The organism is Fundicoccus sp. Sow4_F4, from assembly GCF_052116145.1.
Lineage (GTDB): Bacteria > Bacillota > Bacilli > Lactobacillales > Aerococcaceae > Fundicoccus.
Genome location: NZ_JBQKLQ010000006.1, coordinates 57,672 through 115,342, shown reverse-complemented (window position 1 = coordinate 115,342; position 57,671 = coordinate 57,672). Strand labels below are relative to the sequence as shown.

Annotated in this window: 57 protein-coding genes (2 of these 57 cut by a window edge); 33 read left to right on the top strand and 24 right to left on the bottom strand. The window is 39.1% G+C overall.

Annotated elements, in window-relative coordinates:
- Together ACTQ5J_RS09800 and ACTQ5J_RS09795 are read right to left on the bottom strand one after the other, a co-directional pair.
- A protein-coding gene (locus tag ACTQ5J_RS09800; protein ID WP_441752592.1) for a GHKL domain-containing protein crosses the window boundary here: on the bottom strand, nucleotides 1–774 show its 5' portion. It extends 570 nt beyond the left edge of the window; only the first 774 of its 1,344 coding nucleotides appear in the window; the start codon lies at nucleotides 772–774; its stop codon lies beyond the left edge, outside the window.
- Entirely contained in the window at nucleotides 771–1,487 is a 717-nt protein-coding gene (locus ACTQ5J_RS09795) for a LytR/AlgR family response regulator transcription factor (RefSeq protein WP_441752591.1), read from the bottom strand. The genes ACTQ5J_RS09800 and ACTQ5J_RS09795 overlap by 4 nt, the downstream gene beginning before the upstream one ends.
- Nucleotides 1,488–1,781: 294 nt before the next feature.
- Here ACTQ5J_RS09795 and ACTQ5J_RS09790 point away from each other — a divergent pair, with 294 nt between their 5' ends.
- From ACTQ5J_RS09790 to glf, 6 genes are all read left to right on the top strand, one after another.
- Nucleotides 1,782–4,556 carry a glycoside hydrolase family 3 C-terminal domain-containing protein gene (locus ACTQ5J_RS09790; RefSeq protein WP_441752590.1) on the top strand — a complete coding sequence of 925 codons (2,775 nt, stop codon included), beginning with the start codon at nucleotides 1,782–1,784 and terminating at the stop codon, nucleotides 4,554–4,556.
- Nucleotides 4,557–4,579: 23 nt separating this feature from the next.
- Nucleotides 4,580–7,303 carry a glycoside hydrolase family 3 N-terminal domain-containing protein gene (locus ACTQ5J_RS09785; RefSeq protein WP_441752589.1) on the top strand — a complete coding sequence of 908 codons (2,724 nt, stop codon included), beginning with the start codon at nucleotides 4,580–4,582 and terminating at the stop codon, nucleotides 7,301–7,303.
- A 137-nt stretch (nucleotides 7,304–7,440) separates the two neighbouring features.
- Nucleotides 7,441–9,858 carry a beta-glucosidase gene (locus ACTQ5J_RS09780; RefSeq protein WP_441752588.1) on the top strand — a complete coding sequence of 806 codons (2,418 nt, stop codon included), beginning with the start codon at nucleotides 7,441–7,443 and terminating at the stop codon, nucleotides 9,856–9,858.
- A 12-nt stretch (nucleotides 9,859–9,870) separates the two neighbouring features.
- Entirely contained in the window at nucleotides 9,871–10,353 is a 483-nt protein-coding gene (locus ACTQ5J_RS09775) for a hypothetical protein (protein ID WP_441752689.1), read from the top strand.
- 54 nt (nucleotides 10,354–10,407) lie between these two features.
- The gene (locus tag ACTQ5J_RS09770) at nucleotides 10,408–11,424 is read left to right on the top strand and encodes a glycosyltransferase family 2 protein (protein ID WP_441752587.1); all 1,017 of its coding nucleotides are present in this window, start codon (nucleotides 10,408–10,410) and stop codon (nucleotides 11,422–11,424) included.
- Nucleotides 11,425–11,547: 123 nt separating this feature from the next.
- The gene (glf, locus tag ACTQ5J_RS09765) at nucleotides 11,548–12,660 is read left to right on the top strand and encodes a UDP-galactopyranose mutase (protein ID WP_441752586.1); all 1,113 of its coding nucleotides are present in this window, start codon (nucleotides 11,548–11,550) and stop codon (nucleotides 12,658–12,660) included.
- A 122-nt stretch (nucleotides 12,661–12,782) separates the two neighbouring features.
- On the opposite strand, the gene ACTQ5J_RS09760 is transcribed toward glf, so the two are convergent.
- From ACTQ5J_RS09760 to ACTQ5J_RS09735, 6 genes are all read right to left on the bottom strand, one after another.
- A complete protein-coding gene (locus tag ACTQ5J_RS09760; RefSeq protein ID WP_441752585.1) occupies nucleotides 12,783–13,076 on the bottom strand; it encodes a DUF5960 family protein in 294 nt (97 codons plus the stop codon).
- Nucleotides 13,063–13,437: a hypothetical protein gene (locus ACTQ5J_RS09755; protein ID WP_441752584.1), complete on the bottom strand. Its 375-nt coding sequence runs from the start codon at nucleotides 13,435–13,437 to the stop codon at nucleotides 13,063–13,065. The genes ACTQ5J_RS09760 and ACTQ5J_RS09755 overlap by 14 nt, the downstream gene beginning before the upstream one ends.
- Nucleotides 13,434–14,858, bottom strand: coding sequence for a Y-family DNA polymerase (locus ACTQ5J_RS09750; RefSeq protein ID WP_441752583.1), 1,425 nt, complete (start codon nucleotides 14,856–14,858; stop codon nucleotides 13,434–13,436). Before ACTQ5J_RS09750 ends, ACTQ5J_RS09755 begins: the two co-directional genes overlap by 4 nt.
- A gap of 564 nt (nucleotides 14,859–15,422) precedes the next feature.
- The gene (locus tag ACTQ5J_RS09745; RefSeq protein WP_441752582.1) at nucleotides 15,423–16,064 is read right to left on the bottom strand and encodes a PepSY domain-containing protein; all 642 of its coding nucleotides are present in this window, start codon (nucleotides 16,062–16,064) and stop codon (nucleotides 15,423–15,425) included.
- Between the two features lie 338 nt (nucleotides 16,065–16,402).
- Entirely contained in the window at nucleotides 16,403–16,834 is a 432-nt protein-coding gene (locus ACTQ5J_RS09740) for a cupin domain-containing protein (RefSeq protein ID WP_441752581.1), read from the bottom strand.
- Between the two features lie 263 nt (nucleotides 16,835–17,097).
- The gene (locus ACTQ5J_RS09735) at nucleotides 17,098–17,247 is read right to left on the bottom strand and encodes a hypothetical protein (protein ID WP_441752580.1); all 150 of its coding nucleotides are present in this window, start codon (nucleotides 17,245–17,247) and stop codon (nucleotides 17,098–17,100) included.
- Nucleotides 17,248–17,575: 328 nt separating this feature from the next.
- On the opposite strand from ACTQ5J_RS09735, the gene ACTQ5J_RS09730 reads away from it, so the two are divergent.
- From ACTQ5J_RS09730 to ACTQ5J_RS09715, 4 genes are all read left to right on the top strand, one after another.
- Entirely contained in the window at nucleotides 17,576–18,316 is a 741-nt protein-coding gene (locus tag ACTQ5J_RS09730) for a DNA-binding response regulator (RefSeq protein ID WP_441752579.1), read from the top strand.
- Nucleotides 18,313–19,632: a GHKL domain-containing protein gene (locus tag ACTQ5J_RS09725; RefSeq protein WP_441752578.1), complete on the top strand. Its 1,320-nt coding sequence runs from the start codon at nucleotides 18,313–18,315 to the stop codon at nucleotides 19,630–19,632. Before ACTQ5J_RS09730 ends, ACTQ5J_RS09725 begins: the two co-directional genes overlap by 4 nt.
- Nucleotides 19,633–19,716: 84 nt before the next feature.
- Nucleotides 19,717–20,796 carry a hypothetical protein gene (locus ACTQ5J_RS09720; RefSeq protein WP_441752577.1) on the top strand — a complete coding sequence of 360 codons (1,080 nt, stop codon included), beginning with the start codon at nucleotides 19,717–19,719 and terminating at the stop codon, nucleotides 20,794–20,796.
- 200 nt (nucleotides 20,797–20,996) lie between these two features.
- Nucleotides 20,997–21,227 carry a hypothetical protein gene (locus ACTQ5J_RS09715; RefSeq protein ID WP_441752576.1) on the top strand — a complete coding sequence of 77 codons (231 nt, stop codon included), beginning with the start codon at nucleotides 20,997–20,999 and terminating at the stop codon, nucleotides 21,225–21,227.
- Nucleotides 21,228–21,587: 360 nt separating this feature from the next.
- Here ACTQ5J_RS09715 and ACTQ5J_RS09710 read toward each other — a convergent pair whose 3' ends face one another.
- Nucleotides 21,588–22,016, bottom strand: a complete 429-nt coding sequence (locus tag ACTQ5J_RS09710) for a cupin domain-containing protein (RefSeq protein WP_441752575.1) — start codon at nucleotides 22,014–22,016, stop codon at nucleotides 21,588–21,590.
- Nucleotides 22,017–22,392: 376 nt separating this feature from the next.
- Here ACTQ5J_RS09710 and ACTQ5J_RS09705 point away from each other — a divergent pair, with 376 nt between their 5' ends.
- On the top strand, nucleotides 22,393–22,578 hold the full coding sequence (locus tag ACTQ5J_RS09705; protein WP_441752574.1) for a hypothetical protein: 186 nt from the start codon (nucleotides 22,393–22,395) through the stop codon (nucleotides 22,576–22,578).
- Between the two features lie 28 nt (nucleotides 22,579–22,606).
- On the opposite strand, the gene ACTQ5J_RS09700 is transcribed toward ACTQ5J_RS09705, so the two are convergent.
- The 10 genes from ACTQ5J_RS09700 to ACTQ5J_RS09655 all read right to left on the bottom strand — a co-directional run bounded on the left by ACTQ5J_RS09700 (nucleotide 22,607) and on the right by ACTQ5J_RS09655 (nucleotide 32,688).
- Nucleotides 22,607–23,581, bottom strand: coding sequence for a nuclease-related domain-containing protein (locus ACTQ5J_RS09700; RefSeq protein ID WP_441752573.1), 975 nt, complete (start codon nucleotides 23,579–23,581; stop codon nucleotides 22,607–22,609).
- A gap of 216 nt (nucleotides 23,582–23,797) precedes the next feature.
- Nucleotides 23,798–25,192 (bottom strand): Fe-S cluster assembly protein SufB, encoded by a 1,395-nt coding sequence (gene sufB, locus ACTQ5J_RS09695; RefSeq protein WP_441752572.1) that lies wholly within the window; start codon nucleotides 25,190–25,192, stop codon nucleotides 23,798–23,800.
- Nucleotides 25,193–25,210: 18 nt separating this feature from the next.
- A complete protein-coding gene (sufU, locus tag ACTQ5J_RS09690) occupies nucleotides 25,211–25,705 on the bottom strand; it encodes a Fe-S cluster assembly sulfur transfer protein SufU (RefSeq protein ID WP_441752571.1) in 495 nt (164 codons plus the stop codon).
- Nucleotides 25,692–26,942 (bottom strand): aminotransferase class V-fold PLP-dependent enzyme, encoded by a 1,251-nt coding sequence (locus tag ACTQ5J_RS09685; protein WP_441752570.1) that lies wholly within the window; start codon nucleotides 26,940–26,942, stop codon nucleotides 25,692–25,694. Before ACTQ5J_RS09685 ends, sufU begins: the two co-directional genes overlap by 14 nt.
- Before the next feature lie 20 nt (nucleotides 26,943–26,962).
- Entirely contained in the window at nucleotides 26,963–28,276 is a 1,314-nt protein-coding gene (gene sufD, locus ACTQ5J_RS09680; RefSeq protein WP_441752569.1) for a Fe-S cluster assembly protein SufD, read from the bottom strand.
- Between the two features lie 3 nt (nucleotides 28,277–28,279).
- Nucleotides 28,280–29,050: a Fe-S cluster assembly ATPase SufC gene (gene sufC, locus ACTQ5J_RS09675; protein WP_153831381.1), complete on the bottom strand. Its 771-nt coding sequence runs from the start codon at nucleotides 29,048–29,050 to the stop codon at nucleotides 28,280–28,282.
- A 35-nt stretch (nucleotides 29,051–29,085) separates the two neighbouring features.
- The gene (locus tag ACTQ5J_RS09670; protein WP_153831382.1) at nucleotides 29,086–30,015 is read right to left on the bottom strand and encodes a siderophore ABC transporter substrate-binding protein; all 930 of its coding nucleotides are present in this window, start codon (nucleotides 30,013–30,015) and stop codon (nucleotides 29,086–29,088) included.
- Nucleotides 30,012–30,737: an ATP-binding cassette domain-containing protein gene (locus tag ACTQ5J_RS09665; protein WP_153831383.1), complete on the bottom strand. Its 726-nt coding sequence runs from the start codon at nucleotides 30,735–30,737 to the stop codon at nucleotides 30,012–30,014. The genes ACTQ5J_RS09670 and ACTQ5J_RS09665 overlap by 4 nt, the downstream gene beginning before the upstream one ends.
- A gap of 43 nt (nucleotides 30,738–30,780) precedes the next feature.
- Nucleotides 30,781–31,755 (bottom strand): iron chelate uptake ABC transporter family permease subunit, encoded by a 975-nt coding sequence (locus ACTQ5J_RS09660; RefSeq protein WP_441752568.1) that lies wholly within the window; start codon nucleotides 31,753–31,755, stop codon nucleotides 30,781–30,783.
- A 3-nt stretch (nucleotides 31,756–31,758) separates the two neighbouring features.
- The gene (locus ACTQ5J_RS09655; protein ID WP_338487282.1) at nucleotides 31,759–32,688 is read right to left on the bottom strand and encodes an iron chelate uptake ABC transporter family permease subunit; all 930 of its coding nucleotides are present in this window, start codon (nucleotides 32,686–32,688) and stop codon (nucleotides 31,759–31,761) included.
- A 421-nt stretch (nucleotides 32,689–33,109) separates the two neighbouring features.
- Here ACTQ5J_RS09655 and ilvA point away from each other — a divergent pair, with 421 nt between their 5' ends.
- Entirely contained in the window at nucleotides 33,110–34,369 is a 1,260-nt protein-coding gene (ilvA, locus tag ACTQ5J_RS09650) for a threonine ammonia-lyase IlvA (protein WP_441752567.1), read from the top strand.
- 54 nt (nucleotides 34,370–34,423) lie between these two features.
- The gene (locus ACTQ5J_RS09645; protein ID WP_153861677.1) at nucleotides 34,424–34,804 is read left to right on the top strand and encodes a RidA family protein; all 381 of its coding nucleotides are present in this window, start codon (nucleotides 34,424–34,426) and stop codon (nucleotides 34,802–34,804) included.
- A gap of 86 nt (nucleotides 34,805–34,890) precedes the next feature.
- Here the strand turns inward: ACTQ5J_RS09645 and ACTQ5J_RS09640 are convergent, their stop codons facing one another.
- Nucleotides 34,891–35,232, bottom strand: coding sequence for a metal-sulfur cluster assembly factor (locus tag ACTQ5J_RS09640; RefSeq protein ID WP_441752566.1), 342 nt, complete (start codon nucleotides 35,230–35,232; stop codon nucleotides 34,891–34,893).
- 138 nt (nucleotides 35,233–35,370) lie between these two features.
- On the opposite strand from ACTQ5J_RS09640, the gene ilvD reads away from it, so the two are divergent.
- The 5 genes from ilvD to ACTQ5J_RS09615 all read left to right on the top strand — a co-directional run bounded on the left by ilvD (nucleotide 35,371) and on the right by ACTQ5J_RS09615 (nucleotide 41,266).
- Nucleotides 35,371–37,065, top strand: a complete 1,695-nt coding sequence (ilvD, locus tag ACTQ5J_RS09635) for a dihydroxy-acid dehydratase (protein ID WP_441752565.1) — start codon at nucleotides 35,371–35,373, stop codon at nucleotides 37,063–37,065.
- 48 nt (nucleotides 37,066–37,113) lie between these two features.
- Complete coding sequence (gene ilvB, locus ACTQ5J_RS09630; RefSeq protein ID WP_441752564.1) at nucleotides 37,114–38,844, top strand: biosynthetic-type acetolactate synthase large subunit; 1,731 nt, start codon at nucleotides 37,114–37,116, stop codon at nucleotides 38,842–38,844.
- Entirely contained in the window at nucleotides 38,841–39,329 is a 489-nt protein-coding gene (gene ilvN, locus ACTQ5J_RS09625; protein WP_153831390.1) for an acetolactate synthase small subunit, read from the top strand. Before ilvB ends, ilvN begins: the two co-directional genes overlap by 4 nt.
- A gap of 38 nt (nucleotides 39,330–39,367) precedes the next feature.
- Complete coding sequence (ilvC, locus tag ACTQ5J_RS09620; RefSeq protein ID WP_153831391.1) at nucleotides 39,368–40,369, top strand: ketol-acid reductoisomerase; 1,002 nt, start codon at nucleotides 39,368–39,370, stop codon at nucleotides 40,367–40,369.
- Nucleotides 40,370–40,474: 105 nt separating this feature from the next.
- A complete protein-coding gene (locus ACTQ5J_RS09615; protein ID WP_441752563.1) occupies nucleotides 40,475–41,266 on the top strand; it encodes an ABC transporter ATP-binding protein in 792 nt (263 codons plus the stop codon).
- Nucleotides 41,267–41,402: 136 nt separating this feature from the next.
- Here the strand turns inward: ACTQ5J_RS09615 and ACTQ5J_RS09610 are convergent, their stop codons facing one another.
- Nucleotides 41,403–41,558, bottom strand: coding sequence for a hypothetical protein (locus ACTQ5J_RS09610; RefSeq protein WP_441752562.1), 156 nt, complete (start codon nucleotides 41,556–41,558; stop codon nucleotides 41,403–41,405).
- Nucleotides 41,559–42,207: 649 nt separating this feature from the next.
- Between ACTQ5J_RS09610 and ACTQ5J_RS09605 the strand changes: the two genes are divergently transcribed.
- The 8 genes from ACTQ5J_RS09605 (at nucleotide 42,208) to ACTQ5J_RS09570 (ending at nucleotide 49,362) form a co-directional block, all read left to right on the top strand.
- The gene (locus ACTQ5J_RS09605) at nucleotides 42,208–42,987 is read left to right on the top strand and encodes an L-threonylcarbamoyladenylate synthase (protein ID WP_441752561.1); all 780 of its coding nucleotides are present in this window, start codon (nucleotides 42,208–42,210) and stop codon (nucleotides 42,985–42,987) included.
- A gap of 29 nt (nucleotides 42,988–43,016) precedes the next feature.
- Nucleotides 43,017–44,522 (top strand): 2-isopropylmalate synthase, encoded by a 1,506-nt coding sequence (locus ACTQ5J_RS09600; protein ID WP_441752560.1) that lies wholly within the window; start codon nucleotides 43,017–43,019, stop codon nucleotides 44,520–44,522.
- Between the two features lie 15 nt (nucleotides 44,523–44,537).
- Complete coding sequence (leuB, locus tag ACTQ5J_RS09595) at nucleotides 44,538–45,578, top strand: 3-isopropylmalate dehydrogenase (RefSeq protein ID WP_441752559.1); 1,041 nt, start codon at nucleotides 44,538–44,540, stop codon at nucleotides 45,576–45,578.
- A gap of 5 nt (nucleotides 45,579–45,583) precedes the next feature.
- Nucleotides 45,584–46,972, top strand: coding sequence for a 3-isopropylmalate dehydratase large subunit (gene leuC / locus ACTQ5J_RS09590; RefSeq protein ID WP_441752558.1), 1,389 nt, complete (start codon nucleotides 45,584–45,586; stop codon nucleotides 46,970–46,972).
- Nucleotides 46,969–47,583 carry a 3-isopropylmalate dehydratase small subunit gene (gene leuD, locus ACTQ5J_RS09585; protein ID WP_441752557.1) on the top strand — a complete coding sequence of 205 codons (615 nt, stop codon included), beginning with the start codon at nucleotides 46,969–46,971 and terminating at the stop codon, nucleotides 47,581–47,583. The genes leuC and leuD overlap by 4 nt, the downstream gene beginning before the upstream one ends.
- Before the next feature lie 139 nt (nucleotides 47,584–47,722).
- On the top strand, nucleotides 47,723–48,067 hold the full coding sequence (locus ACTQ5J_RS09580) for an ATP-binding protein (protein ID WP_373780741.1): 345 nt from the start codon (nucleotides 47,723–47,725) through the stop codon (nucleotides 48,065–48,067).
- Complete coding sequence (locus ACTQ5J_RS09575; RefSeq protein WP_373782012.1) at nucleotides 48,067–48,312, top strand: ATP-binding protein; 246 nt, start codon at nucleotides 48,067–48,069, stop codon at nucleotides 48,310–48,312. Before ACTQ5J_RS09580 ends, ACTQ5J_RS09575 begins: the two co-directional genes overlap by 1 nt.
- Before the next feature lie 366 nt (nucleotides 48,313–48,678).
- Nucleotides 48,679–49,362, top strand: coding sequence for a hypothetical protein (locus ACTQ5J_RS09570; RefSeq protein ID WP_441752556.1), 684 nt, complete (start codon nucleotides 48,679–48,681; stop codon nucleotides 49,360–49,362).
- A 59-nt stretch (nucleotides 49,363–49,421) separates the two neighbouring features.
- On the opposite strand, the gene ACTQ5J_RS09565 is transcribed toward ACTQ5J_RS09570, so the two are convergent.
- The 3 genes from ACTQ5J_RS09565 to ACTQ5J_RS09555 form a co-directional block, all read right to left on the bottom strand.
- Entirely contained in the window at nucleotides 49,422–49,787 is a 366-nt protein-coding gene (locus ACTQ5J_RS09565) for a DUF6512 family protein (RefSeq protein WP_441752555.1), read from the bottom strand.
- A gap of 23 nt (nucleotides 49,788–49,810) precedes the next feature.
- On the bottom strand, nucleotides 49,811–49,966 hold the full coding sequence (locus tag ACTQ5J_RS09560) for a hypothetical protein (protein ID WP_441752554.1): 156 nt from the start codon (nucleotides 49,964–49,966) through the stop codon (nucleotides 49,811–49,813).
- A 220-nt stretch (nucleotides 49,967–50,186) separates the two neighbouring features.
- Nucleotides 50,187–50,669 (bottom strand): hypothetical protein, encoded by a 483-nt coding sequence (locus tag ACTQ5J_RS09555; protein WP_441752553.1) that lies wholly within the window; start codon nucleotides 50,667–50,669, stop codon nucleotides 50,187–50,189.
- A 28-nt stretch (nucleotides 50,670–50,697) separates the two neighbouring features.
- Between ACTQ5J_RS09555 and ACTQ5J_RS09550 the strand changes: the two genes are divergently transcribed.
- The 7 genes from ACTQ5J_RS09550 to ACTQ5J_RS09520 form a co-directional block, all read left to right on the top strand.
- Nucleotides 50,698–51,450, top strand: a complete 753-nt coding sequence (locus ACTQ5J_RS09550; protein ID WP_441752552.1) for a GNAT family N-acetyltransferase — start codon at nucleotides 50,698–50,700, stop codon at nucleotides 51,448–51,450.
- A gap of 84 nt (nucleotides 51,451–51,534) precedes the next feature.
- The gene (locus ACTQ5J_RS09545; protein ID WP_441752551.1) at nucleotides 51,535–52,197 is read left to right on the top strand and encodes a DNA alkylation repair protein; all 663 of its coding nucleotides are present in this window, start codon (nucleotides 51,535–51,537) and stop codon (nucleotides 52,195–52,197) included.
- Between the two features lie 176 nt (nucleotides 52,198–52,373).
- Complete coding sequence (locus ACTQ5J_RS09540) at nucleotides 52,374–52,568, top strand: hypothetical protein (RefSeq protein ID WP_441752550.1); 195 nt, start codon at nucleotides 52,374–52,376, stop codon at nucleotides 52,566–52,568.
- Nucleotides 52,569–52,905: 337 nt separating this feature from the next.
- On the top strand, nucleotides 52,906–54,654 hold the full coding sequence (locus tag ACTQ5J_RS09535) for a DNA/RNA helicase domain-containing protein (protein WP_441752549.1): 1,749 nt from the start codon (nucleotides 52,906–52,908) through the stop codon (nucleotides 54,652–54,654).
- 9 nt (nucleotides 54,655–54,663) lie between these two features.
- A complete protein-coding gene (locus tag ACTQ5J_RS09530; protein WP_441752548.1) occupies nucleotides 54,664–54,987 on the top strand; it encodes a nucleotide pyrophosphohydrolase in 324 nt (107 codons plus the stop codon).
- 380 nt (nucleotides 54,988–55,367) lie between these two features.
- Complete coding sequence (locus tag ACTQ5J_RS09525) at nucleotides 55,368–57,173, top strand: DUF262 domain-containing protein (protein ID WP_441752547.1); 1,806 nt, start codon at nucleotides 55,368–55,370, stop codon at nucleotides 57,171–57,173.
- Nucleotides 57,174–57,463: 290 nt separating this feature from the next.
- A protein-coding gene (locus ACTQ5J_RS09520) for an ABC transporter permease (RefSeq protein ID WP_373742719.1) crosses the window boundary here: on the top strand, nucleotides 57,464–57,671 show its start. The gene runs 899 nt beyond the window's last position; the window shows 208 of its 1,107 coding nt (coding positions 1–208); its start codon is at nucleotides 57,464–57,466; the stop codon falls past the right edge of the window.

Below are 57,671 nucleotides of genomic sequence, written 5' to 3'. Positions count from 1 at the left end.
TTTTAAATCATGATATGTTCGTCTAACCGCAAGTGAATTTTCAGAATAAGCTTTATATTGTTGGTATTGACTATTGAATACATTCTCAATAGCGAGTACTTCTTTTCTAAGTAAGGTGTCTTTCATTTGGAATCGTTGTAAATAAAGTATACAAATACCTGAGATATTAACTACAGTTCTAATAAAAAAAATTGCAGAAGAATAACCTAATGAATAGCTGGTGCTAGAGAGTAAAAAACCAATGTTACTAATAATAAAAATCATGATACCTGTCAGACCAGCTATCAAAGCTTCTCGATAAGTTATAATAATATTTATTTCTTTAGTTTGTACCTGTTTTTCAACGAAATATAGAATAAGTAATATAAGAAAGAAACTAATGAAATTAGCTCCAATTTCTAAGAGAAAATGATCAAACAATCTGTTCCAAATAAAGTAAGAATAAATTTGCCAACCAAAAGCAGCCATTAATTCTGAAACGATAAAGGAAATCGATAATAAGAATAGAGTGTGACTTTTAGACGTTCGGCCAAAGAAATGAATCACAACTCCCATCCAAATAATATTTAATATGATACCAAAAATCCAGAGGATTAGCGGGAAGGTTCCAGCTATAAGTTGCAAAGCTATTTGAATTATTAGAGCACCTAGGAGACCAATGTATAGTTTTCTCCCCTTTATTCTTGTTGAAAGGGGATAGAGATAAAAGACACAAGCCATCCATTCAGCAAAAGCAGTATAAACGCGTGGAATATCAGGAAGTTCGCCTATCAAATTAGTTCATCTCCTATGAATTCTGTTAGGTGGCTTAAAAAATCTTTCTTTTTTGAGCGACTAACTGGTATTTTTTCATAATTGGTTAGGATAATGTCATTGGCTTCGATTCCATGAACGTGGTTCATGTTGACGATAAAAGAGTGATTACAACGGAAAAATGAGTGGTCGAGTTTCGTTTCTAAATGTCTTAAAGTTTCAGTAATTTGAATAGTTTTAGCTGTTGTATGGACTAGAATATTATGTCCTTGGCTTTCAAAATATAAGATTTCTTTCAAGTTGATTCTTTGCAAGATACCACCAACTTTTAAGTAGATGCTAGTTTCTTGCAAAGATGTTTTTTTAATAATCTTTTCAAAATGAGTGGAGAAAGTAAAATAACTTAGTGGTTTTAGTAGGAAATCTGTTGCCTCAACAGAATACCCTTGAATAGCTACTTGTGAATGATTGGTTATAAACACAAGTAAAACTTCGGAATCATATTCTCTAATTTTTTTTGCAGCAGACATACCATCTAGGTATTCCATTTCGACGTCCAAATAAATGATGTCATATTTTGCATCATATTTATCAATAATTTCAATGCCATCAGAATAAAATTCGATGTTAATTGATAAATTAAATTTTTCGGCATACGTTTGAATAAAACTAGCTACTTTGAGTCTTTCCTCTTGCTGATCTTCGACAATTGCTATATTTAATATTATAAACACCTCCGTGTGGGGCTGACTAGAATATCAGATAGAATAGTAATGATTAAATAGACATCTGACAATAATCTTACCACAGTTTGTTAAGAAATAAATCTTTCAGCTTTTATTTTAGAATAGAACCATCAAAAATAAAAGCGTTACCAGTTGTGAAGATAAAATGACTAGTTATGAAGAAAGCGTTAACAAATGCTTAAGGAGAATTATACTAAGGTTAATAGTAAATAAAGTAAAGAAAGGAGAATTAACGGATTGAAGTAGCAAGTGTGTACTAATAATTTTCACGAGGAGAGAAATATGAAGATAGATTTTACTACAAATTTAATGGCTTATATTGTTCCAACTGTTTCAGTAATCCTCATTGTTCTAGCAATATGGGGAATTAAGAAGACCAATAAAAATTTATTTAGGAAGAACAAATGGTACGTCGTTCTTATGAGTTTAACTCTCGTTTTATTGTCTGCCGCAAGTATTGCTGTCAATATGTTTAGTAATGTAATCGATTTATATTTAGCAACTAATCAGGTAGATGAGACAACATTGACTGAAGCGCAAAACAATTCTAAGGCGCTGACTGAAACGATTCAAGAAGAAGGAATTGTTTTATTGGAAAACAAAGACAATAGTTTACCATTATCCAATAATAAACAATTGAACGTATTTGGTATCGGCTCAGTTTCAACTGTATATGGTGGTTCTGGATCAGGAGCATCAGATGAATCTAATAATATCACTATTCAACAGGGATTAGAAAATGCCGGTTTTAGTTTAAACCCTGAACTAATTGAATTGTACGATGGCAATAAGCCTAAGAAAGATCAGCAGAATAATTTTAATTTAACGGGTGGGGACTACAATATTTATGAACCCAATATGGACTTATTTACAGATGAATTATTAGAAAATGCTGTTGAATATTCTGATGTAGCCCTCGTAATATTCTCAAGAAATGGTGGTGAAGGTGGTGACTTGCCAATGGACATGGAAGAGTTACAAAATGGTACGCCAGGCAAATCATACCTTGAATTACAAGATATTGAAGAAGAATTACTAGAGCGTGTTAAAGGTAGTGGTTTTGAAAATGTTATAGTCGTAATCAATTCTAGTAACGCGATGGAATTGGGATTCTTGAAAGATGATGCAATTACAGCATCCTTATGGATTGGTGGACCTGGTTCAACGGGGAATAACGCTTTAGGAAAAATACTTTCCGGCGAGGTGAATCCATCTGGGAAACTCGTAGACACTTACGCCTACGATGTCACTACTGCCCCAGCTTATTACAATGCTGGTGATTTCGCTTACTTAAATAGTCGAGATGAAAACAATCGATATGAAAAATTCCTTAACTATAACGAAGGTATTTATATGGGATATCGATTTTATGAAACGCGCTTTGTTGATAATGTGACTGGTGAAGTCGATGAAGAAGCTTACAAAGAATTGGTTCAGTATCCATTTGGATATGGTCTGTCTTACACTACATTTGAACAAGAGATTATTGACAGTAAAGTTGAAGATGGCCAGATTACTTTAACTCTCAAGGTAACCAATACCGGAGATGTTGCAGGTAAAGAAGTTGTACAAGTATACTTTACCGCACCTTACACCGAAGGGAGTATTGAAAAATCTCACGTGGTTTTAGCAGATTTTGCTAAAACTAGCTTACTAGAGGCTAATGCAAGTGAAGAACTAGAGTTGAGTTTTACTGTAGATGATATGGCTTCATTTGACCATTTAAATGAAAAATCCTATGTATTGGAAAAGGGTACATATGAAATAAAATTAATGAACAACGCACATGATGTGATTGATTCATTTGAATATGTACAAGAGGAAAATGTGGTCTTCAATGATACGCCAAGAAGTTCAGATAATATAGTCGCCGAAACCCAGTTTGAACATGCAGAGGCTGATTTGAACTATGTTAGTCGTTCTAATTGGGAAGAAACACTCCCTACTGAAAGAACGAGCCATCAAGAGGCATCTGAAGAACTGTTAGCGGCAATTAAAGAAATTCCAGTTGAAGATGATGATTCTGATGTAGATATTACTTTTGCGGATCATGGTTTAGTTCTGTCAGATCTTACAGGATTAGATTACGATGATCCAAAATGGGATCAGTTACTAGAACAAGTATCTATTGAAGATATGGTGAACTTGATAGGATATGGTGGCTATGCGACTCAAGCAGTCGATTCAGTTGAAAAACCACCTACAACTGATGTAGATGGTCCAGCAGGAATTAATGCTTTGTTAACAGGTGTTACAGGAGTTCAATTTAATTCAGGTACTGTGATTGGTTCGACTTGGAATATGGATTTAGCCAATCAAATGGGGAAAGCATTTGCCTTAGAAGCGTTAGCAAATAATGTTGTAGGGTTATATGCTCCGGCAGTAAACTTGCATCGCACGCCTTTCTCAGGAAGAAATTTCGAGTATTACTCGGAAGACCCATTGTTGTCAGGAAAAATGGCAGCAAACGTCACAGCAGCAGCGATAGAAGATGGCGTGTACATGTATGTTAAACATTTTGCAGTAAACGATCAGGAAATTAATCGTCTGGGTGTAACAACATGGTCTAATGAGCAAGCAATTCGTGAACTATACTTAAAAGCTTTTGAGATTCCAGTTAAAGAAGGGAATACAACGGCTATCATGTCTTCATTTAATAGACTTGGACCAGTTTGGGCAGGGGCAGATAATGCATTGCTTAATACGGTACTAAGAGATGAGTGGGGATTTGAAGGGATGGTGATTACAGACTATAACTACCAATGGTTCATGGACGCTGATCAAGCAATACGTAACGGTGGAGATTTAATGTTAACACCTGTTGGTAGAGCACCATCTGAATTAAGTACTGGTACGAATACTGGTAGACAAGCGCTAAGACAAGCAACTAAGAACATATTATATACAGTTGCAAACTCTGCTGCGGTTGAATCTTTTAACCAAGCTTTCCCATGGTGGTTATTGGCATATGTTGTTGTCATGGTATTAGTGTTATTAACTTTTGCTTATTTCCTTATTAACAAAATTAAGAAAGCAAGTCTAACAGAAACACAATAAAAAGATTATTAACGGAGGACAATATGAAACAAAATACTTGGAAAAATAGAGTGTTAATTTGTGGGTTAGTTTTAGCTACTGTTTCTTCAGCAGGAATTAATACAACTGTTGCAGCCGCAAAAGGATTTAGTAGTTTAGCAGGTCAAAGTCAAAATGTAAAAGCATATGGACAAGCGGATCCATATGCTACTGAAGATTCCGAAGAAAAGGATCCATATGCTACAGAAGATCCTTACGCTAGTGAAGACCCTTATGCTAGTGAAGACCCTTATGCTAGTGAAGACCCTTATGCTAGTGAAGATCCATATGCTAGTGAAGACCCTTACGCTAGTGAAGACCCTTATGCTAGTGAAGATCCCTATGCCAGTGAGGAGGATTCAGCAGAAGATCCCTATGCGAGTGAGCAAGCAGTAGCATACGACTTTGATTACACGGTCTATGATGATGGTCAAACAAAATTTGCTATTGTTGATAATCCTAATGGAGGACCTAGAATTGGATTCTCTTTAGATAGTGGAATCCAAATTCTAACTGAGGAAGTCGAAGGAGAAACATACTACTTTAAAGACATGAATGGTAATGGCAAGTTGGATGTTTGGGAAGATTGGAGAGAAGATGCCGAAACCCGTGCTGTCGCTTTATCAGAGGAACTAAGCATTGAACAAATTGCAGGCTTAATGTTATTTAGTTCACATCAAAGAGATCAGGCTGCAGGCTTAACTGACGATCAGAAGACATTCTTGGAAAATGATAATCTACGTAACGTACTGCATGCAGGACCGAATGATTTAGATGCTACTGTTAAATGGGCAAATGAAATGCAAGCTTTTGTAGAGCAGTTAGATAATGGCTTGCCAATTATCCCTGTTAACTTTAGTTCTGATCCTCGTTCAGGAGCAGGAGATACATCAGGTGCATACAATGCGGCTGGAGAAGATATATCAAGATGGCCGTCCAATTTAGGATTAGCCGCAACATTTAATCCCGATATCATGCGTCAATTCTCGGAGATGTCATCAGCAGAATATCGTGCAATGGGATTAACAACCGCCTTAGGGCCTCAAATTGAATTAGCCACAGAGCCACGTTGGTTACGAATTGATGGTACGTTTGGTGAGGATATCGACTTAGCATCAGACATGGCAGAAGCTTACGCAAATCAATCTCAATCCACTTATGATGATGAAGGTAATGATGTGGGGTGGGGAGCAGATTCAATTAATATTATGATTAAACACTTCCCAGGTGATGGACCAGGTGAATCTGGTCGAGAAAGTCATACATTTGAAGGGAAATTTGGCGTGTATCCTGGCGATAACATTGAGGAGCATTACCAATTATTCATCGATAGTGGCTTGAATTTAAGTGGTGAAACGAGCGAAGTGACTTCAATGATGACATCTTATTCTATTCAATTAGATGCAGATGGAAATCCATTGTTTGGTGAGGAATTTGTGGGGACTGCTTATAACGAAGAATTAATTCAAAAATTACGTCAAGAAGATGGCTTTGATGGTGTGTTAGTCACTGACTGGGGTGTCACTCGATTTAGTGATGACAATCCAGATAGACCTGGCGGATCAGCATATGGACATGAAGACAGTACCGTTGAAGAACGTCATTTCGAAATAATTAAATCAGGAATGGATATGTTTGGTGGAAACAATGATAAGCAACCTATTCTAGATGCATATGAATTATGGGAAGCAGCATTTGAGAATGGTGAAGTTGATCAGCCAGCAGATGAAAGATTCCGTGAAAGTGGTAAACGAATTGTTCGTAATACATTGTTAGTAGGTGCTTTCGAAAATCCATACTTAGTGCTTGAAGAATCAAAAGAAGTTGTAGCATCTGCTGATAAAGTTGAAGCTGGTTATCAAGCTCAGTTAGACTCGGTTGTAATGCTTAAAAATAAAGATAATGTGATTGCTGCTGGGGACATTGAGTCATATAAAGATAAAACAGTTTATATTCCAGCATCAACTAAAACTGAATGGCAATTTGGTGGAGATATAACTACAACGCATCAAGCGACATTAAATATCGAATCAGCACAACAATACTTCAAAGAAGTGGTTACTGATACACCAATAAAAGATGAAGAAGGAAATGTTACTGGTTATGAATTACTAACAGATTTATCTGAAGTTGATTTAGTGATTGTCGGTATGGAAAGTCCAAATAATGGTAATAACTTCAGTAATGCAGGTTTAAATGAGGAGAATGAGTACTATCCATTGTCATTGCAATACCGTCCATACACAGCTGATGGAGAAAATGTTCGTGAAGTATCAATCGGTGGCGATGTATTAGAGGATGGATCTAAAGAAAACAGAAGTTACAAAGGTAAAACATCAATTATTGGAAACGAAGCAGATCTAGACGCTGTACTGAATGCAGCTGCGTTGATTGAAGCATCTGGAAAAGACATCCCACTATTTGTGGCAATGAAAGCTAAAGGTCCAGTTATAATGTCAGAGTTTGAAGATAAAGCAGATGCGATTATTGTAGGGTTTGGAGTGGATGATTCTGTATTATTAGAAACGATCCTTGGAAACCACGAACCTCAAGGTTTACTACCAATCCAATTCCCAATCGATATGGATACAGTAGAAGCACAGTTAGAAGATGTTGCAAGAGATATGACTCCATATGTAGATAGCGACGGTAATAGTTATGATTTTGGTTTCGGTTTAAATTATAGCGGCGTTATTCAAGACGAAAGAACCGCAACATATGTTGACTAGATTAAAAGATATTTGATTCAAACAGTGTTTAATGTTTGATCGATTTTAGAAATATGCTTCTTTGATGCATTATCTTCTAAGTAAAGATAACACATCTTAGAAGCATATTTTATTTATGTAGAGGGGGGATTGAGGAAGTGAAACATCAAGACATTGTTGAGAAAATGACATTGTTTGAAAAAGCTTCGTTGATGTCAGGGAAAAACGTTTGGCAAACACAAGACTATAAACATCTAGGCATACCATCATTATTCTTATCTGATGGTCCACATGGTATCAGAAAACAGTTAGGAAGCGCAGATCATTTAGGTTTAAATAAAAGTATTGAAGCAACTTGTTTCCCCACGGCAGCAACGATAGCAAATAGTTGGGATGAAGAACTTGCTAATCGCATTGGTCAAGCTTTGGGAAAAGAGGCACGTGAACTCGGAGTGAATGTTATTTTAGGACCGGGTTTAAATATTAAAAGAAATCCATTATGCGGACGGAATTTTGAATACTTCAGTGAAGATCCTTATCTTACGGCTCGTATGTCTGTGGGGTATATTAAAGGAATTCAAAGTCAAGGAGTGGCAGCGACACCTAAACATTACGCGGTCAATAGCCAAGAATTAAGACGGATGTCGAATGATTCTATTATTGATGAGAGAACCTTGCGTGAAATTTATCTTCCAGGATTTGAAGCATCCGTTAAAGAAGCCAAAACAGACTTTATTATGACTGCTTATAATCGTATTAATAGTCAATATGCGAATGAACACCAACACTTGCTTGAAAATATACTGTATGACGAATGGAACTATGAGGGGGCGGTGGTGACAGACTGGGGTGGTAGTAACGACCATGTATTAGGCGTTGAAAGAGGAAGTCATCTTGAGATGCCGGGAACCGGAGTCGCTGGCGCTTTAGAAATAACTCAAGCGGTCGAAGAGGGCCGATTAAGTGAAACAGTATTGGATCAACGAGTAGACGAGTTATTATCTGTTGTATTGAAGTTAGCACATGATGAAACAGCTAGTGATGATTTGACTGAAAAAACAATTTTTCAACATCATCAGTTAGCCTATGAAGCGGCGCTCAATAGCGCGGTACTTTTAAAGAACAAGGACAAAATTCTGCCAATATCTACGGAAAAGAAGATTGCGTTAATTGGTGATTTTGCCTTTGAACCACGTTATCAAGGTTCAGGATCATCCTTGGTTAACCCAACGCAGTTAGAATCAATAGAATCAGTTGTTAAAGACCTCTCTAATCCAAATGTTCAGCTGTTTAAGGGATATACGCGTGAAAATGTTATCAATCAGACACTGATAGATGAAGCGATTGAAGGAGCTAAAGCAGCTGATGTGGTTATAATTTTTGCTGGATTACCTGAGATATCAGAATCTGAGGGGATGGATCGTAGTGACATGAATTTCCCTAGCAATCAGCAACATTTAATAGAAAGTATTAGTTCGATCAATAAGAATGTAGTCGTTGTATTAAGTGGTGGTTCGCCAATGACATTGCCCTGGGAGGGGAAAGTATCAGCTATCTTACATACATATTTAGCTGGACAAGCAAGCGGTCAAGCGACTTGGGATTTATTGACAGGGAAGCATTCACCTTCAGGTAAGTTAAATGAAACTTATCCATTGTCGTATCAAGACGTACCATCGAAAAATTATTACCCTGGATTAGAGGCAACGAGTGAATATAAAGAAAGTATTTTTGTAGGGTATCGTTATTATGATACAGCAAATATACCAGTCCAATTTCCGTTTGGTTTTGGATTGAGTTATTCAAGCTTTGTCTATTCTAATTTGACGATATCTGAACATGCAGTGACGTTCGCTTTAACCAATGTTGGTTCTATTCCAGCTGCTGAGACGGCTCAAGTTTATCTTTCTAAAGAACAATCAGCCATTTTTAGAAGCTCAAAAGAACTTGTTGCTTTTCAAAAAGTATTCTTGGAACCTGGAGAAACTAAGCAACTAACGATCGAAATACCAGAGAGAGCCTTTGAATTTTTCAATCCATCGGCTAATAAATGGGAAATTGAAGCGGGGAATTATACTTTAGCCATTGGTGAAAGTAGCCAGAAACTTCATTTATTTGCAACAGTTGAAAAAGAAGGAATCGATGCATCAGGAATTTATACTCAAGAAGTTTTGGAACAATATCGAGGGGCAAATATCCAGAATGTATCAGATGATATTTATGAGATACTAATCGCAAGAGCTTTACCGGATAAGAAGTGGAACACTGCTCAACCATTAGGAGTTAACGATACTTTATCACAAATGTATTATGCTAAAGGTTGGGTTGCTAGAAAAGCTTATCAATTAATAACTTATTTATTAAATCGTAGTATGGCCAAAGGAAAACCTAATTTAAACCTGTACTTTAATTATAATATGACGTTTCGAGCAATGGCAAAAATGACTGGTGGCTTAATAAATCAAAGAATGGTCAATGAAATTGTTCGAATGGTCAATGGAAATTTCTGGTCAGGGAGTAAAGGAATGATTAGCGCCTTTTTTGAAAATAGACGACTAACGAAAAGGAGCAAATAAATGAGAGATAGGTTGAAAAACTGGATAGGAAGTCATCCAGACTTGTGGGAGTTTATTAAATTTAATGTGTTGTCTAATATTGCCACGGTGACAAACTTTATATTATTATGGCTAGGAACAGGATTTTTATTCAAAACTTTTTCTGAACAGAGTTTTAATTGGTTTATTTTCAATTACTCAGTAGAAAACGGTGGTTTAACAGGCTTTCTATCGTTTCTGCTCGCTTATGTAGGTGCACAGATTGTGAATTATATTGTTCAAAGAAATCTAGTGTTTGGAGCTAATAATTCTATTTCAAGTACTTTACACTGGTATATTCTAACTGTCGTATTTGCAGGGGTTGTATCGATTATTTTACCTCCATATACGATTAGTTTGTTTACTGGATTTGGATTTAGCATAGGTGTCGCTCAGACAATTGCAAATGTGGTGAATATTTTCTTGCAGGTTGTTATAAATTACCCTATGCTTAAATTTGTGATTATGAAAAAATAAACTTAAGTTTTATTTAGCGATAAATAGCTAGAATTTGAAAGGTGTAGATAATTAATGAAATTATTAACAATTACAATTCCCTGCTATAACTCGAGTGGTTATATGCGGAAGTCCATTGAATCATGTCTCAAGGGGGGAGATGTAGTTGAAGTGATTATTGTTAATGATGGTTCAGTTGATGATACTGCTCAAATCGCAGATGACTATGCTGCTAAGTATCCGTCGATTGTAAAAGTCATTCATCAACCGAACAAAGGGCATGGTGGAGCTGTGAATGCCGGGCTTAAAGCCGCAACAGGTTATTATTTTAAAGTCGTCGATAGCGACGACTGGTTGAATACAGAAGCTTTAATGCAAGTAATAGACCAACTGGCAAAATTTGTAGCGAATGGAACATTAGTAGATATGTTAGTATCTGATTTTGTTTATGAGCAAGAAAACATCTTGAAAAAAAAGAAAATGAAATACAAAAGTATCATTCCGGTTAAACAGATAGTTGGTTGGGAGGATCTGGCTGAATTCAAAAAACGTCAATATTTATTAATGCATTCGTTGATTTTTAGTACAGAAGTATTAAAGAAAAGTGGCCTTGAATTGCCGGAGCATACATTTTATGTAGATAATTTATTTGTCTTTGTCCCACTTCAACAAGTTTCGACACTATATTATTTAGATGTGCCTTTATACCGCTATTTCATAGGACGAGATGATCAATCGATTACTGAAACAATGATGATGAAACGTATCGATCAACAAATAAAAGTGAATCAAATATTGATTGATGTGTATGGTCAAACATCAGAATTAAACCCCAAATTAAACGATTATTTAGTCCGTCATATCCAAGTTGTGACACTCATCTCAATCGCTTTATTGAATAAAATGGATACTCATGAAAGTTTGATGCAAAAACAAGCCTTATGGAACTATTTGAAAAAACAATCACCTGAAGCCTATCAACAAATATCCCAAACGATACTTGCACGTATATTAAATATTAAAGGACGTAAAGGCAAAAAAATATCAAATACTTTATATAAAGCCGCTAGAAAAGTATCAGGCTATAGTTAATATTTGTTTAATAAGTAAAAGACACTCTGCTAAATCACTCTATCGTAGAAATATTAATGCTTCTATTTCATTCTACATGGAAGCACTGAAAGCAGGGAAGCGTTCTTAGGGAAGGAGTTTATGATGTTAGACAAAATATTAGTTGTTGGATCTGGTCTATTAGGGTCAACTTATGCCCATGAGATGGCAAAGAAAGGTTATAAAGTTGACGTCATTGAAAAAAGAAATCACCTAGGGGGAAATATCTATACTTACGAATTAGAAGACATTCAAGTTCATAAGTATGGGGCACATATTTTTCATACCAATGATGTCAAAGTTTGGGAGTACATACAACAATTTGCTTCTTTTAATCATTATGTTAATAGCCCGATTGCAAATTATAAGGGAGAAATCTTTAATTTACCTTTTAATATGAACACATTTTCTAAGTTGTGGGGCGTGAGCACACCTCAAGAAGCTGAGGCAATCATCAACAGTCAACGTTCAATGGTTGGGCCACGGCCGAAAAATTTGGAGGAGCAAGCAATTAGCTTGGTTGGTGTGGATGTCTATCAGAAGCTAATTAAAGGCTATACAGAAAAGCAGTGGGGAAGAAAAGCAACTGAATTACCAGCATTTATTATTAAACGACTACCTGTTCGTTTGACATATGATAATAATTATTTTAATGATCGTTATCAAGGGATTCCAATAGGTGGTTATACGCAAATCATTGAGAAAATGTTAGCACATCCCAATATTACTGTTTCAATAGAGACAGATTTTTTTAATGAAAAAGAAACTTACTTAAATGGATATCAGCATATTCTTTATACGGGTATGATTGATCAGTTTTTTGATTATCAATTCGGTGAATTGGAATATCGTAGCTTATATTTTGAAACACAAGTATTAGATATGGAGAACTATCAAGGTAACGCAGTGGTTAACTATACCGATTCTGACACTCCATATACACGTGTGATCGAACACAAGCATTTTGATTTTGGGCGTCAATCCAAAACTATAGTCACTCATGAGTATCCGGCTAAATATGAACGTGGAAAAGAAGCTTATTATCCTGTTAATAATCGAGAGAATAATGCTTTGTATTCTAACTATCTTAAACTTGCCAAAGAAAGTCCTCAAATTACATTTGCTGGGCGATTAGCACAATATCGTTATTATGATATGCATCAAGTGATTGCATTAGCATTGCAACTTAGTAAGAAGCACGGTGAAGAATTTAAATAAAATAAACCAACAGACTTATCTCACTCAGTACTTTTAGTGAGGTAAGTCTGTTGTTCAATAAACAGTAAAACAAATAGGTCAACTCATTTCATTTAAATAGGGATAACTTCTGCCACGCTAACTTAGTCCAACGAACGCTGATGTCCCACATACTCATAAATTCTGACCATCTTAGCTTCAGAAGCCATCTTAACGTTAAAAATAAAATAATGATCCTTTTGATCAAGTGAATTATGTCTATTTAATATAAAGTAATTTTTTTGAGAGCCAGCCATTGATAATAATAAGTCATCAGTAATAAAAGTCAGAGGAAGGCTCATGGCTGAATATTGATAGAAATCTTCTTCAAACTGACGATAATTTTCACTGAAATAATCAAACTGTAACTCAGTTTGGCGCAGTTTACGGCTCGTCATAGAAATCTTCCTCCTGGATTAATTGAATGCTTAAAACATCTTCGATAGCGACAAAGTGGTAACCACTGTCGCTAGCTATCCCAATTTTTGAATCGATAAATTGAGTAATTGTCCCTTTAATCGTCTGGACTAGCTTAGGTTGACGTACGGCGAATGCCGCCTTCTGTTGATTGGCGAAGAGTTGGCTCAGTAAATATATTCTTTCACTAAAGGGTAGGGCAGTACCAAAGTCGAAGGTTTCTTCTAATTCACCAAGAGCTGATGTATGTTCAGATAAAAAGAAGCCCATCCATTTGGCCATTTTGCGATCTTGATATTGGCGAGCCGATTTAAAGGGCAGATAGTCGCGGTTGACGCTCATGCTAAACCATCCAATCCACCCGCGCCACCGCCAGCATGACCACCAATTAATTTACTACGTGCAACCGTCCGAGAATTTTCATACAGCGAGGTGGCTTTCTGGAGCGAAAGGTAGCCAAACTTAGCCCTGATATCATCAACTACCTGTTCAACGCGTTCAACCTTTTCGATTTCTTCTACATCATCAAATAGTGAATAGACGGTATAAATTTCATCGACTAGCCCGTCGAAGCGTACACCGATATTACGAATAGCCCCGCCAGTATATTTCTTTCGAAATAGCTCAATCACATAGCCGGTTAAAACTTTCGTGCTTTGAGAAGGATCAATTTTCTTTTGAACACTGATTGATTTCTTTTCAACATCGCGTGCAAATCCTGTATAAATCGACACAACGGTTGCCTTCTTCTGGCGTTTACGTAAGCGAATGGCGACCTGTTCGGCCATCTCGGACAAGACTAGTTCAATATCGGATTGTTTATAATAATCTTTCGGTAAGACTTGTGAGTTACCAATCCCCGTCGCTTTAGGACGGTAAGGTTCCAAGACATTACTTTCATCGACGCCATTGGCATGGAACCATAACTGAAGGCCCATTACCCCAAACTCAGCTTTTAATAAATCAGGATTACTATTAGCCAACTCTTTAATCGAATAAATCTTTAGTCGATTTAAACGTTTTTCAGTCCGGCTACCAATTCCCCAGAAATCAGTGATCGTCTCGATGCCCCAGACTTTACTTTCAACATCTTCATAAGACCAGTTCGCACGCATGGTTGGTGTTTGTTTGGCTTCATTGTCGAGCGCTAGTTTAGCGAGTAAAGGATTCGCATTGCTCATGCCAATCGTTGAATAGACCCCAGTCTTTTTCCAAATATCGCGTTGGATCTTTCCAGAAACCAAATCCAAGCGATTGCGTCTTGACATCATCTTATCGGGGGCGAAATAATCAAGCGAGCGTGTTAAATCGACAAAGCCTTCATCAATTGAGTAGGGGTGAACTTCTGCTTTAGGTGAGTAGTTCTGTAAGACCGTTTGAATCTCCATATTACGCTGAATATACAAGCCCATTCTCGGTGCAGCAAAAATCGTCCGTTTGGCCCAGGCTTCAATAAAGCGAATATATTCGGGTGTGATATCGAGACCTTGCCGTCTAGCGTTTGAGTGACTAAATTTACGCGTATGCACATTAAAAGGTAAATCATAAGCACGTCCGACATTTTGCTTGCCGAAGACTATTTTGAAAGTAGGGGAGCTCGCCAGGATCAAGCCCTTACTGTTATCACCGTGACTCATCACACACAGCGAAGTCGTTAAAGGGTGGAGCCCGCGCTCAACACATTCAACACTCGCATAAAAAGACTTCATATCCACAAAAGCAATGTCAGACCGCGGTTCAAGTGAATAATCAATATAACCCATCGTTTCAAAGAACCTCCTTCCTAAATATATCTCTACCCACATTATACGAACGTTTGTTCTTATTTGCAAATAGATTCGGTAAATAAAGAGAATTATCTGGCAGAATACTTGTCAGAAAAGGACTCAGCATGGGAAATTAAATTCTGCAACGTTGCAGAATATGTTAAGCAGCACTTAGAATAGGACAGCTGGGAAGATTAACTTATCTCGAAGTTAGAGAATATTGCTTATCATTCGGCAAAATATGAAAACACCCAAAAAGTTTCCGATAACAAATCATCAGAAAACTTTTAAGGTGTTTCTTAGTTCATATACTCATCACAAATCCAGTGGCTACCCACCATGCGACAACTATCGCCCGTCTCGCCCAACATCTTTCCCCCTGGTAATTGAAAGCCTTCGTCTTAAGCCAATCATGAAGCAGCACTCCTAAGCAATTTAACCTTAAACACCTAAAAAAATACGACCTAGTTCGAAAACTAAGCCGTATTTCTATTATATAAGCAATTAACTAAGCTAGGAAAGCCTGAAGCAATGGATTAATTTTAGTAAAGGTCAACGTCCTTAATCATCTAATTCACTTTCAAGAATTTCGCCAGTTAAGCCCTCAATCGTTAACTCAGCTTCGTCTTTCGTCACTTGGTCAAAAACTTCTAATTCCCATTCGAAACGATCGTGATCACGGTCGTACTCTAGATTCCAGTCCGTCACTTCACCAAAGCCAACGTCATCTAAAGCAATTGACGTAATCTCATCAATTGACAATAGCTGCTCGAAATCCAAAGCCATTTTCACATCATCATCATCATCTAATCGGTCCTGCTCTTGACTCTTGATGTCATTTGTCTGGCTATCAATGGTGACCTCAAATTCGTTAGCCGCATCTTGGCCGTCGATTTGAATCTCGAAAGAACCATTTTTCTTCAAATCAATGTCTAATTCTACGATGTCTACGTCAGGAAACTCAGCTTGAAATAACTCAATTTCCGCCACTAAAGCTAGCTGTACGTCACTGCCTTCAGTTTCTAAGAAATTAGCGGTCGCTTCATCAGTACTCTCTTCATCGACACTCTCTGTACTAGTAGATTCACTCGTCGTTTCGGACGCATCCTCTTGCGCGGCCACCGGCAAGGCAGTCACTGTGCCCAATGCAAGCAGACTAGCCCCAAGTAACGCGCCTTTTTTTATAAATAACGTTTTTTTCATTATAAATTCCTCCTATTTAATTAATGAATACAAGTATTCACCACTTTAGTCTCAGCTTCAGCCATCAATACTTTCGTTAGAATACCATTTAAAGCTAATTTAGCTTCGGTAAGCAAGCAACGCATCGTCCTTACCTCTTAAAAATAGTATAACAAAATCAACTCTGCTGCCATACGAAAACGCACTGGCAACGCCAGTTGTTTCAAGCAGGTTGCTGAGCAATTGTCGCTTCAGCAGAGACATGCACTCATAAAAATCCACTTTCGAGTGCACTTTATTCATTTACCCCTTAAACAAAAATCCCTGAAAGATTTCTCTCTCAGGGGATACTTTACCTATTAATGGTGGTGATGTTCTTCTTCCTCAGCTTCAGCAATGGCTTGTGTCTCATGAACCGTTCCATGTGCATGATGCGCAGGGCCATAAATGGAATACAACTTCATTGGTTGGTCGCCCGTATTAATCACATTATGGAAGACACCTTTAGGAATTAAAATGACATCATCGTCAGCAACTTCCTTCTCGAAAGTAATCTTATCTTCGCTTTCCCCCATAATCACTCGGCCTTGACCTTGTTCTAGACGTAAGAATTGATCCTCTTTGGTATGGATTTCACCGCCGATATCGCCGCCAACTGGGATCGACATGAGGGTAACTTGTAGCTGTGAACCGGTCCATAGGGCAGTTCTGAATGTGTCGTTTTGTAAAGTAGCTGCTTCAATGTTAATGACAAATGGATCTTTACCGTAATCTCTTAAATCTAATGACATTGTGCATCTGCTCCTTTGCTATTTGATAACTTAATTATAATCATTCTAAATAATAAAGTCAAAGTAAGACACTTCATAAATACAGAGAAAACTGTTAACTAAGTAAATAATAAGTGTCCCAACTATCACGGGACAAATACCACCACTCTCATCCAATATCTGTAAAACTGGTAGCTGAAAGGCTTCAAGCTATTTTTAAAAGTAGAAATCAAGAATTTATTTGTCCTAAGGTCTTCGAAATTAAAACAGGGCTTATCATCATATTAATTCACTTGTTCCCAGCGAACCAAAACTTCAGGTTTGACTGCTTTATGTGAACCGAACATATGGACAAATTCGTCCGCTTCCCTGCCTGATGCAAAAGAGCGATGTGTAATGTTCAATCGTGGATATTTTGTCGCTACCGATCTCATTCTGTAAAACACCAGAAAACAAAAATTACAAATAACATCGTAGTGTCTTGAACGAACTGACACTTGCCAGCAATCAAGTCATGCCGAATGAGACTCGGTGTCAAGCACTAATTAGTTCATTCGTCTGTTGCATTTGGTGTTCTTTGTGAAAATCTCTCGCGAAACAGTCATAAGGCGTTTGATAGCCTAATAGTTTACGCGGATAAACCACTTTGAAGGAGACGTATGACGGATAGGCTGAAATAAATGTCAGATAGGCAAGTATTACGCAGGAAGCTTTATTTTTTGTTAATATTGAAAGGACGATAATTGAAAAGGAGGCAATGATGTGACAATTTTTATTCTGGAAGACCAAGTGAATCAAGCGACTTATCTTCAGCATTTACTTGCAGATTTAATCAATGATTATCATTATCCCAATGAAAAAATAAGTGTTCATTACAAAGGAAGCGACCTGTTATTGGCAGCTCAACAATCAACCGAAAGAAATTTGTACTTTTTAGATATTAAAATAAATACCGACACCGAAGCGGGCTTGAAGATTGCGCAAGCGATTCGTGTCTTTGACGCCGAGGGAATCATTGTGTTTGTGACGACTCATCAACAACTGGCTTATAAGTCTTACCAATATATGGTGTCAGCCTTGACTTTCGTTAATAAGAATCTTGAAAAAGAGGCCTTCCAACAACAAATCCGAGACTGCTTAGCAGTTTATTTTACACAGAATGGTCAAGAAAAGGAAAAACTGGTGCTTGAATTTCTCTCGACACCCCTGTCAATTGACTGGCGAGAATTGAATTTCTTCGAAGTGGTGGGCAATCACATGATTCGCGTTAATGCGGGCAAAAGATTTGTTGAATTTTACGGCGCTTTAAGTGACATTGAAAAATTAGATACTCGTTTGTGGCGGGTGCACCAAGCTTTTGTCATCAATAGTCAGCAAATTTCACATTTTAATTTAAGTAAACGAGAAATTGTTTTGAAGAATGATAGCCGCATTCCAGTGACGCGGACTTATTATAAACGCTTGAAAGAGCAACTAAAGACCTATGAAGGAGACACACTATGAAGCTTAATCAACTGTTATTCCTCAGCCATAATGTGTTATTTGCTTACTTATTTATTTTCTTAACAGTGGCTATTTGTAGTCTAGAGAAGAAGCGACGTTTGTCGAATGCTTTATATGTCATTGCTTTAGTCGCCTGGTTTTATGTGCTTGCTTACTATCAGGTTGCGAAATTGATGATTATAGGAGTCTTCTTCATTCTCTTTCTCTTGGTTAAAAATCGCCAGTCATTACAATTAAATATTGTGACCCAGCTGATTCGACTGATCAGTTTAATTTCCATTGTTTTGTTGTTTGAGCGTGGCTTGTCTGCTTTGTTAACTCTATTCGTACCCAATCGGCTAACTGGCAATCCAACATTTTTTTTTATGATCATTTTCGCTTTAGACTTACTGAAGCTGTTATTAGCAAGAGGTTTGATTTTATTGGATCGTGGGCAGGTTTCTAAACTACACCAGAGCCATCAAGTGCTGATTGCTGTCTCCTTATTATTAGTCAGTATATTTCTTCAAAAGCCATTGAGATATAGCCAACCATTGGCGCGTTTATTACCTTTCCAGTCAATCATGTTCTATCAATTATTGATTACTGGCTTGCTTGTGATTATTAGTCTGCATTTTATTATGAAAAAACGAGATGAAAAGCAGCTTAAAAAAGTGCAATTAGCGCGTATTGAGCAGTATAACGAGAATATCGAGCGGCTTTATAATCAGTTATCGACTTTTCGTCATGATTACTTGAATATTCTTTACTCGATGCGTTTGTCGATTGAGGCCGGTGATATGGAGGGGACGCGACAAATTTTTGAGGAGACCGTTGCGCCGACCCAGAAGTTAATTCAGTCGGATGAATTTGAATTAGGCAAATTGAGTCAGATTTCTTTAATGGAAGTCAAGAGTATTCTTTACACCAAACTTGTTAACGCTCAGTCCGAGGGGATTAGAATAGGGATTGAGCTGTCACCCGATTTAGATGGATTTTCTATTTCGACCGTTTTATTGGTACGCTTGCTGTCGATATTACTAGATAATGCGATTCAAGCAGCGAGTCAGGCTGAGAATAAATTTATAACTATCTTGTTAAAAAAAGAGAGTCAGCAGACTTTGTTTATGGTGACAAATTCTTGCCAAAGTTTAGGTAGTTTGTTGGATAAGCCTTTGTCACCGGCCAATCGGACGGGGCTGAATGTTGCTTCTGCTGCAGATGGTCATGGTTTATATTTTGTGAAGAAGGTGATAGCGGAGAATCCTCAGATCCAATTATTGACGGATGTGACTGAGCATGAGGTGAGGCAGACGCTAGTGATACAGGATAGGTAGTAGAATCGGTCAAATAAGTAAATCGCCATTCTTCGGCGAAGGGGCGGGCTATACTGAAGCTATCATATGAAAAGGAGTGTTAAAATGAAATTTCTAAAGGTAGGCTTGTTGTTTACGGCGATGCTGTCGGTTTTAAGTGAGGGGCTGGTCGTCAATGCTGAGACACAGGGTTTTTCTGCTTATGGAGAGGTGAATGAGTTTTTATATATTCATCCGGATGCCATGGCCAATCAGACAGATTTGACAACTATTCCTTACTATTCTTACGGTGAGATCACATCGGAAGAAATCGTGAAAGGGATGGAAGAGTATTACGGACAATTAGCCATCTATAGAGAGGAAGAACACCAAGCACCGCATTATCAATTTGAGAAAAGTAAAGAATATTTCCAGGTAGAGCAATTTGAACATTTGGCTCTTAAGGATGATCTAACTTTGTTCAGTAGCTATATTGCATTGATCAATCCTTACAGTGGTTTAACCAACAAGTTAATTAGTTTTTATAGTTGGTATGAAGATTCTTTTGAAATGACAAACCAAGAATTAGGCTTCCTTTCATTTGCTGAAGCTGAACAAAAGGTTAAGGATTTTACTAACCAAGTCTTTGGTTTAGATGATGTTAGAATAGAAATGAGAAGTATGACGAAGGATGAAATGCAAGAATATGTTGATCATGAAAATTTAACGCCAATCAAAGAGACAAGTGAACCTTTTACTGATGAGGTTTCTGAAGTTTATTTTGGTAAATTCGCTCCTTACCTAAATGATTATCCTGTGGTTTCATCAAATGGTACGGGGACTCCTGAGAATATTGTCTTGCTTGGTGGAGAGTTCGCACTGACACATCAAGGTTTTGAACATTTCCAACTAGCTCATATCCCGATTGGTCACATGCTAGATACTTATTCGGAAGCTGTAAGTTATGAAGAGGTTCTAGAAATTGTTTCTCAGACTTATACATATACAGATGAGGAAATTTTTGCGAAATATCCAACGGTTAGTTATATTCAAGATGCATCAATCGTTTACATGCCTTTATACCAAGAGTCTCTTGATATAAGTGCTTATTTCCCAGTTTGGCAATTTAGTATTGTAACAGATGATGAACCAACACTTGCTCAACGTCGATATGTGAATCCAATCGATGGTACAATCATTTACTAGAGAGTTTAGCGAAACAAGTCAACAATAACTAATATTTACGAAATAGATTATCGGATTATCCGGTAGTCTATTTTTTGTGCTAAATAGAGATTGGTTAAAGGGTGAGGGATCCAATGGGCCGTCGTTATTTAACCACGACTAGTTGGACATCCAAAAAGCGCCTTCGTGAAATCTTGTTTTCAAATTTTGTCTAGGAAAGGTTGAAAGATGGTGGCTTGTTTGAGGGCATCAAGGGTGTGCTATTTGGGAAGCCGCAAGTCGAAGCCTATTTCGAAGAATATAAAGCAGTAGTGTGTGATGTTTTAGTGGATGACATCCCAATTCTTTACAATATAAACTTCGGCCACGCCTATCCTAAAATGTCAATGCAGTATGGTGCGATGGCAACTGTCGATGCTGAAAAACAATTGCTTAAGATCGAGCGACTGTAATTCAGACGAATCATTCTACGCAACCACTGACAACACATTCACCGTACCAATTAAAAATTAAGGAATATTCAATTACCGCTAGGACATTAACTTTTAAAGTGCTAACAAATTCTGGATTTCTGAGTGGTTGTTTTTTTGAATTGTAATGATAATGGAATTTTTACAGCAAGATATTGAATGCTGGCTGATAATAATGATTTTATTTTACCGGAATCATTAGGACAAAGAATCCTAAATATCCCGCCTTGTTAGGAGTACGATATTTTAAGATACTCACCAACATTCTCAACTATATGACCCCAACGAAAAAAGTCAGAGTGACGAATCACTCTGACTTTTTATAGCTAAATTTACAACTAATTAATGATCGTGTTCTTCTTCCTCAGCTTCAGCAATGGCTTGTGTCTCATGAACCGTCCCATGTGCATGATGCGCAGGGCCATAAATGGAATACAACTTCATTGGTTGGTCGCCCGTATTAATCACATTATGGAAGACACCTTTAGGAATTAAAATGACATCATCGTCGGCAACTTCCTTCTCGAAAGTAATCTTATCTTCGCTTTCCCCCATAATCACTCGGCCTTGACCTTGTTCTAGACGTAAGAATTGATCCTCTTTGGTATGGATTTCACCGCCGATATCGCCGCCAACTGGGATGGACATGAGGGTAACTTGTAGCTGTGAACCGGTCCATAGGGCAGTTCTGAATGTGTCGTTTTGTAAAGTAGCTTCTTCAATGTTAATGACAAATGGATCCTTACCGTAATCGTGTAAATCTAATGACATAGTGACATCGCTCCTTTAGTTTGGTAGCTTAATTATAACCATTCTAAATAAATAAGTCAAAATATGACACTTAATCAGATGGCATTAAGTAGCGCAATGTGATATCCCTAACAAAAAAAGAGAAAAACCAACAGAGAAATAACCGGTTGGTTTACACTACAATTTATTTAATTTCAGTTTCAAACTCTAAGGTTTTGATAATGGCATCAAGAATATAAGGGATTATAAGGCAAATAATACACGAGTTAGTTTATTATTAACGGCTAAACGCAAACGCTTACTTGTAAAAAAAATAAAGATAAGTATATGATTAATAATATAAATATATTATGAACTGACTACTTAAAATAAATCCATAATAATAGGAGGTGATTATGTGGCAAAAGGATATAAGTTAGCACCTAATGAGTCAATCTTGATGAACAGCGATAGAATTTCATATGGTGGTGCTTTAGCAGCCTTCAAAGATAAATTAGTATTAACTAATCAACATATTATTTTGATTAACAAAGGAATCTTTGGAAACGTTAAGAACGTACAATATTATAATCTAAACTTCTAGGCACACCCTAAGTCCCCGCAACCACTTCTCAATCGTGCTTGAATCTCACCCGTGGGAAGGCTTTGTCTATGGAAGCAGCGGGATTGATGTAGTTTTTTAACTTATGCTGATCACTTCGCTTGAAAAATCCCAAGAGTTTACGTCTGGCCGATCGTTCGAGTCCCTCCACACCAATAAACTCACATGCCATGGTGGAGTTCAATGCTTGGTCATAATGCAAAAGGCCAATTTCACAAATGGTGCGTAAAATAGCTCGTTCCTTAGCTTCATAGCCACCGCACCTTGAACACTCAATTGCGAAGCGATTAATCTCACTACTCTTAATTGAAGCTTGGCAATGAGGGCAGATGATGCCGCGACGAGCATCCTGTACAAAGACTTGCTCTTCATAGGTATCTTGAGCAAATTCAGCGACTGATTTATCAATCAATGCCAGTGTGACTTGATCGACATTCAATGGTCGATAATGAGTAGAGCGTGCTTGCTGTTGGGCGCCCCGCCTCAGAAAAGGCTTGATTTGCCAACGCTTGAGATAGTGATCTTGCATATTTTCATGGAAGACGACGGTATCTTCCTCATTAATGAAGACAAGCCGGGATACAAGTGGCACATCCACTCCCAAAGATTCAAGAATCGGCATAAGCAGTTCATTTTGCCGTTTCATTTGAGCAAAATAATGTTGGTATTTATAGCCCTTGGCAAGATTATAAAATTCACCGTCACGGTACTCACATTCGGCGACGAGATTCTTCACTTCAAAATGATAAATCCCATGCGGGCTGACCAACAAAGCATCAATCTGAATCTTCCCGATGGAATGGTCAAAGTTCAAATCATGTAAAATCCGCCAGCCGTGAGGAAGGACTTCTTGCACCACCGCCTCAAAGTCTTTCTGCCCCTTGAATCCGGTCTGCATGGCCCAAAGTTTGGTCCGGGATGGGTCCGGAAGTTGGTAGCGTGCGCTCAAAGTCTCTAAAAATTCTAAGTAAAATGGTTTGTCCATGACTGCCTCCTATAAAAGTCATAAATAGTCTCTCTATATAAAGACACCATTCATTGGCAAATCCATTATTTAATTTGAAGATTATCTAAAATACCATCAAAAAAAGTTCGAACCACCCATAAATCAGCGGTTCGAACCTTATTAAAATATATGGAGAGGCGAGGGCCCCAGTTCAGCTTAGCCAAGCTCCAACTATATCCTTTCAACAACTCTCCACTACCCCACAGAACCTTCCATCTCATATGCAATCAGACGGTTCAACTCCACAGCGTATTCCAACGGCAACTCCTTCGCAAAGGGTTCCACAAACCCCATCACAATCATCTCCGTGGCGGTCCCTTCATCCAATCCACGACTCATTAAGTAAAACAATTGCTCTTCAGAAATCTTAGAGACTTTGGCTTCGTGTTCTAAAGTAACATTACTATTGTGAATTTCATTGAAAGGGATGGTGTCCGATCGCGACTTCTCATCCATAATAATGGTGTCACATTCAATGTGTGAGAAGGCACGGTCGCTCTTTTTACCAAAGTAGACTTGGCCGAGATAGTCGACCACACCTCCATCTTTGGCAATCGACTTGGCCACGATTGTACTTGACGTATCCGGAGCCATATGGAAAATCTTAGCCCCTGTATGCTGGTGTTGGTTGGCACCGGCAAAGGCAATCGTCATAACCGTTCCACGAGCCCCACGACCGTTCAAGTAGATACTCGGGTACTTCATGGTTTTGTAGGAGCCTAAGTTACCATCAATCCATTCCAAAGTCCCTCCGTCGTAACAATAGCCCCGCTTGGTCACAATATTGTAGACGTTATTGGACCAGTTTTGGATGGTTGAATAACGACAGTAGGCGTCTTTTTTAACGACAATTTCGACAACGGCAGCATGTAAGTTGGCATAGGAGAAAGTTGGAGCGGTACATCCTTCAATATATTGGATGCTGGCACCTTCGTCGACAATAATTAAGGTGCGTTCGAATTGGCCTGCTTTCTCATTGTTCATCCGGAAGTAAGTTTGTAGAGGGACTTTGGTTTGGACCCCTTTGGGCACATAGATGAAGGTCCCACCACTCCAGACCGCACTGTTCAAGGCAGATTGGAAGTTGTCGCCTGAAGGAACAACTTTACCGAAATATTCTTTCACTAAGTCAGGATACTCGCGTAAGGCGGTGTCCATATCGGTGAAGATAATGCCTAGTCGCTCATACTCTTCTTTCATCCGGCTGTAGACCGCTTCTGATTCGTACTGGACAGTAGCACCGGCTAAGTAGGCACGTTCTGCTTCAGGAATACCGAGTCGGTCGAAAGTCTTTTTGATCTCATCGGGTACATCATCCCAAGAACGGGCCGGCTTATTGGTCGCTTTTTGATAATAAGTAATATCATCAAAGTCAATGCCTGACAGGTCGGCCCCCCACGTAGCAACGGGCTTTGATTTGTAGATTCGGTAAGCTTTTAGGCGGTAATCTAACATCCATTGGGGTTCGTTCTTTTCTTGTGAAATCGTTCGGATGACATCCTCATTCAAGCCGAGGCCGGTGGAGAAGATAATCTCCGCTTTATCTTGAAAACCATATTCATATTCGCCAAGGATTGGCACTTCACTCATATCTCATCACTCTCTTTCTTATATATTGGTCGGACTCTGACTAGGCGGTTGTGTTAAAGCCATTTCACTGGCTCGCCAAGCTAGGACGCCGCATTTGTAGCGGCTAGGGAATTGTTTCAAGCTTTCTAATAAGTAGGCATCCCCAATGCGTTTCATTAATTCATCTTGTGACATAACATTCGTCTCACTCAGCCCCTCATCTAAAGGATCGCCACCAATCAAATGGGCAAAGTTGTTGATAATGTCGATCGCTTGTTCGACAGGCTTGTTCAATAAGCTTTGGCACATCATGTCTGCACTGGCCATACTAATGGCACAACCTTGGCCATTGAAGGCGATCGCTTGGATGTGGTCGTTATCAACTACCATCTCCACGACGATGGCATCCCCACAAGTCGGATTGAGCAATTCAATGCGGTGACTAGGATCTTCGAGGGATTTTTTGTTACGAGGGTAGTTGGAGTGATCCATGATAACTTCTTTGTACAGACTACTTAAATCATAGAGTGACATGGTCAAAAAACTCCTTTACTCGGTGGGTGGAGGCGACGAATCGATTGACTTCTTCCACCGTATTGTATACACCCATACTGGCGCGTAACGTAGCAGCCGCGTCTAATTGACGCATCAAGACTTGGGCGCAATGATGACCAGCCCGGACAGCAATGCCTTCCATATCGTAGGCCGTAGCAACATCATGTGGATGAATGGCCCTAAAGTTAAAGCAGACAATACCGTGGCTCCCTTGTGAGATGGTTGTAGGACTTTGGTACAATTCAATGCCATCAATCGCTTGAAGCCCCTTATACAAACGTTGGGCTAGGGCGGTTTCGTGCGTATGAATAGAGTCATAACCCACTGATTCAATAAATTCCAAGGCAGCTTGCAAGGCAATAGCTTGGGCAATTGGAGGGGTACCCGCTTCGAACTTCCAAGGGGGGTCTTTATAATTACTTTCAAAGTCACCAACATAATGGATCATCTCGCCACCGAAGTTCACTGGTTGAGTCTGAGTATGTAAGCTTTTGTTCAAATAACACACTCCAATCCCAGTCGGTCCATAAGCCTTGTGGCCACTGAAGCAATAGGCATCCACGCCTAGGTCGCTGACATTGACTGGCATATGTGGAAGGGCTTGAGCGCCATCTACTACTACTAAGATGTCATGCTGATGGGCCCATTGGCATAGCGCCTTAATGGGCTGTTCCACACCCAAGACATTGGATACATGTTGGATAGCAATGGCTTTGACGGCTTTCAACTGGTCTTTGTCCATCGCCTTGAGCGCCTCTAAGTCAAGAACTTGGGTCGCTTCATCTAAGTCTAAGTATTGTAGATGAGCCCCAGTCCGCTTAGCGACTTCTTGCCAAGGAACTAAGTTAGAGTGATGTTCAAGCCGGCTCGTTAATATGATATCACCAGCCCCTAACAAAGGTTCGACTAAACCACGTGCGATTAAGTTAATCCCTTGTGTAGTTCCACTGGTGAAAATAATTTCACTACTATCTTGGGCACCGATAAATTGTCCGATGAATTTGCGGCTATTTTCGTAGGCGTCTGTTGCCCGCTGAGCCAACTGGTGAATGCCACGGTGGATATTGGCCTTGTAGTGGGTGTAATAATCGCTCAATGCCTCGAGAACGGCAGAGGGTGTCTGCGATGTCGCCGCATGGTCGAAATATATTAAAGGCTCATTGTTTACTTTTTGTTCCAAGCCCGGAAAGTGGGCTCGGATTGTCTTATTAATCATTTATATCACTTCAATTCTCCTTAAAGATTGCCAGGGTGGAAGAGCTGTAATTTGTTATCAATCATCTCAACCATTTGTTGCCTGATTTGCATTGACGGAATGGTCTGGATAACTTGGCCGAGGAAGCCGCGAATTAATAAGTATTCCGCATCAGTTTGTGATAAGCCACGACTCATTAAGTAGTACAGTTGTTCAGGATCCACTTGGCCCACGCTGGCTGCGTGACCGGCCGTCACTTCGAATTCATCAATATATAAGATCGGGTTAGTATCGCCACGTGATTCTTGCGACAGCATCATTAAGCGGCTTTCTTGTTGGGCGTCGGCCCCTTTAGCGTCTTTAACAATTTGACCGATTCCATTAAAGCTTAGGCGGGCTTGGTCTAATATAACCCCGTGTTGGAAAATGTTGGCAGCGGAATGATGGCCGACATTTAATAATCCAGTATTTACCATTTGGGTTTGCTTGCCATTGGCGATACTAATAATATTTGTATTGGAGGCGGAACCTTGGCCTTTTAATTCCGTATAAGTGTCTAAAATCGTATTACCTTGGTTCATGGCCGCAGCGGCCCATTCAATATTGGCATCGTCGTAAGTAATGCCGTGGCGACGTACGAAGGCGCAAGTCGATTCCCCTAGAGCATCCATGGCGACGAATTTCACTTGGGCTCCGGCTGAAGCAACGACTTCGGTCAATAGGGTGGCGCTGTTAGCATGGTCACCGACAGTAGCAGATCGTTCTAAGTAAGTTAGCTGACTATTTTGCTCACTAACAATTAAGATATGCTTGTTAAATGCTAATTCATCGCGACTATCTTGAACTAATACCGTTTCAATCGGTAATTTAATCTCGACATTTTTCGGTATATAGATGAACAAGCCACCATTCATATAGGCCGTGTGATAAGCATTAATCTTATCTTCCAAGGGGGCAAGGGTAGAGAATAAGTGCTTTTGAACTAAGCCCGGATGGTCAACCAAGGCCGTGAACAAGTCTTGGATAATAACGCCTTTGTCAGCTAAGTCTTGGGCGATATAGTCAAGGTAAGTTTCATTACCGTAATGGATAATTCGAGCTGCCACTTCATCATTAGATAATAAGTCTAGTGTGACATCATCTAGTGGGTTGGCCGGCTGTCTCGTCCTGGTGCTAGTAATTGTTTGTGTAAAAAGCGGCCATTTCTTATAACGCATTCGTTCAATAATTGGAAGCTCTAAGCTATTCCATTGAGCAGCGGCTTCGGCTTGAGCCGTAAGGAAAAAGTCTGGCAGTTGATCAGAGTGTGTGATGAGTGATCGTTGTTGGTCTAAGCTTGTTTGTTCCAATGTCATCACCTACTCTTCCACTTCAAAGTCTAAGCCTAATTCTTCAATAATTCCTTTGTAGCCTTCCGCTTCAAGACGATGTGCTAATTCTGGACCACCCGATTTAACGACTTTTCCATCAATGACAATATGAATATAGTCCGGTGTAATGTAATTTAATAGTCGTTGGTAGTGGGTAATAATTAAGGCACCAAAGTTATCACCACGCATAGCGTTGACTCCGCGGGAGACAACTTTTAAGGCATCAATATCTAAGCCTGAATCAATCTCATCTAAGATGGCGAAGGTGGGTTCAATCATCATTAATTGAAGAATCTCATTCCGCTTCTTCTCGCCCCCTGAGAAGCCCTCGTTCAAGTAACGTTCAGCCATGGCTTCGGGCATATCTAAGATGGCCATCTTCTCGTCCAATTTTTTAATAAATTCCATGACGTTGATCTTATCATCTTCGGCACGGCGTGAATTAATGGCCGCCTTCATGAATTGGGCATTGGTTACCCCGGGGATCTCGCTAGGATATTGTACGGCTAAGAACAAGCCAGCACGTGCACGCTCATCGACATCCATCTCCAGGACGTCCTTCCCATCGATATAGATCTCTCCTTCAGTGACTTCGTAGGCAGGGTTCCCCATAATCGCAGCAGCTAAAGTTGATTTACCGGTACCATTAGGTCCCATAATGGCATGGATCTCGTTGGTGTTAATGGTTAGGTTCACACCTTTTAGTATTTCTTTGTCTTCAATGGATACGTGTAAGTTTCTAATGTCTAGTGTTGTCATGTCTACCTCCAGTAATATGATTTCTTTTTATTAAATTAAGGTTGCATCAAGTTTGCGATCTCTTGGATTTGTAAGTGGGTGGATTCTAATCCTGACCCAGAAACATACCATAATTGAGATGATAAGAAGTGAATCTGATCATTTTGATAAGCCTTGGTCTCTTTGACTAGGGCATTCTCCACTAAGTCCGTATTGGCTGAGTTGTCAGAACCAATGGCTTGGGTACGGTCAATGACGAAGATACGGTCTGGGTTCAAGTCTAAGATACCTTCAAAGCTAACCGATTGCCCATGACGTTGGTCTTCGATGACGAAGTCTTCAATCGACTGGAATCCAAGTACTTGGTATATCAATCCGAAGCGTGAGTCAGCCCCATAGACTGCCATCTCGCCTTCATTCAATAGTAGAACTAAAGTTTGCTCATCGAGCGTACTATTAATATCACGAACCGCTTGGGCCTCTTGGTCAATCTCTTCGATAATGGCAGTCGCTTCCTCTTCTTTATCGAATAATTTGGCCAGTTCGGTATTAATGGCTACAAAAGATTCCCAATAGTTAGCATTATCGGTCGAGAATTGGAAGACCGGGGCAATGTGTTCTAACTCAGGAATTAAGCTTGAAGACCGGCCTGTTGCGATAATTAAGTCGCTATTAGCACCCGCAAGCACTTCTAGATTCGGTTCATGTAAGTTTGCTGTGTCAATCACGTCGTCGTTGTAACTCCCAATATAGTCTGGCGTTGAATAGACGGGGGCAGCGACGACAAGATCTTCCAAGCCAAGGGCCCGTAAGGTATCGAACTCGGGGTAGCCAAGAGTGATAACGCGTTGGAGTGTACTGTCTACAGTTACTTCCTCGCCACGTGAGTCCGTCACGCTTGTCTGGGCTAGAATGGGGCTTAGAGTGGCTGCGTTAAGGCTGACTGCGAGTGCCAATGTTGCAAAGCATTTTATGAATTTTTTCATGTTAGAAGCTCCTTTTCATAGAAGTTGATTAGGGGGTGTTGTTGTGTCTCAATCACGTCGACACCAATATCATAGAGTTCTTCTAAGATGGGACATTGAAGGACTTCTTGGGTGCGCCCCTGGTGGAATAAGCAGCCGTTTTTTAAAGCGATAATATAATCCGCGAACTGACTGACACGATTAATGTCATGCATAATGATGACTACTCGCTTGTTGAACTTTTCGACTAAGCGCTTGAGTAAGTTCATCAGGTGAATTTCTTGACGAATATCTAAGTTGTTCAAAGGTTCATCCAATAAGATCAGTTCTGTATCTTGGGCCATAACCATCGCAATGGCACACCGTTGGAGTTGGCCACCAGATAAGGTATTGATGTAGCTATCTTGCAGGTCATGGAGCTCTAGGAAGTCAATAATTTCTTGGATAACTTCATGGTCGAAGTCACTAAGACGTCCTTTGGAATAAGGATAACGGCCGAAAGCGATAAACTCATAGACGGTGATTTTTAAGTCATAATGTTGTTTTTGCTTGAGAATGCTCAGCCGTTTGGCTAAGTCATTGCGACTCCATTTGTCCAAAGAAATATCATCTAAGTAGATCTCACCCAAATCTTTGTGGTCCAAATTGCCCATAATATTCAACAAAGTAGACTTACCGGCACCGTTAGGTCCGATAATAGCGGTCAGTTGCCCTTGGGGAATATCTAATGAGATGTCGTCCAAGATGATGCGTGAATTTTTACGATATGGAACATGTTTATATACACTATTGAGTCTGATAAGCTCGTCCTCCTTTAAATAATAGAGTGAAAAACATCAATGCACCTGCGACGTCTACAATTACTGAAAGATTGTAGTGGTTATTGAGTAGTGATTCATTCACCCATTGCCCCCCAATGACCATAATCAGCCCTAACAAGCTGCCGATGATGAAGTATTGCCAGTGGTGAGAAATATGAGTGAATTGATAAGTAATATTGGCAATCATAAAGCCAAGAAAAGTAAGTGGCCCAACAATTGCGGTTGACGTTCCAATCATCAAGACAATGATGAAGATTAATTGATAAGTGACTTTTTGAATATTAATGCCTAAGCTTGCGGCGGTGTCGTGGTCTACCTTAATGACATCTAGTACCGATGAATATTTGAATAATATAACAAGCCCAATCAACACAATGACCATGCCGATAATTAATAAGCTGGTCGAGATGCGTTGGAAACTTGGATTAAGCCGTGAGAACAGGGCATCATAGTCTGATGGATCCATAATCACTTGCATAAAGGTCGTTAGACTCCGAATTAATTGGCTTAAGATTAAGCCCAACATGATAAGCAGGCTTTCATCGAAACGTTCACTTAACTGACGTGGCCGGACTGCAATATAAAGTAAGGCAGAGAAAAATAACATTAATACTAAATTAATCAAAAAAGATGAAGTGGTTAAAGTGCCGACCTCTCTATTCATAAACCGACTTCCAATAAAAAAAATCAAAGTCTGGCAGAGGCTGAAGATAGCATCCATCCCCAGAACATTCGGCGATAAATAATGACTTCTGAACAAGGTCTGAAAGGCGAAGGTGGACGGCACAATCGCTAAGACAATGACAATATAGGCAGTCAACTTGGATACTCTTAACCGCCATATATAGTCGGTCATAGTTGCATAGTTATTCAACAAATAAAAAAGGGACAACAATACAACGACCAAGGAAAGTAAGTAAGCGAATGGTTTAAATTTCATAAACTAACCTTCTTTCACGATTAAGATATAGATGAAAATACCACTACCGATTAAGGAGATAATCACTCCAACGGGAATCTCAAAGGGCATTATAATCATCCGCGCCAAGATGTCACATAATAAGACAAAGCTGGCTCCATAGATCATAACGGCTGACATGGAGTGGGCTAAGAGATCGCCAGATTGAATTCTTAATATATTAGGGATAATCACTCCTATGAAAGGAAGTGTTCCGACAACCATGACATTGACTGCTGTCGTCAATGAGACACACATAATAATAATGAGCCAAGTGGCTTGGTAGTTAATACCCAAGTTGGTAGAGAAATCCTCTCCTAATTTCACGATGGATAATCGGTGAATCAGTAAGTAACTGATGAAGATCGTAATAATATTCAAAAATAACCATTCATATCGTCCAACTTGAATCATGGCAAAGGACCCTTGCACCCAAGATTGAATATTTTGAGTCAATTGGAAGCGGTAGGCGATTGCTTGCCCGAGTCCATTAAGCAATTGACCGTAAATAATACCAAAAAGAGGTACCATCCAATCTTTCTTAATATGGATTTGCCTAAGTAAAGTAATAAACCCTAGGGTGAAAACGGCCGCACTCAAGAAGGAGAAGAAAATTTTATTCCCATTCGTAATTCCCGGTGTGATCAGACATAGGATAAGACCTAGCTTGGCGGCTTCAATAGTTCCAACAGTTGAAGGACCAGCAAACTTATTATTAGAAATACTTTGCATCAACAAGCCTGCCAAACTCATACTACTACCGACTAAGACAATGCTAAGGGTTCTGGGAAAGCGTGATTGCCAGAAAATGAGTGAGTTCAAGCCGGTTAAATTGAATCCATCTGTCCCAATAGCCAACGATAACAAACATAAAGCAACCATCACGAACTGACTAACAATATTTTTGACTGACATAACACTCCCCTTGCTTTCTAATTTAAATTTAATAAAAGACGTTAGTCTCTTAAAAATTATTAATACTATAGCACATGCAAATTATAAAAACTAGAAATTTCTCATAATTATTTTGAAATAAATTGACTTTTTTTTGAGTGGAAATAAGATAATGGTAAATTTTGAATAAGTATAAACAACTAATTATAACCGTTCTATTTAAGTTAAGGGTTTAGAGTGATTGTATCAAGGTGTATCGCAATAAAATATTATTAATATCCAATAGAATAAATAGTGATAATATAATTAAACTATTATTATATAGAGCAGGATAATAACTTATAAATAAGCTTAATTAATTTATGTTATAAGTGTTGACTTTAGATATTAATTAATCCATAATGGTTCTAATTAATTTTTAATAAAATGAGGAGGATAAGGCATGTTTCCAACTATTACATCAGAAGATGTACTTGCTGCGTATAAGTCATTAAGGCAGAGCGTCAACCAAACGCCGTTAATGTATGATCCCTATTTGTCAGATAAGTATAAAGCGTCGATCTATTTAAAGCGGGAAGACTTACAAATTGTACGTTCATTTAAACTGAGAGGAGCGCTGTATGCTATTAATCAGTTATCAGACGATGAGCTTGCTAAGGGTGTTATTTGTGCGTCGGCTGGAAACCATGCCCAAGGCGTTGCTTATACTTGCCAGTTGAAGAAGGTGAATGGAATTATCTTCATGCCGACCACAACTCCAAGACAAAAGATTGACCAAGTTCAATATTTTGGAGGCAAATACGTCAAGGTTGTCATTCAAGAAGATACCTTTGATAAGAGTAACATCGCTGCTCATGTCTACGCTGAAAAGCACAATCTTACCTTCATTGAGCCCTTTGACGATTTGAACGTTATCTTAGGGCAAGGAACGATTGGCGTCGAGATCCATCAAGACTTAGTGGCCAATGGTGACCAAGCGGATTACATCTTGCTACCAGTAGGAGGGGGTGGCTTAATCTCAGGAGTGAGTGCCTACGTCAAAGATGCCATGCCAACTTCCGCCATTATAGGAGTGGAACCAGATGGGGCAGCTTCCATGAAATTAGCGATCGAACAGGGAGGTCCGGTAGCATTAGAGAAAGTGGATAAGTTTTGCGATGGGACAGCGGTGGCTAAAGTGGGTGACTTAACCTACCACTACACAAAAGAATTTGTTGAAGATTTTATTACGGTTCCTGAAGGACTGGTCAGCCAGATGATATTAGATTTGTATACTAGGCAAGCGATAGTCGTCGAGCCCTCAGGTGCCTTAACGGTAGCTGCCTTAGATAAGATGGCTGATGAGATTCGAGGCAAGACCGTCGTCTGCTTAATATCAGGTGGGAATAATGACATTAACCGCATGGCGGAAATTGAAGAGCGTGCCATGGTCTACCGCGGCTTGCAAAAATATTTTATCGTCAAGTTCCCCCAACGTGCTGGTGCTTTGAAAGACTTCGTAACGGATGTGTTGAACAAGGATGATGATATTACCCGCTTTGAATATACGAAGCGGATTAATCGATCCCAAGCACCTGTCTTTATCGGCATCCAATTAGGTAAGCGCGAGAATTTAGAAAGTTTACTTCGCCGGATCGAAGCCTTTGATTCTAACTATATTAACGTCACGGAAAATCCGAGTCTGTATCAATTATTAGTGTAGTCGATGATGAATAGTCGAATGATTTATCAGAGAAAGATTTTGAGGAGGAAGAAAATGAAAGTAGTCAATTCGCCCCTAGCTCCCGATGCAGTAGGACCTTATTCTCAAGCAATCAAGACCAACGGACTGATATTTCTATCCGGTCAAATAGGGCTCGATAAAGAGACCGGCCAATTAGTTGACGGCTTAGAAAAGCAAACGCAACAAGCCTTCAAAAATATTAGTTACGTATTAGAGTCTGAAGACTTAACTTTAGCTAATATTGTCAAAGTCACGGTCTTACTGAGTGACATTCAACACTTCGATAAAGTGAACGAGATCTACGCACAACAGTTCAAAGCCCCTTATCCAGCTCGCTCGGCCTTTGCGGTCCGAGACTTGCCATTAGGTGCCTTGGTTGAAATTGAGGTGATTGCTGAAGTTGAGAAAGGTTAATGATGGCTGAATCAGTTGCCGACCCTAAGAAAAACAAAAAAAACTTGCTTCTGTAGTTGAAGCAAGTTGAAGGGCAGAATATTTAACTAATTAGGATTAATTCCTAAGGCGATCCGGCCAATCCGACTGATGTTTTGAATATTCCAAGCAGGCTCCCATACGATATTGACCTTAACGGTATCGATGCCTTCAATGCTAGTTAACTTTTCAGTTAGCTCAATAGGCACTGTGTCGACGCAACTGCAAGCCATACCGGTAAAAGTTAAGGTGATCTCACAATGCTTGTTACTATCGACCTCCATCGCATAGATTAAGCCGAGGTTGTAGATGTCCAAGCCAATTTCTGGGTCGGAAATCGTTACAAGTTGATCAATAATCGCTTGCTTTAAGTCATCGGGAAAGTTGTTTGTTTGAATATCGTCTCTCATACTTATATTACCTCCGTTGTATTATTAGTTTTAGATGTGAATTCCAATTAAAATTAATCAATTATCAATTATTTTACCGGATATATGGAACTTGTCAAAGTGAAAATGAAAGAGTCAATCTTGAAAGGATGAACGACCATGTCAAATAAAAATCTAAAAAAACGTAGTCATGTGTATGACGGTCCTGTAAAGGCGCCTAACCGGGCAATGATGCGAGCGACAGGAATGGATGATGAGAGTTTTGAGAAACCGATTATTGGTGTGATATCTACTTGGGCTGAGAATACGCCGTGTAACATTCACCTTCATGACTTAGGAATTATTGCTAAGGAAGGCGTTAGTGAAAGTGGTGGATGGCCCGTTCAATTCGGAACGATTACGGTATCCGATGGAATTGCCATGGGAACGCAAGGAATGCGGTATTCCTTGCCCAGCCGGGATGCCATTGCAGATTCAGTAGAGATAGCCATTGGCGGTCATAACTGTGACGCCTTTGTAGCCATTGGTGGCTGTGATAAGAATATGCCGGGTTGTGTCATTGCGATGGCTAACCTGGATATTCCGTCCATCTTCGTCTACGGAGGAACCATTGCCCCAGGTAAGTTAAACGGCAAAGACATTGACTTAGTATCTGTCTTTGAAGGTGTAGGTAAATGGAATAATGGTGAGATTAGCGATGAACAATTAAAGAAAATTGAATGTAATGCCTGTCCGGGCCCAGGTGCATGTGGTGGAATGTACACTGCCAATACCATGGCGTCAGCCATTGAGGCCCTTGGCTTAAGCTTACCAGGCTCTTCCTCCAACCCAGCCATTACCCAAGCCAAAGAAGATGATGTCCTCAAAGCAGGACGCGCAGTCCTTCAATTAATTGATAAAAATATCCGACCAAGCGATATTTTAACCCGCAAATCCTTTGAGAATGCCATTACCTTAACGATGGCCTTAGGAGGGTCAACCAATGCCATTTTGCATTTGTTAGCCATCGCCCATGCCGCCGATGTTGACTTAAACATTGAAGACTTTAATACGATCCAAGCTAAAGTGCCGCATCTAGCAGACTTGAAGCCAAGTGGTCATTATGTCTTCCAAGATTTATATGAGGCGGGTGGAGTACCAGCGGTACTCAAGTATTTATACCAAAATGGTTACATTCATGGAGATTGCTTAACAGTAACTGGTAAGACCTTAGCTGAGAACTTAGAAGATGCTCCTGACTTAGTGGCTGGACAACAAGTTATTATGCCACTATCAAATCCTAAACGTGCCGATGGCCCGTTGATTGTCCTTAAAGGGAACTTAGCTCCTGAAGGTGCTGTTGTGAAGGTATCAGGATTGAAAGTTCGCCGCCATGAAGGACCAGCTAAAGTCTATAACACCGAGGAAGAAGCCATTGAAGCGACCTTACACCATGAGATTGTTGATAACGACGTGGTCATTGTTCGATATGTAGGACCTAAGGGTGGGCCAGGTATGCCAGAGATGCTGTCCTTATCCAGTATGTTAATAGGTAAAGGATTGAAAGTCTGCTTAATTACTGACGGTCGCTTCTCAGGTGGATCTCACGGATTCGTAGTCGGACATGTGGCCCCAGAAGCACAAGATGGTGGACCAATCGCCCTTGTCCAAGACGGTGACACCATTATCATTGACCAAGATACCAAGGAATTAACGATGGTTGTATCTGAGGAAGAATTAGCCGAGCGTCGTGCTCAGCTCGTCTTACCACCACTTGAGACACGTGGTGCCTTAGGTAAATACGCCCATATTGTATCAAGTTCATCACGAGGAGCGATTACCGACTTCTATAAGCGTGAAGAGTGGAACAATTAAGGGTGAGATCCATCGAACAAAAATTATTAAAAAAGGAGGCGTTGATGTGTGGAACCGTACAAAAATGAGCACTCAAATCAAACAAAAACAATAAGAACTGGGGCAGACTTACTCATTCAAAGTTTAATGGACAACGATGTGGATGTAATATTTGGCTATCCAGGTGGCGCAGTCTTACCAATATTTGATTCACTCTATGAGATGAATCCTAGCTTTAAAAATTATCTCTGCCGCCACGAACAAGGCTTAATTCATGCTGCGGAAGGCTATGCCCGCGTTACGGGCAAGACGGGAGTGGTTCTTGCGACATCAGGACCAGGTATCACGAACCTACTTACAGGGATTGCTGACGCCATGTTAGACTCACTTCCCTTAGTCGTCATCGCTGGGCAAGTCTCCTCGGCAGTGATTGGAACGGATGCCTTCCAAGAAGCGGATGTTATCGGTCTAACAACCCCTATCTCAAAGCACAATTATCAAATAAAAAATGTCGCAGACATACCGCGCATAATGAATGAGGCCTTCCATATCGCTTCAAGTGGCCGTAAAGGGCCAGTGGTAATAGATATTCCCAAAAATATATCTGAAGCCTTAGTGGAGGGGGATTGTTCAGGCGACTTCCACTTAGCAGGTTACCAGCCAACGACTCAACCGAATGCGGGGCAGATCGAAAGAGTGCTAGAAGCCTTACTTCAGGCTGAAAAGCCCGTCTTATTAGCTGGAGCGGGTGTGCACTTTGCCAAGGCCAATGAAGAATTATTAACTTTCCTCGACCGCTATCCCATGCCGGTTGTGAATACTTTGCAAGGCATTGGGGCCCTACCAGGCTCGCACAGACTATCACTCGGCATGGGAGGGATGCACGGTAGCTACGCCTCCAACCAAGCCATTATCAATGCTGATCTCTTAATTAATATCGGGTCCCGCTTCGATGACCGACTGACGGGCAAGTTGTCAGAGTTTTCACCCCATTCCAAAGTGGTGCATATTGACATCGACCCCGCTGAAATTGGCAAAAATATCAAAGTCGACATCCCCGTCGTCAGCGACGCTAAGTTGGCTCTAGAAGCTTTACTTGAAGCGGATGCCGTTCAGGTAGACTATAGCGATTGGATTGACCATTGCCTAGCCAAGAAGGAAGATAATCCTTTCTGGTACTACAATTACGACCAACTCATCTCACCCCAATGGTTCATTGAGAAAGTCTCGCAAAAGACTAATCACCAAGCCATTGTGATTACCGATGTAGGTCAGCACCAAATGTGGGCAGCACAATTTTACTGTCAAGATAAGCCATTAAGCTTTGTCAGTTCGGGCGGTTTAGGAACTATGGGGTTCGGCTTGCCAGCGGCAATAGGTGCTCAGATTGGTCGTCCAGATGAGACGGTCGCACTCTTTGTAGGAGATGGTGGCTATCAGATGACCATTCAAGAACTGGCGACCATTAAGCAATACAATTTGCCGGTTAAGATTTTTATATTGAATAATGAGACCTTAGGCATGGTACGGCAGTGGCAAGAATTGCTTTACGACGAACATTATTCGGAGTCCTTATTCAATGACGGTAAGAATCCAGACTTCGTGAAGATTGCAGACGGTTACGGAATTAAGGGGATGCAGATCAGTCAAGAATCCATAGTCGATGAGGCTTTGGAAGAGGTCTTCGCTTATGACGGACCGGTTGTTGTTGAGGTCATGATACCGATGAAAGAAAAAGTATTCCCCATGGTACTAGCAGGTAAAGGCAACGGCGAGATGACTGGGGTGAAACCAATATGAGACACATTATCACAGCCACTGTGGAAGATGCTAGTGGGGTATTGAATCGCATCACTGGCTTACTCGCCAGACGTAGCTTTAACATCGAAAGTATTACGGTCGGCAAGACAACCAAAGAGGGGATCTCTAAGATGACCTTTGTCGTTGACTTGGACTCAGCTAATAGTGCTGAACAACTCATTAAGCAATTGAACAAGCAAATTCACGTCTTAAAAGTCAATGATATTACCCACCAAGATATTGTCGCCAGAGAATTAGCCTTAATAAAAGTCAAAACTAGCAAGTCTTCTCGAGCAGAAATTCAAAGTCTGATTGAGCCATTCCGAACACGTATCTTAGATGTAGCCCGTAATTCGATTACGATTGAAGTGACTGGAGGACTTTCTAAGGTAGATGCCCTTATTAATTTAGTCAAGCCTTTCGGCATTATTGAAGTGTCGCGAACAGGCTTAACTGCCTTTGTCCGAGATACAAGTAGTAAGTAATTTATTAAAAACACACACATAAAAAAGGAGCCTTTAACATGACAAAAGTACTTTACGATACAAATATTTCAACAGCCATTCTAGAAGATAAGACGATCGCCATCATTGGTTACGGATCGCAAGGACATGCCCATTCACAAAACTTACGAGACAGCGGGTTCAAAGTAGTAGTAGGTCTACGTGAAGGTAAGTCATTCGATGCCGCAAAAGAAGATGGGTTCGATGTGAAATCTGTCGCCGAAGCTACAAAAGAAGCGGATGTTATTATGGTTCTATTACCTGATGAACGACAGGCGGAAGTATACGATAATAGCATTAAAGACAACTTAGAAGCGGGCAACGCCTTAGTCTTCGCTCACGGATTCAATATTCACTACAACCAAATCGTTGCACCTGAAGATGTGGATGTGTTCTTAGTAGCACCCAAGGGACCGGGACACTTAGTACGTCGAACTTTCGAAGAAGGTGCTGGTGTACCAGCCTTAGTGGGCGTTCATCAAGATGCAACCGGCCATGCTAAGGAAATCGGCTTAGCTTACGCGGTAGGGGTTGGTGCAGGACGTGCTGGAATCTTAGAGACAACCTTCAAGGAAGAGACCGAGACGGACTTATTCGGTGAACAAGCCGTACTTTGTGGTGGGGTATCTCACTTAATTAAAGCTGGATTCGAAGTTTTAACAGAAGCTGGTTATCAACCAGAGTCTGCCTACTTTGAAGTGCTTCACGAATTGAAATTAATCGTAGACTTAATTTACGAAGGTGGCTTAGAGAACATGCGCTACTCCATATCAGATACAGCAGAATGGGGAGATTACGTAAGTGGTCCGCGTGTTGTCACATCGGACACTAAAGAAGCCATGAAGGGTATCCTAAAAGACATTCAAGACGGTGAATTCGCACGTAACTGGATCTTAGAGAACCAGACTAACCGTCCGAAGTTCAACGCGATCAAACGCCATGAGAAAGAACATCCAATTACAGCAGTAGGTAAAGAATTACGTGGCCTCATGCCATTTATTGGAGATTCATTAGTTGATTAATATTTCCAGATACACGTCGAAACTCGGTAATAGCTCAATGCTGTTACTGGGTTTTCTTGTATATAGAAACAAGACAAAGCGATGACTAAAAGGAGTCGAGGCAGATTGAAGAAGACAATATTACAATTAGAAGAGGTGACTTGGCGACGACAAGGCCAGTCAATACTCAAAGGAGTTAATTGGCAAGTTCAGGAAGAAGAACACTGGGCAGTCCTTGGTTTGAACGGCTCGGGCAAGACATCGATATTGAATATTATTACAGGCTACTCCTATCCCACTTCCGGGGCTGTTAAAGTGCTGGATACAAAGTTTGGCGAGGCCAGCCTACCTAAGTTGCGTGAAGAGATTGGTTATGTAAGTTCAGCCTTGGACCGCTTTGGCTCTACATTTAACAAGCAACGTGTGAAGCATATTATCCTCAGTGGGAAATTCTCAACGGTTGGCTTGTATAACAAGCAAGATATTACTGAGTCAGACTGGCATTTGGTTCAGGCGATTCTTGAGGAATTGCGAATTGGTTATTTAAGTGAGCAAGCTTTCAGCACCTTATCCCAAGGAGAGAAGCGTCGCGTATTAATAGGCCGGGCATTAATGAACCGCCCGCGCCTGATGATTTTGGATGAGCCTTGCTCGGGTCTAGATATCCTAGCGCGAGAAGAGTTGTTACAGCAGATGAATTCAATTGTGAAGCAAGACTGCCACTTGATTTACGTCACCCACCATATCGAGGAAATCACCCCAGCTATTACGCACATTCTATTGATCCGAGATGGGGAAGTTGTCAGCAGTGGACCTAAAAATCAAGTCCTGACCGCTGAGAACCTAACGAATACCTTCAAGGTAAACGTCAAAGTCCGCTGGGAAAACGACCGCCCTTGGATAAGTGTGGTTCATTAAGGTCTGAAATACGATAGTCTGCCAACAAAGTCGATTCAATGGCAGAGAATTACCAAAGTACACTATCACCCCCGACTCATCGACCGCCCTTGAGCAGATCCGCTAATCCTAGTCCAATGTCCACTCAATCCATTATTTAAAATAAATTATTATTTACGATGTAAACAGTTGGATAATCAAGGATTAACTCACTCGTCTTGAGACTTTTGTTAATCACCTTGTTCTTTAATTGTTCAATGCCATTTAAATCGAAATTAATTTCTTGAACTAAAGATCTTGGGGTTTTAGTCATTGTAAAATTCCTTTCAATCACACGTTTCGACTATTATATCATAATGTTCTAATTAGAGGTTGACTTAGAAAGCACAGGAAACCATTCAAAACTTAAGGTGGTAATAATAAATTTATGTCTTATTTATTGTAATTAAAGTAAATTAGTGAATTTATTAGCTAAGTCTAAAACATAAGATAGTAATCTTTCAAGTACATTATAATAGAAAGTAGAATATTCCAAGGTTTTTAATTAGGTTATAATGACAAAAGTTAAGGATAGATTAGAAAACGACTTGACAAGTGAGGGGATTAACATTAATATAGCATTAGAATAATTATTAAAGGAGAGGAATCACATGCAAACAGCTAATTATGATTCAATCATAAATTTATTATTATTAAGCGCGTTATTAGACAAGTTTGATTAGCCTTTTAAGGAGCTTAATTTCTTGCTCGTTTATAAGTTTAATCAAACTGATTAAATCATTTAAGCGGGTAATAATAAACTGTTATAGCATGATGAGAACTTTCATCAAACTATTGAACAACCCGACTTAGGTGAAAACACTGAGTCGGGTTTTTTGTATGGTTTGAAAAAATGTTGGTTGCTGAGTGACATGATCTAAGTAAGGAATTTAATATTTGAGAATAGGAAGGATGTTAATCAAATGGAGAATAAACACATAAAGTGGTCAGGTAATTTACAAGAAGAAGCAGTGACCTTATTAAAAAGTGGTGGAAAAACTATCGTCTGTCCTACAAAGGTAGGCTATATTATTGCAACAATGGATAGAGTGGGCTTGGAGAGGAAATTTTCTGCTAAAAATCGAAAACGAAACAAACCTGGTGTCGTTTTAGTAGGCTCATTAGAACAGTTAGATGAGCTAGCGGAAATGACTCCCGAAATAAAAAAGATTTATGAGAAGTGCTGGGAGGAAGACGTGTTATTAGGTTGTATACTTCCTTGGAAAGCTTCAGGCAAACAGTATATACCCGCCGATGGCTCCTCTGAGTTGATGTCAGATACACGCGGAACTAGTTGTTTCGTTATTAAATTCGGTGTACCTGGAGAACAAATCGCTGCTAAACTTTGGACAGATCAACAGTCACTATTATTCGCAAGTTCTGCCAATCCATCAGGAAGAGGTAATCGAGGTGTGGTAGCTGGTATTGGTGAACAAATAGAACATGAGGCAGATCTAATTATTGACGGAGATGACTACGTCAAATCTATTCAGCCAGATAAAACGGTAGACACACGTTATGAACAAGGAGTGATGATTTCTTTTGTCGATGCACACGGTCAACTCGTGCCTGAACAAGGTAATCAACGTTCTGTTGAACCAGCACCTGTCTTAATCCGTAAAGGGTTAGATTTAGAACGCATTATGTTTCATTTGTCAGAAGGTTATCATTCATGGAATTATCGCCACGGAGAGTATTATTGATCCAGTGACGCACTAGAGGAGGAAATAGGATGGTTAAGCAGATTCAATTTTTTGATACAACCTTGAGAGATGGCGAGCAGACACCAGGTGTAAATTTTAATACGAAAGAAAAAGTTCAGATAGCACTTCAATTAGAAAAATGGGGTATTGATGTTATAGAAGCTGGCTTTCCTATCTCAAGCCAGGGAGATTTTGAAGCTGTTCAAGAAATTGCTGCTCAGATAAAACATGCTACAGTTGGCGGCTTAGCAAGGTGTTCTATTGAAGACATTGATAGTGTTCGTGAGGCATTAAAAGAGGCAAATCATAAGCAGATTCATGTCTTTATTGCTACAAGTCCGATTCATCGTGAAAGTAAATTATCCATGACAAAAGCTGAAATTCTGGCGTCAGTTAAGAAACACATTACTTATGCCAAGCAATATTTTGATCAAGTTCAATTTTCGCCGGAGGATGCTACTCGGACTGAATGGGATTTTCTTGTTGAAGTGATTGAAGTGGCAATTAAATGTGGCGCAACGATAATTAATATTCCGGATACGGTTGGTTATACAAACCCAACGGAATACGGTGCTTTATTTGCGTATTTGAAAGAGAATATATCGGCCTTTGATGAAGTTATTTTTTCCTCTCATTGTCATGATGATCTAGGAATGGCGACAGCCAATGCTCTTGCAGCGATCGAGCAAGGTGCACTAAGAGTTGAAGGAACAATTAATGGGATTGGTGAGCGTGCAGGAAACACCGCTTTAGAGGAAGTTGCAGTGGCCCTACATATTCGTCGTGATGCCTATCAAGCTGAAAATCAGATCAAACTGGATGAAACTAAGAATACAAGTGATCTTGTCAGTCGTTTATCTGGAATGCCTATTCCTCGCAATAAAGCGATTATTGGCGCTAATGCTTACGCACACGAATCCGGTATTCATCAAGATGGTGTATTGAAGAATCCTGAAACTTATGAAATTATTACCCCTCAACTTGTTGGGGTTTCAAGTAATGATCTGCCTTTAGGGAAGTTATCCGGAAGACATGCCTTTGTCGATCGTATGGTGAGTTTAGGCTACGATATGTCAGATAAAGTAGTGGTGAAAGAACTTTTTGTGAAGTTTAAAGAATTAGCAGATAAGAAGAAAAACATTTCGACAACTGATTTACATGCCCTTATTGCTGGCGCAACAATTGAAGACCAAGCAAATTATGAATTAGCGAGACTTCAAGTTCAATATATTGAAGAAGGGCTTCATGCCGCTACAGTTGCTGTTCGAGATCGCCAGCAGGATAATCGTATTCTGTTAGATACCGATACAGGAGCGGGAAGTGTTGATGCGATTTATAAAACCATCAATCGCATGCTGAAATTGAATATTATCTTGCATGAGTACCGGATTGATGCCATTACACAAGGACACGACTCACAAGCTCAAGTGCATGTGACGATTCAATTGCCTAATGGTTATCTATCTTACGGCACAGGGATTGATTTTGATGTACTAACTGCTTCTGCCAAAGCTTATTTACAAGCAATCAATTAGAAAGGAGAGTGTTGTATGACTAAAAGAATCGTCGCCCTTGCAGGTGATGGGATTGGTCCAGAAATTATGACCAGTGCTTTAGAAATATTAGCCGTCGCCAGTAAGGGGAAGTTTGCTTACGAAGTGGTCTCTTTTCCTTTTGGCGGGGCTGCGATTGAGCAAGTTGGTATACCGTTACCGCAAGAGACTCTAATGGCTTGTCAACAAGCAGATGCTATTTTGTTAGGTGCGATCGGTGGGCCTCGGTGGGAAGGGGCTAAAGAAACACCAGAAAGTGGATTATTAGCTTTGAGACAAGCGCTTAAATTGTATGCAAATTTGAGGCCAACAAAAATGCAAACTTTTTTGGAAGAAAAGTCTCCATTAAAAGCAGACAAAGTGCGGGGAACAGATTTTGTGATTGTTCGCGAACTAATAGGTGGTTTATATTTTGGACAACCGAAATATTATGATTCAGATGAGGCCATTGATACGATGAATTATACAAGAAAACAAATTGAACAAATTGTTCGATTGGCTTTTGAATTGGCGCTCACTCGTCGTCAAAAATTGACCTCGGTCGATAAGGCGAACGTCTTAGCAAATAGTAAGTTATGGCGACAGATAGTGCAGGAAGTTTCAGAAGAATACCCGTCTGTTGAAGTGGAACATATATATGTTGATGCAGCAGCAATGAAATTGATGATGGCTGCTCCCACTTTTGATGTCATTGTGACTGAGAATTTGTTCGGAGATATTCTAAGTGATCAAGCTTCTGTGATCACAGGTTCACTGGGGCTGCTTGCAAGTGCGAGTCTAAGTATTGATGGACCAGCTTTATACGAACCAATTCACGGTTCTGCTCCGGACATAGCTGGTTTAAATATTGCCAATCCGGTGTCGATGATCTTATCTGTGTGTATGATGTTAAGGCAGAGTTTTCAGCAAATAGCTTTAGCCGATCAAATTGAGACAGCTACTTATGAGACGATTGCGGCTACTGGTGGAACGAGAGATTTAGGTGGACAATTGATGACAAGTGAATTTAAGCAAGAGTTAATTAAACGATTGGAGTGAAAAGCATGGGACAGACACTATTTGATAAAGTTTGGCAAGAACATGTTTTAGCTGGCGAGGAAGGAAATGCTCAGTTATTATACATAGATTTACATATGATTCACGAAGTAACCACACCGCAAGGTTTTGAAAGTTTACGTTCAGAAGGACGCCAGCTGAGGGCTCCTGAAAAAACTATCGCAACGATTGATCATAATGTGCCGACTAAGAATATCTTTACGATTAAGGATGCCATTTCAAGAAAACAAATTGAAGCATTACAAAGAAACTGTCGAGATTTCGGAGTTGAGTTAATGGATCACGGCAGTGAAGGTCAAGGAATCGTTCATATGATTGGACCGGAACAAGGGGCAACTCAACCTGGTAAAACCGTTGTTTGTGGTGATTCACATACAGCAACCCATGGGGCTTTTGGCGCCATTGCTTTTGGAATTGGCTCTTCAGAAGTTGAACACGTTTTTGCGACGCAGACAATTTGGCAAAGAAAACCTAAGATAATGGGGATTAAACTGACTGGTAAACTACAAGCGGGTGTTTATGCAAAAGATATTATGTTGCATCTTATTCATACGTATGGCACTGACTTTGCGACAGGTTATGCGATTGAATATTATGGCGAAGCAGTGAGTGACTTGTCAATGGAAGGACGCATGACATTGTGCAATATGGCGATTGAGTTTGGAGCAAAGTATGGCCTAGTAGCTCCAGACCAGAAAACCTTTGACTATCTTGAAGGCAAGCCAAGAGCTCCCAAAGATTTTAAACGGGCAGTGGCTTATTGGAAGACACTATATACAGACCCAGATGCTGACTTTGACTATGTATTAGAAGTATCTATCGATGATTTAGCACCTTATGTCACTTGGGGGACGACTCCTGCGATGGGGTTACCTTTTGGAGAGAAATTCCCGCGAGTAAGTGATCATAATGATCAACGTGCTTATGAATACATGGATTTGAGACCTCAAATGGATGCGACGGACATCCCTATCTCTTATATATTTTTAGGTTCGTGTACAAATTCTCGTCTGGAAGACTTGATTGAAGGGGCTAAATATATAAAAGGGCGCAAGGTTGCTCCTCATATTTCAGCTTGGGTAGTTCCAGGTAGTCGGCCGGTGAAACGTGCAGCCGAAGCAATGGGAATTGCTCAACAATATATAGACGCTGGATTTGAGTGGCGGGAACCAGGTTGTTCAGCTTGTATATCGATGAATGCGGATCGTGTACCGCCGGGAACGCACTGTGCCTCGACAACAAACCGAAATTTCGAAGGGCGACAAGGAAAAGGCTCACGCACTCACTTATGCAGTCCCGCGATGGCCGTCCTAGCAGCAGTTAAGGGACACTTCTACGACACAAGACTCGATGACCAGGAGGTGCCAGTCTTATGAGACCTTTTATAGTTCATAAGGGAACAACCGTGGCTTTAATGGAGGACAATATTAATACCGATCAAATCTTACCAAGTGCCTTTTTAAATCGGATCGAAAAAACGGGGTTCGGTGAATTTTTATTTGATAACTGGCGCTATCTACCAGGATCAGACTATCCAAGAAAAGTTAAAGCAGAATTTTCATTGAATCATCCCGATCGCCAAGGGGCGAGTATTTTAATAACTGGTGATAATTTTGCAGGAGGATCGTCTCGAGAACATGCAGTATGGGCTTTAGATGATTTTGGTTTTAGAGTAGTGATTGCCGGAAGTTTTAGCGATATCTTTTATATGAACAGCCTGAAAAATGGGATGTTAGCGATTAGTTTATCAGCAGAAGAACGTCAAGCACTAGCAAGATTAAAGGGCGACGAACAGATTAAGATCGATTTAGAAACACAAGAAATAGTGACACCGTATGCTAAGTATAAATTTTCAATTGAAGAAGAATGGCGCCGTAAATTATTAGGTGGAATTGACGATATTACTGAAACAATGGCCTATGAAGAACAAATTAAAGCGTATGAAAGTAAGTGGGACGAGTTTTATGCTTATGACGCTATCACATAGTTAATTGATCTAAATTGGACTGAACTTTTGCCGTCCTTATAGTAATAGTTTTGGAATTTTTATACAAGATATTTAAAGATAGATGTATATTAAAAAGCTTTTTAATTCTCAAAAAAACGAAAGCTAATATGAATTATTCTTGCACAATCATCGAATTAAGGGAGTGATTCATCGAGCCAAACTTCGAATCAAGGAAGCGGATTTAAGTTCGATTCAATATGAACATCGAGATATCAATCGGGAGCTACTCCAAGAGTTAGGTAGCTGTAACTTTGTGAAACACCATATGAATGTCATTTTTCAAGGATTTACAGGATCAGGTAAAATGTACTTGAGTTGTGCTCTTGCTAAAGAAGCGTGTAAATTAGAAATTCGAACGCGATATATAAGATTGCCAGACTTATTAATCGAGCGAGATGACGCATCGTTCAAAGAACAGGGAGTGGCTAAACACCTCAAAAATATTCAAACTATGGACTTCTAGTGCTTGTCGAATGGCTTCTTGATAATCTTTTGGATGCAGATCTCAAGTTTATCTTTGAACTGATTGAACGACGCCACGATACTCACTCCACTATCTATTGTACACAATTTCGGAAAGCGGATTGGCACCAAAGATTGGGTGGTGGCATTCATGCCGATGCGATTATGGACCGAATTGTCCATAAAGCCTTTTGGTATGACACTGGAAAGATGAATATGCGAGAGTTTAATGCCCAAAAAGAATAAGAAATGAACCATAGCCACGCTAACTATTCAGCGTGGCTATTTAAGTGAACTTGACATGCGGACAGGTGGACTCGAAACGACTATCCAAAGACCCGTCCTTCTGGATAGGTGGACCTGAGAACGCGGAATAATCATTAGCCCGAAACTCACAGGGATGGAACTAAATCCTCGTGATTTTAGCTCGAAACTCACAGGGATGGAATTAAATCCTCGTGAGTTTAACCCCAACCCCACCAGCATATTACTTGACACCATAATTGTATTTAGGCATACTATATTTAAGTAATATTCTAATCAACTCGATGGTGATATCATGAAAAAATTTGCTTGTTTATAAACTCAATTTGATTAATGGAGGAAATTAGGATGAAAAAATCGTTTTTATTATTATCTAGTATGTTGGTGCTAGCAAACGTTGGAGTATTGAATGCTCAAGAATCATCGGAGTCTTCATTGAGTGTTGAAATGTCAGAATCAGTATCGACGGACGAATCGACGAGTGAATCTGTAGACGAATTATCAGAAGCAGTAGGCGAAAGCGGATCAGAGAATGAGGACAAGAAAGATCCTTTTGACCCAGCTTCCTATGAGACAGTTTTCGAAGCCGATATGTACAAAATCGGAACCGATATGCCAGCGGGTGAATATAAACTATTTGCACTGGAAGAGTATGCTAGTTATGATTTAACTGGGGATGCCCGCGGTGAGGAATACATTGCCTATAATTCCATCGAAACTTTTGCCTATGTCGTAGTTGAAGATGGTCAATTTCTAGAAATTTCAGAAGCCTTTGCGGTACCGGTGGAGGACGTCGATCCAGTAGAGCCAGTGGATGGAAAATTTGGACCGGGTGTTTATCGTATCGGTGTTGATATTGAACCTGGTGAATATAAAGTAACGAGTATCGGCGAATATGCCAGCTATGACATCGCAACTGACGCTAATTTAATTGAATACGTGGACTATGGTTCAATCGAGAAATCGAATTACGTTGAAGTACGCGACGGCGAATACTTAGAATTAGTTGAGGCAGAGTTAATCGTAGAATAACACACAAAAAAACCAGTAAGCGGATCAGTAGTCCGTTTACTGGTTTTTAATATTCTTAGTTAACTTGGCGGCACAAAAATCGGAATATCCGGTGCAGCAAAGGTGAAATAGATGAAAAGGATTCCCATCAACACCACAAATACGATGGAAATTATCAGATACATACGCCGTGGTTGAATCACACGGTACACGTGAATGGAGAGCAATTGACCGAGCGGAACCGCAACGAAAAGAGAACCGATGTCAATAATTGAAGATTCGACCGCCAGTCCATTCACCCAAGTATAGTACCAGCTGACAATGAAAATCATGCTAATAAAAATCGAAACAGATGCCGCTGCCGTCCATTTGATGAGAGACAAGTTCTGCTTATCATGGAATACAAGGTAGCCGACTCCCCACCAAAGCAACAAAGGCCAGAACACTAGTTTAAGTGTTCCCAAATACTTTAATTAACCGGTGTAAACATACCGACTAAGGCGGACTCTCCTAACCATTCATATAAAAAGTGCAAAGGGAAGGACAATACACAGACGACAATTATTCCAATCCAGCTGTAGCGTTTGTTGAAATGGTCATCTTGCTTTAAATGAATTGCACTCATTGGTTCACCTCCTTCAGCTAACACTGCTTTTAATTCTCAAAAAAACGAAAGCTAATATGAATCATTCTTGCACATAGCGAGTCAACTATGTGTGAAAAGCATACTTTTTATGGGGCTTATGGTAGCTAAAGTCAGTCCCCCAGAGACACCCCCACCAACGACTGGAATGACTTTTGATACAGATTTTGCAAAGAAATTTTTAGTCACTTTTACGCCAAAATTAGCTAAAGTTTTTTTGATAATTGGATAATAAACAGTTTTTGTGAGTGCTTATTGTGGGGGGCTTAACTGCTTGACCAGCTAAAGCTGACGAGACACCTTTAACAGCTGTTCCAAATCCACTTACTCTTAACATTACACCAAGAAAAACGATTAATGAGTTTTTTCCTTCTTCAGTCAACTTATCATTACACATATCTGGGTAACCGTATAAGTACATCAGTTTTTGAACTAAATTAATCGACATGTCATAAAACTGTAAAATATCGGCAGGGATTGATGCTACAACAGCAACACCTCCGGGAAGTCCTGAAACAAAAGAAGCGGCAGATGATTTCATCGTTATAATATTAATTGCTTTTCTAGCTGTGGAAGCAATCTGTTTTTCATCAATAATTTCAATGGGTCCATTTTCAAGAAATGTCTCGATTTCTGGTTCCTCTTTGAATAAGTAATATAAGAACTCTTTTCGATCTATCTTCAAGATCCGATTCGAAAGAAAGGACCCTTCTATGAACCAAATAAGCTTCACTGACACTTACACACTCGGAGAAATAGTCTTAGAGAATGAACACTATCGACATTATCATTACCCTGAAATGTTAGTCAGGTACGATAGTAACTTCATTGAATTTAAACAAGGCTCAACCCTACAGGAATTTATAAAAGCTGAGGAGTATTTGAAAGAATTCCATCAGAAGAGAGGTCAAAATCATCTCAAATTCCTTTTTCCTGTTAACTATAACCCCCAAGTAGACTTAAAAGCATACTTGAAGGAAATAGGATATGGTGTTGGGTTGCTGGAATTGTACGCAATTAAGCCGACAGATTTCCCTATATTACCTAGTAATTCTGATATCAAGATTCAGAGCGTGACTCGGGAAACGTTAGAAACTTTGGTCAACCTGAAATACCAACAAGACTTGGAGTTTGGTGAAGAATTTGCTGAACAGAAGAAAGAACTTACTCGCCGTCAATTTGATAATCCAATGATCCAACAAGTGCTAGCTTTTTATAAGAGAGTAGCGGTAGGGTACGTCGACCTTATTATTTCTAAGGAAACAGTTGAAATAGATGACTTATCCATTGGTGAACTCTTCCAAAAGAAAGGGATCGGTAGTCGTTTGCAACAGTTTGCGATGACGTCATATCCTAACAGAACAATCATTTTACTAGCGGATGGAACAGATACTCCTAGAGAAATGTATAGAAAACAAAATTATCAATACCTTGGCTTTAAATTTGAAATACTGAAAGTAAATTAATGGAGGTCAATTCCATTAATCGTTTTTTTCTAGAACTGCCAAGTCAAAGATGACCCCCTACTTCAATAAAGGAGAACACTAAAGATGAATGAGAATAAAACAACAGAAATAACTCACTCTGCCAAAGCAGCAACCATCCTTTTGCAAATCAATAGCAAAACCATGATGGGCGAGTTACGAAAAATCGCCAAAGAAATCAAAAAAGATCACGAACTTGCGATGGAACTATGGTCAACAGAGGAATTCTTGCCGAGGCTATTAGCCATTTTAATTATGGACAAAAATCTGCTGACAGAAGAGGACATCAACCAACTGGTTGCAGATATGGAGATCCACAATTATAAAGAGCGGAATAACTTAATGGATTGGCTGTTTGCTAATCAGCTCACCAAAGACAAGAAGAAAATTGCCTTGATTGAATCATGGGAGAATAGCTCCTTTGCCCTTCAAAGACGCACTTACTGGTATCATCAAGGACGTTTGAGATGGACAGGGAAGACGCCACCTAATAACACCGAAGAATTGGTAACAGCCATAGAAGCTAACCTTACAGAGGAAGAACCGGAAGTTCAGTGGGCGATGAACTTCACTGCCGGTTGGATTGGTGTCTATGATGAGCAATATCGCGCCCGCCTTATTGAACTAGGAGAGAGAACGGGACTTTACAAAGATGAGTTCGTCTCAAAAGGATGTACGCCAAGTTATTTACCGGAGTTTATTACGATGGAATATAACAAGCGGAATTAGAGGTATTAAGCTGTAACTCCTTTTCTTATGCTATTAATAAATGGCTTAACAGCAAGTTTACGTGAAATGACCGTTTTGACTTTAAAGGTTTAGAAACGTCCGATTCTTTGGTGAAAATTCATTAGGCTTCCCGAGTGGTAGGTAATTCAAGCATGTAACTTAATGATGAAACTGTTATGAAATTGACCACTTCTACCATTATTGACCAAACTGGCAAAGAGTATGAAAATACTCCAATAGAACTTGATATTCAGATGACTGCCCCTATTGAAAAGGGAAAGTTGGATCAAGCAACAATAATTTCTGCTAAAAGAATAATAATGATAAAAAGAGCTTCAAACAATTTACTGCATTTATCAATGCATGTTTGAAGCTCTTTTTTTATTGTACAATATAATTAAGAGAACATAATACCTCTGGATACAGACAGGGGTATTATAAAAAATGGGTAGAAAAGTAGCTATTAATCGTTTGGGATTGTTAGTTTGAGGTTATGATGTAAAGATACTTAGAAAGAATCTTAATATACTGTATAAAGTGATAAAGTAAATCGATACGAGTAATGTAGTATAATTAAACTAAATTATCTTGACTCAAATGTCGGAAACGAATATAAATAATTAACAATTTAAGGATGCACTTCTAAATTAAAAACTAAAAGAAACTTTGATCTAAGCATAAAATAAGTTGAAATAGGTGGTAGTTGAATTGAGTTTAATTAGAAAACCGGTTGTAGAAACAATTTTGTTTGATAAACCGAGTATAAATCAATTTAAGAAAGAGTATCAAACTAGTAAATTTAAAAAATACATTTTAGACTATCCTACTGTATATATCGTAAATGATGAGTCTAAGAAGAAGTACGATGTTTATGTTGGTGAAACTTCTGATATTTATCGAAGAACTCTTCAACATATAAATCAGGATCCAAATACTCGGGAAGATTGGAAATCTCTTGCTAAATCATCATCTGCAGAGATGCTTATTATTGGACATGAGTATTTCAATAAGTCTTTGACCTTAGATATTGAAAATCGACTGATGCTTTATTTGAGTAGTGTTGATAATATCAATCAACTATATAATCGAAGAAGCAATCAACAAAATGAGTATTACACTTCAGAATATTTTGAAGAAATATTCACTAAAGTTTGGAAAGAGTTACATCAAAAAAATTCTAAGTTATTTCCTGTAGAAAGTGTTATCAAAGATTCTGCAGTTTTTAAAGCATCCCCTTTTCATAAATTAAACAAAGAGCAAATTAATGCTAAAGAAGAAATCAAAGCTAAAATATTGGAAACCTTAAATACTGGATTAGATGGGCAATTGATTTTTGTAACTGGAGCTGCTGGTTCAGGTAAAACCGTACTGTTGAGTAGTTTATTTTATGAATTGTTTCAAGGCATAGCAGACGAAGATGATCAGTATCGTTTAGAGAAATTAGACAACTACTTATTAGTGAATCACGATCAACAATTAACCGTATATCAACAGATTGCAAGAAAACTAAATCTCATAAATAAACAAAAAAATGATCGAGTAGGTAAGCCGACTTCCTTCATTAATAATTACTCACCTGACAATAAGGTAGATGTAATTCTGGTAGATGAGGCACATTTATTATGGACCCAAGGTAAACAGTCTTACAGAGGAAAAAATCAATTGCAGGATTTGTTGGAACGAGCAAGGGTTGTTGTAGCTGTCTTTGACTTAGACCAAGTCTTACAAACCAACCAATATTGGGAAGATTCTGAGTTACTTAAATTAGAAAGTCGTATCACTGCAACCATTAATTTGGAAAAACAAATGCGAATTAATTCTAGTCCAGAAACAATTCAGTGGATTCGCAATATAATTGACGAACATACGATAGGAGATATTCCCAAAGACAAGGATTATGATTTACAAATTTTTGATAATGCTCATGATTTAGAAGAGCGTATCCGTCAAAAAGCTAAAGAAACTGATAGAGGACTTTCACGTGTGATTGCAACCTTTGATTGGAAATATATTCAAAACAAAAAGCCAGACGATGATGAATGTTGGATGGTTAGAGACCAAGATTGGGAAATGCCGTGGAATCTTCAATTAGAAGAAGAGGATAAAGTTCAAAAAAGAAGGAACAGACATTTGTCTTGGGCAGAGCAACCTCACACAATCAATGAGGTTGGTTCTACCTACACAGTACAAGGTTTAGATTTAAATTATGCTGGGCTAATTATAGGCCCTTCTGTTCAATATCATAATGGTCGGGTAATATTTAATCGAGAAGGCAGTCATAATAAAAATGCTACACAAAGAAGAACTATGGGCGATGGTTCTTCTGAAACCTTAACGGATACACTTCTCAAAAATGAATTGAATGTGTTATTAACACGTGGCGTAAATGGTTTGTACATTTATGCTGTAGATGAAGGGTTAAGAAATGCCTTACTAAACGCAGCACGAGGAAAGTAGGATGACTAAATGAACTTAATGGATAAAGTAAATAAATTCCGTGATGATAGAGATTGGCGCCAATTTCATAATGAGAAAGATTTATCACTCTCTATTGCTTTGGAAGCTGCAGAATTGCTAGAAATTTTCCAATGGAAAACAGCTGAAGAAGGTGTCAAAAATATTGAAGCCATTAAAGATGAGCTAGCAGATGTTTTAATCTACTCACTGATGCTTGCTAGCAACTTGAATTTAGATGTGGAAGAAATAATTGACGCAAAGATTGCGAAGAATAACAGTAAGTATCCTGTTGAGAAGAGTAAAGGCAATAAGGAGAAGTATACAGAGTTGTAGTGTGCATCCGAATATAAAGGCCTATTTGGACTAAAATAGGAGAAGAACTAAGTTTGCCAGATATTTCAAAAGGAAATCAAGTTTTATAAGCTTCAAAAAAAATATTTAGAAGTAGTAGACCTAATAAAAGAGACAACTAATATTAATAGCAATATATAACAAGAATCTCAAAATGCAATCTCTCATACCAGAGAAGACTCGCTGGAGGTTCTTTTTTTTGTATTAAAAATAGCTAGTAGATTTTATTATCTATCGATGATACGGACATAGTTATCATAAGCAAAACCGATACAGGTCAACTTATCTAAAGGAACAATCTTGATCATTACTGTTTTATATGATCTAATTATAATAGAGCAAACAAAAGGAGTTGATTTCGAGTGTTTAAATATAAAGTAGATGACATGCTATACAGTGAACTTCAAAAAAATGCAGTAGTACCAAAGTTTCAACGAAAATTGGTATGGTCCAATAACGAAAAAAAGAACTTTATTGAAACCTTAAGCCAAGGTTATCCTTTTGGTTCGATTTTAATTTATAAATATGAGCAGGATAATAAATATTCTATTATTGATGGGCTTCAAAGATATACAACGATTGAAGATTATGTTAAAAATCCTGAAAAGTACATTTTTTTTGATAGTATCATCAATGATATTTGTGAGAAGTTCATTGATATGGGGTCGTTAGCACAAACTACATCTGAACATTATAAATTGAAAATAAAGTCAGTGATTGAAGTTTTTGTGAAAGATCAAGGAAAAACAACGAGCAAATTACTTTCCTTATTAATTGAAGCTTTACCAGGAGAATTTGAAAACTTTAGATTAGAGGATTACCCCTTATTAGAAGGGATAACTAAAGATATAGAAAACTTACTTAAGAATTATATAGACATAGATAATTTGAAAATACCGACAATTATCTTTACGGGAGAAGTAGAGGAACTCGCCACTGTTTTCGAGAACCTCAATAGAGGCGGAAAAAAGCTTTCAAAATATCAGGTTTTTGCTGCTCAATGGAGCAAACACGAACTTAAGCTTGCAGAAACTAGCATCAATAAAAGAATACTTGAAATTACGATTTCAAGATATGAAGATTTAATTGCTTCAAGAAATGTTGAGATAAATAATTTTAGTCGTGAAGAGATGACTGAAACGAGAACGATTAATGTGGCAGAATTTTGTTATGCATTAGGGTATTTAATTTTAGAAAAAATGCCAGTCTTTTGGGATAAAACGAATGAAGATACGGCTAATCAGATTGGCTACTCAACTCTAGCATTAGTCTTTGGAATCAAAAATAAAGATATGAGCAAGCTAGTGCATCATTTTGATGTTTTAGACGATTCCAATTTTTTAGAAGGTTTGGTAGAAGCAATTTTAGAAATATTTAGCAATATAAACGATCGCTTTGCAAAAGTATTTAAATTTCCAGGAGTTAAGAATGATAGGTATTATGGTGGGAATACAGCATCAGACTTCCAATTACTTTCTTTTTTTGGTAGCTTATGGCATCAAAAATACCAAGGAATAACAGAAGGGAAACTAACCATTATACCGAGATACAGTAATGATTATAAAATCATTGAAAAAAATATGATTAAATATTTCATTTACGATACAGTTCAATCGCGCTGGTCTGGAACAGGAGATACTAAGTTAGATAGAATAGTGCACGAAGGTGAAAATTATTACCTTAAAGAATTGGAGCGGGAACGTTTTGAAATGGTATTAATCAACTGGCACGAAGATTTAGTTGCAAAAAACAGTATAAATTTCGAGCCGGTTTCAAAAATGATATATACTATCCTGACATCTTACTACTATCTCAACTATCAAGAAAACTATTATGATAGTGAACATGTCATAGCTAGAAAAACCATAATGGACATACGGAGTCAAAGCAATCACGCACTTCCTGGTGGAGCTATTGGGAACCACATGTATTTGGATAGGTCTAATAATCGTGGTAAACAGGACTTATCACTCTATGATGTTAAAAAAGAAGGATTTGAACTTAACGAAGAGTTTCTACAATATAATTTTTATCCAACTAAAAAGGACTTTAGTGAAATAAAAGTGGAAGTAAAGAAGAAGAGTGGAAACTATGACCAGATAGTTCAAACGATATATAACCGTGGAAAAGCAATTATAAATGATTTTGTGACGAAAATTTATAGTTAAAGCTTCCTTTTTAGTTGTTTAAAGCTGAAGGATCTATATTAATATTTTATGAAGACACTTAACTGATAGACGACGACCAAATGTGCCCAATTTTCCTGTTAATCAAATACAATTATTTACAAAATATAGTATAATTAACGGAGAAGCATTGGCTTAAACCATTTTAAACAAACAACTAAAAACCAAGTGCAGATATACTTGTGTTATTTAGTTGTTTTTTGGTAGGTGGGTTAAGTTCACTCAATTAGTTACTGAAATAAACGGTAGTGTGTCGGAGAAGAGGGGAAAGTATGAATTTAGCTTGGAAGGAAATCCAGAAGTCTAAAGGTCGTTATGGCGTGATTGTCTTGGTGTTAATGGCAACCATGTATTTGGTGTTCTTTACGATGAGTTTATCATTAGGCTTGCGTCATCAGGCTGGTTCTAAATTGATGTCAGCACCAATGGAAACCTATATTTTATCTCAAGGATCCAACGGCAATATTGCCAGGTCCACGA

What these genes read in the sequence shown, in the direction of transcription:
- ilvA (WP_441752567.1), top strand. Translation starts at nt 33,110, where the DNA reads ATGTTTCCAACTATTACATCAGAAGATGTACTTGCTGCGTATAAGTCA.
- ACTQ5J_RS09720 (WP_441752577.1), top strand. Translation starts at nt 19,717, where the DNA reads ATGAAATTTCTAAAGGTAGGCTTGTTGTTTACGGCGATGCTGTCGGTT.
- ACTQ5J_RS09790 (WP_441752590.1), top strand. Translation starts at nt 1,782, where the DNA reads ATGAAGATAGATTTTACTACAAATTTAATGGCTTATATTGTTCCAACT.
- ACTQ5J_RS09570 (WP_441752556.1), top strand. Translation starts at nt 48,679, where the DNA reads ATGAAAAAATCGTTTTTATTATTATCTAGTATGTTGGTGCTAGCAAAC.
- ACTQ5J_RS09640 (WP_441752566.1), bottom strand. Translation starts at nt 35,232, where the DNA reads ATGAGAGACGATATTCAAACAAACAACTTTCCCGATGACTTAAAGCAA.
- leuD (WP_441752557.1), top strand. Translation starts at nt 46,969, where the DNA reads ATGAGACCTTTTATAGTTCATAAGGGAACAACCGTGGCTTTAATGGAG.
- ACTQ5J_RS09740 (WP_441752581.1), bottom strand. Translation starts at nt 16,834, where the DNA reads ATGTCATTAGATTTAAGAGATTACGGTAAAGATCCATTTGTCATTAAC.
- leuB (WP_441752559.1), top strand. Translation starts at nt 44,538, where the DNA reads ATGACTAAAAGAATCGTCGCCCTTGCAGGTGATGGGATTGGTCCAGAA.
- sufC (WP_153831381.1), bottom strand. Translation starts at nt 29,050, where the DNA reads ATGACAACACTAGACATTAGAAACTTACACGTATCCATTGAAGACAAA.
- ACTQ5J_RS09670 (WP_153831382.1), bottom strand. Translation starts at nt 30,015, where the DNA reads ATGAAAAAATTCATAAAATGCTTTGCAACATTGGCACTCGCAGTCAGC.
- ACTQ5J_RS09645 (WP_153861677.1), top strand. Translation starts at nt 34,424, where the DNA reads ATGAAAGTAGTCAATTCGCCCCTAGCTCCCGATGCAGTAGGACCTTAT.
- glf (WP_441752586.1), top strand. Translation starts at nt 11,548, where the DNA reads ATGTTAGACAAAATATTAGTTGTTGGATCTGGTCTATTAGGGTCAACT.
- ilvD (WP_441752565.1), top strand. Translation starts at nt 35,371, where the DNA reads ATGTCAAATAAAAATCTAAAAAAACGTAGTCATGTGTATGACGGTCCT.
- ACTQ5J_RS09610 (WP_441752562.1), bottom strand. Translation starts at nt 41,558, where the DNA reads ATGACTAAAACCCCAAGATCTTTAGTTCAAGAAATTAATTTCGATTTA.
- leuC (WP_441752558.1), top strand. Translation starts at nt 45,584, where the DNA reads ATGGGACAGACACTATTTGATAAAGTTTGGCAAGAACATGTTTTAGCT.
- sufU (WP_441752571.1), bottom strand. Translation starts at nt 25,705, where the DNA reads ATGTCACTCTATGATTTAAGTAGTCTGTACAAAGAAGTTATCATGGAT.
- ACTQ5J_RS09785 (WP_441752589.1), top strand. Translation starts at nt 4,580, where the DNA reads ATGAAACAAAATACTTGGAAAAATAGAGTGTTAATTTGTGGGTTAGTT.
- ACTQ5J_RS09605 (WP_441752561.1), top strand. Translation starts at nt 42,208, where the DNA reads ATGGAGAATAAACACATAAAGTGGTCAGGTAATTTACAAGAAGAAGCA.
- ACTQ5J_RS09745 (WP_441752582.1), bottom strand. Translation starts at nt 16,064, where the DNA reads ATGAAAAAAACGTTATTTATAAAAAAAGGCGCGTTACTTGGGGCTAGT.
- ACTQ5J_RS09760 (WP_441752585.1), bottom strand. Translation starts at nt 13,076, where the DNA reads ATGACGAGCCGTAAACTGCGCCAAACTGAGTTACAGTTTGATTATTTC.
- ACTQ5J_RS09560 (WP_441752554.1), bottom strand. Translation starts at nt 49,966, where the DNA reads ATGAGTGCAATTCATTTAAAGCAAGATGACCATTTCAACAAACGCTAC.
- ACTQ5J_RS09685 (WP_441752570.1), bottom strand. Translation starts at nt 26,942, where the DNA reads ATGATTAATAAGACAATCCGAGCCCACTTTCCGGGCTTGGAACAAAAA.
- ACTQ5J_RS09735 (WP_441752580.1), bottom strand. Translation starts at nt 17,247, where the DNA reads ATGAGATCGGTAGCGACAAAATATCCACGATTGAACATTACACATCGC.
- ACTQ5J_RS09725 (WP_441752578.1), top strand. Translation starts at nt 18,313, where the DNA reads ATGAAGCTTAATCAACTGTTATTCCTCAGCCATAATGTGTTATTTGCT.
- ACTQ5J_RS09700 (WP_441752573.1), bottom strand. Translation starts at nt 23,581, where the DNA reads ATGGACAAACCATTTTACTTAGAATTTTTAGAGACTTTGAGCGCACGC.
- ilvC (WP_153831391.1), top strand. Translation starts at nt 39,368, where the DNA reads ATGACAAAAGTACTTTACGATACAAATATTTCAACAGCCATTCTAGAA.
- ACTQ5J_RS09600 (WP_441752560.1), top strand. Translation starts at nt 43,017, where the DNA reads ATGGTTAAGCAGATTCAATTTTTTGATACAACCTTGAGAGATGGCGAG.
- ACTQ5J_RS09545 (WP_441752551.1), top strand. Translation starts at nt 51,535, where the DNA reads ATGAATGAGAATAAAACAACAGAAATAACTCACTCTGCCAAAGCAGCA.
- sufD (WP_441752569.1), bottom strand. Translation starts at nt 28,276, where the DNA reads ATGACATTGGAACAAACAAGCTTAGACCAACAACGATCACTCATCACA.
- ACTQ5J_RS09660 (WP_441752568.1), bottom strand. Translation starts at nt 31,755, where the DNA reads ATGAAATTTAAACCATTCGCTTACTTACTTTCCTTGGTCGTTGTATTG.
- ACTQ5J_RS09750 (WP_441752583.1), bottom strand. Translation starts at nt 14,858, where the DNA reads ATGGGTTATATTGATTATTCACTTGAACCGCGGTCTGACATTGCTTTT.
- ACTQ5J_RS09550 (WP_441752552.1), top strand. Translation starts at nt 50,698, where the DNA reads ATGAACCAAATAAGCTTCACTGACACTTACACACTCGGAGAAATAGTC.
- ACTQ5J_RS09770 (WP_441752587.1), top strand. Translation starts at nt 10,408, where the DNA reads ATGAAATTATTAACAATTACAATTCCCTGCTATAACTCGAGTGGTTAT.
- ACTQ5J_RS09655 (WP_338487282.1), bottom strand. Translation starts at nt 32,688, where the DNA reads ATGTCAGTCAAAAATATTGTTAGTCAGTTCGTGATGGTTGCTTTATGT.
- ACTQ5J_RS09710 (WP_441752575.1), bottom strand. Translation starts at nt 22,016, where the DNA reads ATGTCATTAGATTTACACGATTACGGTAAGGATCCATTTGTCATTAAC.
- sufB (WP_441752572.1), bottom strand. Translation starts at nt 25,192, where the DNA reads ATGAGTGAAGTGCCAATCCTTGGCGAATATGAATATGGTTTTCAAGAT.
- ACTQ5J_RS09755 (WP_441752584.1), bottom strand. Translation starts at nt 13,437, where the DNA reads ATGAGCGTCAACCGCGACTATCTGCCCTTTAAATCGGCTCGCCAATAT.
- ACTQ5J_RS09530 (WP_441752548.1), top strand. Translation starts at nt 54,664, where the DNA reads ATGAACTTAATGGATAAAGTAAATAAATTCCGTGATGATAGAGATTGG.
- ilvN (WP_153831390.1), top strand. Translation starts at nt 38,841, where the DNA reads ATGAGACACATTATCACAGCCACTGTGGAAGATGCTAGTGGGGTATTG.
- ACTQ5J_RS09540 (WP_441752550.1), top strand. Translation starts at nt 52,374, where the DNA reads ATGAAATTGACCACTTCTACCATTATTGACCAAACTGGCAAAGAGTAT.